We start from the raw sequence: 56,315 nt of genomic DNA, 5'->3' as shown, positions 1-56,315 counted from the left end.
CCCTGCCCGGACGCCGGCTGGGAACCGTCGTCGTCCTGGCCCTCACCGCCCAACTCGCGACGACCGTTCCCGCCGCGCAGGCCGAGACCGAGGCCCCCACGACCCCGGCCGCCACGACCACCACCCTGGCCGCCAACCCCTACATGGGCTGGACCAGTTGGACCATGCAGTCGTCGAAGTACCCGGGCCTCAACCCGAAGGGCGACTACAGCTATCTGACCGAGGCGAACGTCGACAAGCAGACCGATGCCATGGCGGCCAAGCTGAAGAAGTTCGGCTACGAGTACATCAACATCGACGCCGGCTGGTGGATGGACTGGTCGTGGAAGTCGCAGTTCGACGAGTACGGTCGGCAGAAGGCCGACCCGGAGCGCTTCCCGAGCGGCATGAAGGCCGTCGCCGACCGCATCCACTCCAGGGGCCTGAAGGCCGGAATCTACCTCCCGGTCGGCCTGCAGAAGGAGGCGTACAACGACGGCAGGACGCCGATCTGGAAGGCCGAGGGCTGCACCACCGCCGACATCGTCTACGACGACCTGCGCACCACCAACGGCTGGGACAGCTCGTACAAGATCGACTTCTCTGATCCCTGCGCGCAGAAGTACATCGACTCCCAGGCACAGATGTTCGCCGACTGGGGCTACGACTTCCTCAAGCTCGACGGCGTCGGACCCGGCTCCTTCAAGAGCGGCGACAACTACGACAACGTCGCCGACGTGGCCGCCTGGCAGAAGGCCATCGACACCGCCGGCCGCCCCATCCACCTGGAGTTGTCCTGGTCCCTCGCCTACAGTCACGCCGAGGACTGGAAGAAGTACTCCAACGGCTGGCGCATCGACACCGACGTCGAGTGCTACTGCAACACCCTGGTCAGTTGGGAGAACTCGGTCGACGACCGGTGGGACGACGCCCCGGCCTGGACGGACCACGCCGGACCCGGCGGCTGGAACGACCTCGACTCCCTCAACGTCGGCAACGGCGAGATGGACGGCCTCACCAAGGCCGAGCGGCAGAGCTACGCCACCCTGTGGGCGATCGTCAAGTCTCCGCTCTACACCGGCGACGACCTCACCCGCCTCGACTCCTACGGGCTGTCGCTGCTGACCAATCGCGAGGTCATCGCGATCAACCAGAGCAGCGCGCCGCCCGCCGAGCCCGTCACCGCATCCGACCCGCAGCAGGTGTGGGCCGCGAAGAACCCCGACGGCACCTACAGCGTGGCGCTGTTCAACCTGTCCGGCGCACCCGCCTCCGTGACGGCGAACTGGTCGACCCTCGGCTTCCAGGGCAAGGCCTCGGTGCGTGACGTGTGGAACAAGGAGAACCTCGGAACCTACACCGACAAGATCACCCAGGCGCTGCCCGCGCACGGCTCGCGGCTGTTCACCGTCACCCCGCGCGGCACCGGCCTCACCTGGACCGGCTACGAGGCCGAGGCGGGCGGCCTGAGCGGCAACGCCTCCGTGGCCGACTGCTCCGCCTGCTCCGACGGCCGCAAGGTCGGCAACCTCTACGGCGGCGGCAAGCTCACCGTCAACGACGTCGTCGTGCCCAGGGCCGGCACCTACCAGGTCAAGGTCTCCTACATCAGCGGCGACGCCCGGTCTGCCCTGGTCTCCGCCAACGGCGGCGGCGCCACCTCGCACAAGTTCGCTTCCACGGGTGACTGGACCACGGTGAACAGCGTTTATGTGCCGGTGAAGCTGAAGTCCGGGGCCAACACGATCACCATCGACAGCGGAAGCGACGGCTACGCGCCGGACATCGACCGGATCGACGTACAGAAGTCTCGCTGATCTCCTTCCGTCCCCCCACCCCAGACGCATCCGGAGCCGCCATGAACACCAGCTCTGACGACCCGAGCAGAAGAACCCTCCTCTCCCTCGCCACCACGGCGGCCCTCACCGCCGCCGGCACGCTGCCCACCTTCACCGCCTCCGCCGCGCCCGCCCGCCCCGCCGAAGCTCCGCTGCCCGCCGACGCCGCCCGCCAGCAGTTGTGGTGGCGAGCCCCTGGCGACGAGGGCTCCCTGATCGAACAGGGCCTGCCCATCGGCAACGGCCGCATAGGCGCCCTCGCGAGCAACGACTCCGGCCGCGAAGTGCTGCTGATCTCCGACGCCACCATGTGGACCGGCGGCCTCAACGACACCCTGGACAAGGACGGCCAGTTCCCTTATGGACGCTCCGACTTCGGCTCGTTCACACTGCTCGCCAAGCTCACCGTCGACATCCCCGACCACGACCTCGGCGCCGTCAACACCTACCGCCGCACCCTCGACCTCGCCCAGGGCCTGGTCACCAGCTCCTACGTCCGCTCCGGCATCACCTACCGGCGCGAGATGTACGCCAGCCACCCCGACGACGTCATCGTCCTGCGCTTCACACAGAGCGGCGGCGGCCACTACACCGGCACCATCACCCTGACCGGCACCCACGGCGAGAACCCCACCGCCGCCGAGTCCTTCGGCGCGACCCTCCCCAACGGCCTGCGCTACGGCGCCGCCGTCAAGGCCCGCGCCACAGGCGGCAAGGTCACCGTCAACGACACCCGGATCGACTTCTCCGGCTGCAGGGAACTCACCATCGTCGTCAGCGCCGGCACCAACTACGCGCCCGACGCCGCCGCAGGCTTCCGCAACCCCTCCCTCGACCCCGAGCGGCTGGCCCGTACGAAGGTCCGCGACGCGGCGTCGGAGTCCGCCGACGCCCTCCGGCGCACCCACATCGCCGACTATCGTGCCCTCTACGCAAAACTGGACCTCTCGCTCGGCACGTCCAGCGCCGAGCAGCGCGAGCTGGACACCTGGGAACGCCTCCACGCCCGCACCCGGGACCTCGTCCCCGACCCCGAACTGGAAGCCGCCTACCTGCAGTTCGGCCGGTACCTCATGATCTCCGGATCTCGTGACAGCCTGCCCCTGAACCTCCAGGGCCTGTGGCTGGACGGCAACGACCCGGACTGGATGGGCGACTACCACACGGACATCAACATCCAGATGAATTACTGGATGGCCGACCGGACCGGTCTCTCCCAGTGCTTCGACACCTTCACCGACTACTGCCTCGCCCAACTCCCCTCCTGGACCAAGCTCACCCAGATCCTGTTCAACGACCCGCGCAACCGCTACCGCAACTCCACCGGCAGGGTCGCCGGCTGGACCGTCGCCATCTCCACCAACCCCTACGGCGGAGGCGGCTGGTGGTGGCATCCGGCGGGCAACGCCTGGCTGTGCAACAGCCTGTACGAGCACTACGAGTACACCCAGTCGCGCGCCTACATCGCGAAGATCTACCCGCTTCTCAAGGGCGCCTGCGAGTTCTGGGAGGCACGGCTGCTGCCCCATGCCCTCCCCGGCACCACCAAGGAGGTGCTGATCGCGGACAGCGACTGGTCCCCGGAGCATGGCCCGCTCGACGCCAAGGGCATCACCTACGCCCAGGAACTGGTGTGGGCGCTGTTCGGCAACTTCGCGGCCGCCTCCGCCCTGCTGAAGAAGGACACCGCCTACGCCGACACCATCACCGGCATGCGCAAGCGCCTGTACCTGCCGCAGGTGAGCCCGAAGACGGGCTGGCTGGAGGAGTGGATGTCGCCCGACAACCTCGGCGAAACCACGCACCGGCACCTGTCCGGGCTGGTCGGCCTCTTCCCCGGCGACCGCATCCGCCCCGACGGCTCCACCCCCAAGAAGATCGTCGACGCAGCCACCGCCCAGCTGACCGCGCGCGGCATGAACAGCTTCGGCTGGGCCAACGCCTGGCGCAGCCTGTGCTGGGCCCGGCTCAAGGACGCAGAGAAGGCCTACCAGCTCGTGGTCAACAACCTCCGCCCGTCCAGCGGTGGCAGCAATGGCACCGCCTTCAACCTCTTCGACGTCTACGAGGTGGAGCAGGGCCGCGGCATCTTTCAGATCGACGCCAACTTCGGCACTCCGGCGGCGATGACCGAGATGCTGCTGTACTCGCGGCCCGGCCATCTGGAACTGCTCCCGGCCCTGCCGGACGCATGGGCTTCTTCCGGCCACATCACCGGCCTTCCCGCGCGCGGCGGATTCGTCGTGGACGTGAAGTGGCGGGATGCGAAGCCCACTTGGGTGAGGCTCCGCAGCGTCGGCGGGCGCACGACCACCGTCGAGTTCGCGGGCCGCACCCGCAATGTGGTGCTCCAGGCCGGTGCGTCCGTCACGCTCAAGGACTTCGACCGGTGATCCGCCGGATCGCGTCCGCGGGCGGGGCGCTCGCGATGATGTGCGCCCTGGCCGTCCCGTCCGGGCAGGCGCTGGCCGAGGATTCCGGGAAGGTGGCTCGCCGGCACGACGTCATCACCTGGGGCGCCGGCGCCGACCGCCTGGGCGAGGGTGTCGCCGGGCGCGGCTACCGGCTCGTCGTGCACACCAGCGCCGGCGGCGACAACCTGCGGATCCGCCTGTCCAACGCCTTCGGCGACCGGCCGGTGACCTTCGACAGCGTCTACGCGGGCCTGCAGAAGTCGGGTGCGGAACTGGTGCGCGGCACCAACAAGCGGCTCACGTTCGACGGCGCCCGCTCGGTCACCGTCCCCGCCGGACGCACCGTCTACAGCGACCCGCTGCCCGGCCGGCTGGCCGCCGGCTCCGACCTGGTCATCAGCGTGCACAGCCCGGACGCCGCGGGTCCCGCGACCGGCCACGGCATGGCCATGGCGACGTCGTACATCACCCAGGGCGATCACACGGCAGAAGAGAGCGCCACCAACTGGGCCAACCGGACCGGCTCCTGGCACTACCTCGACGCCGTCACCGTACGGACAAGTGCCTCCATCGGCGCGGTGGTCGCGCTGGGCGACTCCATCACGGACGGCTGGCAGTCCTCGACCGATCTGAACCGCCGCTGGCCCGACTACCTGGCCAGTCGGCTGCGCACGTCCAGCGCGACGACCGTCGAGGGAGTCGCCAACGAAGGAATCTCCGGCAACAAGCTGCTCGCTGACGGCGCCGGACAGAGCGCACTCAACCGGCTGGACCGCGATGTCCTGTCCCACCCCGGGGTCCGGACCGTGTTCCTCTTCGAGGGCATCAACGACATCAAGGCCCACACCGGGGTGACGGCGCAGGATGTGATCGACGGCTACAGGGAGATCATCCAGCGGTCCCATGACGCCGGACTGTGCGTGGTCGGCGCCACGGTCGGCCCCTACAAGGGCTGGCCCGAATGGGACCCGGCAGGCGAAGCCGTACGGCAGGAGATCAACGCATTCATCCGGGACAGCGGCGAGTTCGACCGCGTGGCCGACTTCGACCGGGCTCTGCGCAGTCCCTACGACCCCGAGCGCATGCTCCCCTTCCTCGACAACGGCGACCACGTGCACCCCAACGACAAGGGCATGCAGGCCTTGGCCGACACGGTCGACCTCGCAAGCCTCGACTGCTCCGCGACGTAGGGTGCACCGGCGCAGCAGTGATTCCAACCCGCCCGAGGCCGGCTGCGGATGTCCACGGGCTGGACCCGGGGCACGGCGTGCACCGTTTCAGGTTGGACTGCGACTGGTGCGCGCGTGGCACGTCACGGCAGCCGCGCGTGGCGTTCGTGCCGGCCTTTGCCTCCTCGGTCCAAGGGCCACAGGGGTTGGAGGGAAGGGTCCCCGCTGGGCCCGAACGTCTGGAGCAAATTTCATCCGTGCAGGTCACGCTGCATGTCGGTATGCGTGGAGGATGCCGCCGAGGCGATCGCGTCGACGTATGTTGTGGCGGGCTAACGTGTCCGGATCGTCGATCGGTGGTCTGGATCCGGCGACTGCCGTGTTCGATCACCACGAGCACGTACATCCGGTGTCCGTTTCGTCCGTCACCCGACCCGGTAGACCTGCAGCGCTGTACCGCGCCCCCACGCGTCGTCGTCAACCGCAGGTCCCCGGCGTCACCCGATCGATGTGGATGTCTTCTGCATCGAGAGGTATAAGGGTCCCTTGTCGGCTCTCGAGCACCTTTCGCGGTGGGAGCACGGTGTCGTGCTCCCTATGCGACAGGGGGAGGGGAGACTGCTGATGATCCCTGTGGGCAGGTTTCAGCAGGCAGGCCGGCAGATGGGGCACTCCCAGGGTGTGAGTGCTGTATCCGGTTGTGGAGCGCCGTAGCGAGACAGCCTTGCGGGGTCTTGTCGGAATAAATAGTGTGCCAAGTGGGTGGAAGTGATGGCGCCGATGAGTGCAGGTGCTGGGTCAGTGGTAGGGGGAGACCGCATACCGGCACTGCGGCGTCAATCATGACGCGCTGACAGTAGATGCGCGAGAGCGTCGGACCGAGCGACCGCGGCCAAGATCTCGGGAACCCGAAGAAGCGGTCCCCACCAGGGCGGATGAGATTTCCGGCAAGGGCAACCTCCGACCGGCGGGTATATGGGGCGCCTGTATCTGACAGGCCCCACACTCATCTCGCTGACAGGCCCAACGTCCTGGGCCCGGCTTGCCTGATCGCCCCTATGGTGCGGTGGGCTCTCCGTTGATGCGAGCAAGGGCCTCAGCAAAGGTTTGGCGGTCGGTGAAGGCGTGACGCGCGCGTGACCACGGCCAGCCGAAGAACTGGCACTGGATGAGCACGGTCGGCGCGAGCAGCAGCTCCAGCTTGATGCTCGCCTCGCGCTCGGAGAGCATCACCATGCGGGCGTTGACGGCGTAGGCGACGGCGAAATGGAAGGAACAGCATGAGTGCACAGCCGGTTCACCCGCATGGTGATGTCGTGAGACCTTGGCTCCTGAGCGGTTGAGCAGGCCTGTCTCCTGACCTGCCGAGGACCCAGCTCTGACCAGCGCGCTCAACCTCCGGTGAGAAAGAAGCCCGTCGATCAAGGCTCGGTGGAGGCACGTGAGGCATGTGCGTGGATGGTTTGGCCGAACCACTTCGCGGACGCTCGTTCGACAGCAGAATTGTTCCCACCCTGATACGTGGCCGGGGGTGGCACGAAATGCGCTACGGCGACATGCCGCTGCGGCGCGGGCTCAGGGAGCTGGGCGAGGAGCTGGCCGACCACCTCGCCGCGCGCACTGTGCCCGACCCCGCCCTACGTACGCCCGACTCGCGCGCCGCCCTGGTCACAGCTGCCGAGTGCGCCATGGGCGTGCTGAGCCTCGCATGCTTCCCCATGGCGCGCCGTACGCCCGCGCTGAAGCCGCGCGGCTGGGCCAGGACGACGTTCCCTTCGCTCACGTCGCGTCACCCCCGGCCGGTGCGGGGACGGCGGCGGTCCGGCGCGGGGTGCGTGCGTCCAGCCTCAGGCGCAGCCGGCGCGGGTGGTAGACGGTGGCCAGCGGGACCGGGCGGATGTCCATGCCGGGCTCGCAGGTGACCCGCCAGCGGCCGAGGATGGTGGCGAGCCCCAGGGTGGCCTCGGTGCGTGCGTAGAGGTCGCCGATGCATTTGCGGGCGCCGGTGCCGAACGGCACGTAGGCGTGGCGGGAGGCCGGCGCGATACGGTCCGGGAGCCAGCGGTCGGGGTCGAACTTGTTGGGGTTGTCGAAGGCGTCCTCGTGCTGGGCGACCGCCGCGGGGCTGAAGACGACGGTGGAGCCGGTGGGCAGCTGGCGGCCCGCGAGTTCGGTCGGGGTGGCGGTGAGGCGGGTGAACAGCCAGGCCGGCGGGTGCAGTCGCAGCGTCTCGGAGATGATCCGGTCGGCCAGGGAGAGGTTCGGCAGGTCGTCCCACTGCGGGGCGCGGCCGTCGAGGACGGTGTCGATCTCGTCGTAGAGAGCGGCCTCGATCTCCGGGTGCTGGGAGAGGAGATAGAAGACCCAGGTGAGGGTACCGGCGACGGTCTCGGTGCCGGCCGCCATGACGGTGATGACCTGGTCGTGGATCTCTTTGTCGGCGAGCCGGTCGCCGTCGTCGTCGCGGGAGGCGATCAGGGCGGCGAGCAGGTCGTCGCGCTCGGTGTCGGAGCTGCGGTAGTCGTCGATGAGCTGCTGGGTGGTCTCGTGCAGGAAGTTCAGGTTGCTCTTGTAGCGGCGCTGGGACGGCAGGGGCAGCCGGCGGATCGAGGCCGGCAGGAACATCTGCCGGAACAGGCCGTTGAGCACGACGTCGAAGGAACGTTCCACCTTCGCCGCCAGCTCGGGGCTGACGGGTGTGGAGTACAGGGTGCGGCCGACCGTGCGCAGGGCCATGCCGTACATCTCCTGGAAGGCGTCGACGACCATGCCGTCCTGCCAGCGCGACGCCGTGTCCTCGATCTCGGCGTGCATGGCCTCGGCGTACCGCTTGAGCCGGCCGCGGGTGAACGCCGACTGCATCAGTCGGCGCTGGCGGCGGTGGTCGGCGAACGGGCAGGTGACGAGGCCGTTGCCGGCGATGTCACGGGCACGGTCGTAGAAGACGCCGCCCTTGTCGAAGATGCGGTCGTTGGTCAGGACGTGCCGCAGCAGTTCGGGGTGGGTCGGGACGTAGGCCGTGGTGGGGCCGATCTTGATCTCGACCAGGTCGCCGTGGGCCGACAGCGAGGCCATGAAGTTCACGGGGTGACGCATCATCTGGAGGGCGTGTCCCACGACGGGCAGCGCCCCGGGCGCCGCTCCCGCCGAGAAGGTGGTCTGCTCGGTCATTCGATTCTCAACTTCCCTTCTCCAACGATCCGTTGACGGCCGTTCCGGTCTGTTGACAGCTGTGCCGCCGCGACGGCCGGGCGCGGGGGCGTATCGCTGGTGTGCGGTGCTGCTAGTGGGCGGTGTTGCCGAGTTCCTCCAGGTAGCCCTGGGCACCGGCGGCGAGCGCGAACTCGGCGTCGTAGCGGCCCGAGGAGCGGTGCCAGTCGTAGGAACCGCGGATCACGGTGCGCACGGCGTCGTTGCGGTAGCGCTCCAGGGCCTCGCGCTCGGCCTCGTCGAGCCGGTAGATGTCGCCGACCTGCGGCAGGCAGGACTCCAGCAGGAGGTACTGCTCCAGACGGGCGCGCACCTCGCTCTGGATGTGGGCGACGCTGCGGTCCTTGGACCAGCCGTGCTCCCGGCGCAGGATCATGACCATGTTGTTCTGCTCGCCGCGGGCCTCTTCCTTCTCCAGCGAGGCTATGTCGTTGAGCAGCAGATTGACGTCGACGGCGACCTGGAGCATCGCGGAGAGCACGGCGCTGTCGAAGACCCGGTGCGGCACCTCGAAGCGGCCGGCGCGCTCGGCGAGGTCGACCGTCGGCTGCACCCCGATGGTCTGCCGGCGCACGGCCAGGTACTGGGCCGCGGAGTTGTACGGCGTGTCCCAGAAGCGGCTCTCCGCCTCGTCGACGTAGCCGTCGAAGTAGCTGCGCCAGTGCCGGGCGCTGCGCGCGCACCAGGCGGGTGTCATGCCCTCGCTGGTGCGCCGCCAGATGTCGGCGAAGCCGCGGGCGATGGGGGGCGCCGTGTTGGGGAGGGGGCCGTCCAGCGCCGCCGCGACCGCGTTGGTGAGCTGTTTGGTCTCCTCCGGGTTTTCGCCGCGGGGCCCGTCGAAGAGGTCGTCGAAGAGGAAGAACCACGACATCAGGTCGACGCCCAGGTCCAGGTCGGCGCCGGTGGCGTGCGGGTAGAAGCGGGAGGCCAGGTCGGCGTAACCGCCGCGCAGATGACGCGTCGCCGCCGCCTCGGACTTGATCAGCCCGAGCGACCGCGGCCAGGCGAGCTGCTCGGCATCGGCCCGCGCGTGATCCGGGCTCTGCCGCCCCGGCAGGGGTATGTGGAAGTCGATGTCCTGTGGCATGACGGAATCCTTGGGAGTGGGTTGCGGAGGGGCAGTGGGCATGGTGGTGCCCTGGCGGGGGTGGAGCGCTGATCGGAGAGTCAGAAGTCAGAAAGGGGCATACGGGTACGAGGGTCGGCTCGGTCTCACACTTCGCGGTCGACGACGAACCGCCCGAGCGCGAGGAGTTCGTCCCGCGCGCCGGCGTCCAATGTGATACTGCGCAGCGCGTCCTCGGCCAGCGCTATCCGCCGGGCAGCCTCGGCCAGCGCCCAGTCCCGGCCGCCGGCGCCCTCGATCAGGCCGGCCACGCGCCGTAGTTCCTCCTCGCCGGGTTCGCCGGGGGTGGTGAGCCAGGCGGCCAGCTCGTCGCTGAGCGGGCCGTCCTGGCTCAGTGCGTGGCTCACCGGCAGGGACTTCTTGCGGGAGCGCAGATCGGAGTGGACCGACTTGCCGGTGACGGCTGGGTCGCCCCAGATGCCGAGAACGTCGTCGACGAGCTGGAAGGCGACGCCGACCTGGTCGCCGTAGAGCGCCAGCGCGTCCACCGTCGCCTCTGGTGCCCCGGCGAGGACGGCGCCGATCGCGGCGCTCGCCGACAGCAGCGCGCCGGTCTTGCCGGCGGCCATGTCGACGCACTCTTCGACCGTGACGTGCGAGCGCTGTTCGAAGGACAGGTCCTGGACCTGGCCGCGGATCAGCTGCCGGGTGGCGCGGGCCAGCAGCCGGGCGGCGGGGGCCGCCGTCGGCAGCCCGGTGTCCAGCAGCACCTCCTGGGCGAGCGCCAGCATCGCGTCACCGGTCAGGATGGCGCTGGAGGGACCCCACAGCTTCCACACCGTGCGCCGGTGGCGGCGCTCCTCGTCGCCGTCCATCAGATCGTCGTGCACCAGGGAGAAGTTGTGCACGAGCTCCACGGCGACGGCGCCGGGCAGGGCGACCTCCGGCGGTGCGCCGACCGCCTCGGCCGACAGCAGCGCGAGCGCCGGCCGTACGGCCTTGCCGGCGTCGGCGCTGGTGGGCGCGCCGCCGACGGTGATCCAGCCGAAGTGGTAGGCCGCCTGGTGACGTGAGCGATGGTCGAGCCGGTCGACGGCGGCGCGCAGCGCCGGGGTGATCGTGACCCGGCCGTGGCTGAGGCAGGCGGGGGCGGTGGTCATGCGGCGACCTCCGCGCGCCAGGGGGCGGTCGGGTCGTCGAAGATGCTGACGACCTGGCGCATGATGCGCCGTTCGGCCGGGTCGAAGGCCTGCTTGGCGTGGACGGTGCCGAGCTGGTCCCATACGACGATGTCCCCGGGCTGCCAGGTGTGGGCGTAGGTGTGCTGGGGCTTGCCCGCGTGCGACAGCAGTTCATCGAGCAGCTTGCGGCTGTCGTCGGGGGCGAGGTCCACGATCCGCTTGGTGTTCAGGGTGCTGATGTAGACCGACTGGCGGCCGGTGCGCGGATTGCGGGCGATCAGCGGGTGGATGGTGGAGGTGCCGTCCTCGGGCTGGATCCGTTCGGTGCTCTCGCCGAGGGACACCTCGCCCTGGAGCTCCTCCTCGATGGTCTCCTCGTACCCGGTGCGCAGGGCGTGGCGGACCCGGTAGGCGTGCAGGCGTTGGCGCTCTTCGGGCGACAGCGACTCGTACAGGGCGTACATGTCGGTGAAGAGGGTCTGCCCGCCGCCGGAGGCCGGCACTTCCATGGCCTCCAGGAAACCGACCTGGGAGACGCGGGGGCGGAAGGAGTAGTCGGTGTGCCAGTCCATCCACCCGGCGTCGCCGACGCCGATCTTGCGGCCGTCCTCGACCAGGTTGGAGACGATCAGGATCTCGTTGTGGTCGGGGTTGGCGCCGCTGGTCAGACCGGTCTTCGGGATGTACCCGAAGCGGCGGCCGAAGGCCAGGAACTCCTCGTAGGAGGGGGTCTGGTGGCCGCGGAAGACGAGTACGAGATGCGCGTCGAGCGCCGCCCAGATCTCCTCTGACTGGGTCTTGTCCATATCGCCGGTGACATGGGCGCCGTGCACGACGGCGCCGAGAGCGGCGCCGGGTATCGGCGTTACGTCCATGGGCGTTGCCGCCTTTCACAGAAGGATGGGGTGTCAGCGCAGTTCGAGGCCGACGAGGTCGCCCGTCTCGCGCCAGCGCCTGAGGATGTTCACGAACTCCACGGAGCCGCCGCCGTAGCTGGAGTTGCGACGGGGCAGTCCGCTCGGGTCGCCCTCGTTGTTGTAGAGGCCGGGCGTGCAGTTCTCGAGGAAGTCGAGGTCGTTGGCGGCGAGCCGGAGGATTTCTGCGACCCATTCCTTCTCGCCGGCCTCGGAGGCCTCCACGACCTGGTGGCCGCGCTCCTCGACGCACTTGACGATGTGCGCGAGGTGCCGGGTCTGCTCGCCCAGTACGTAGGGGATGTTGACGTGCCGACCGGCTTGGATCTTGGACAGGATGAAGCAGTTGGGGAAGCCGTTCACCTGGAGTCCGTGCAGGGTGTGTGCCCCGTCCGCCCACTTCTCCGAGAGCTTCACGCCGTCGCGGCCGACGATGTCGTAGCCGGCGCGGTGCGTGTACGGGACGGAGAACTCGTGCTCGTAGCCGGTGGCGAAGACCAGGCAGTCGACCGGGTACTCCCGGCCGTTCGCGACCACCCCGGCCGGGGTGAGCCGCTCCACGCCCTGCCCCTGGGTGTCGACCAGGGTCACATTGGGCCGGTTGAAGGTCTGGAGGTAGCCGTCGTGGAAGCAGGGCCGCTTGCAGTACACGCGGTAGTACGGTTTGAGGGCGGCGGCGGTCGCGGGGTCGGTGACGACGCTGTCGATGCGGGCGCGCAACTCCTCCATCTTGAGGAAGTCCGCCCGCTCGGCCGCGAGCGCCCGCTCCTTCGGGTCGCCCCCGGTGTCGCCGGTGGGCAGGATGGCGGCGGCCAGCTTGGCCGTGGTCTGGGTCCAGCGGTCCTGGACCAGGTCCTCGTCCTGAGGGATACCGGAGGTCAGCGCGTGGAAGTTCTCCATCCGGCGCTGCTGCCAGCCCGGTTCGAGGCTGTCGGCCCAGTCGGGCGGGGTGGGCCGGTTGCCGCGGACGTCGACCGTGGCCGGGGTGCGCTGGAAGAGGACGAGCTGCTCGGCCCACTCGGCGAGGTGCGGGGCGAGCTGGATGGTCGTCGAGCCGGTGCCGATGACGCCGACCTTCTTGTCCTTGAGCTTGGTCAGGCCGCCGGTGCTGTCGCCGCCGGTGTAGTCGAAGTCCCAGCGGCTGGTGTGGAAGGAGTGCCCGGCGAACGTCTCCAGGCCCGGCAGCGCCGGGAGTTTGGGGCGGTGCATCAGACCGATCGACATGGCCACGTACCGGGCCCGGATCAGATCCCCGCGGTCGGTGCTCACCAGCCACTTCGCGGCGGCCTCGTCCCAGCGCAGCTCGGTGACGGTGGTGTGGAAGAGGGCGTCGCGGTAGAGGTCGTACTTGTGGGCGATCCGCTGGAGGTGGGCGAAGATCTCGGGCCCGGTGGAGTACTTCTCGGTGGGTATCGTGCCGATCTCTTCGAGCAGCGGCATGTAGATGTAGCTCTCGACGTCGCACCGGATGCCGGGGAAGCGATTCCAGTACCAGGTGCCGCCGACGTCGCCGGCCTCGTCGATCAGCCGGATGCGCTCCAGGCCGGTCTCCTTGCGCAGATGGGCGCCGGTCAGCAGGCCGCCGATGCCGGCGCCGACGACGGCGACGTCCACCTCGTCGGTGAGCGGCTCGCGCTCCTGTCGCTCGGTGTAGGGGTCTCGCGCGTAGTGGCTGAAGTCACCGCGCGCGAACTGGTAGGTGCGACCGACGGTGCGCTTGTCGCGTTCCTGCCGATATTTCTCCCTCACCGCTTCCAGGTCGATGGTCAGCGTTTCATCGCCACGGTCGTCGCTTTCGGCGCGGGCCACAGCTCCTCCTCGGGGGAAGGGGGTGGAAGGGAAACATGACGCCATACGTCGTCGAACTGATCGCGCAGCCGCAGCGGGGCGTCGGAGTTGCTGAAGAGATAGAAGCGATCGGAGCCGAGGGCTTCCCATACGAGTCCGGCGACGTCCTCGGCGCTCACCGAGGTGTCGCCGCCCGCGCCGCGTGGCGCCGTCAGGCCTTGGACCATGGGGGTGTCGACCCGGCCGGGACACAGCACCGACACCCGGACCCCGGTGCCCCGCAGATCGGCGCGCAGACTGCGGGCGACCGCGAGGTCGGCGTGCTTGGAGGCGGCGTAGGCGGCGCTGCCGGCGCCGACGACGAAGGCGGACATCGAGGCGGTGTGGATCAGATGGGCGGGCCGGCCGCGCTCCAGCAGCCGGGGGACGAAGGCGCGGGCCACCAGAACGTGCGCCCAGTGGTTCACCTCGAAGACCTGCCGCATCCGCTCCATCGGTACCTCCCACAGGGGCTGTCCCACGGGGCCGAGGACACCGGCGTTGTTGCACACCACGTCGATGTCGCCGAGCAGGTCGAACGCTGTGTCCGCGAGCCGTTCGACGGCGTCCGGGTCGGTCAGGTCGGCGGTCACCGCGGTGACCTGAGCGCCCTGTGCGGTGAGTTCGGCGGTACGGCGGTGCAGCGCGTCGCCTTCGACGTCCGCCATCACCACGCCGGCGCCGGCCCGGGCGAAGCGGGCGCTGAGGGCGAGGCCGATGCCGCTGGCCGCGCCGGTCACCACGGCTGTCCTTGTCTGTAACTGCACTTGGCTGTCTCCGCTTCTGCGCGCGGGTACGCCGAAGGACGGCGCGCCGTTGCCAACGAGAAGGTCCGGGTCGGATCGCGCCGTTCGAGGGGCGCGGGTGTCAGCTGGGGTCGGGGAGCTTCAGACTGATCACGAGAACGGTCACCGAGAAACACGCCAACAGGGCGAGAACGAGCACGGCCGCCGACACCGTCGACAGCCAACTGGCCAGGGAGATATAGAGGGTTCCGCCGACGGTCGCGCCCAGCGCGGTCGCCATCTGCTGGCTGGTCACCAGCACACCGCTGCCCATACCGGCCTGCGCGGAGGGTACGTCGGCGAGGATCGTCCGGAACAGCGTCGGGCCGATCAGCGCCGCGCCTGCGCCGAAGAGGCCGATCCCGACGAGCACGAGCGCCAGGGAGGGATGCGGCCAACCCAGCCGGATCACCAGCGCAAGCAGCAGCACGCCCGTGCCCTGGACGAGGGCGCCCAGGGTGACGATCCGGCTGCCCAGGGCCGCCGCGATCCTCGGGGTGAACAGCGTCACCACGAAGAACGCCACGGCGAACGGAGTCAGCACCCCGCCGGAGGCGAGCCCGCCGAAGCCGAAGTGACCCTGCGCGATCAGCGCGTAGACGAACAGGAAGGCGCCGAAGCCGGCCGAGAACGGCACCATCGCCGCCAGCCCTCTGCGCATCCCCGGATGGGACAGCACCGACGGGGACAGCAGCGGTGAGCCGCCCCGCGCCTCCAGCCCACGTTCGGCCCGCACCAGCGCCAGCGCACCCACCGCGGCGACCGCGAGCAGCGACCACAGCCACAGCGGCCAGCCAAGGTCGGGGCCCGCCACGACCACGCCCAGGACACAGACCATGGTGACACCGAACAGCACGGTACCCACCGCGTCGAAGCCCGGCTTCGCGTCGGCCCTGGTCGCGGGAACGCGCCGGACAGCCAGCAGCGCGGCCACCCCGATCGGCACATTGATCGCGAAGACCGACCGCCAGCCGATCCCGGCGACGTCCAGCGAGACCAGCAGCCCGCCCAGGATCTGCCCGGTGACCATGCCGAGGGCCGCGGTCGCGCCGTACATCCCGATCGCTCGGGCGCGCGCCTGACCCTCGGTGGCCGCCTGGATCGTCGCCAGCACCTGCGGTACGAGCATGGCGCCGGCGGCGCCCTGCAGCAGCCGGGCCGCGACAAGGAACTCGATGGTCGGGGCGAGTCCGCACAGCGCCGAGGTGACGGTGAACGCCGCGAGCCCGTAGGCGTACAGACGCCGTCTGCCGAAGGCGTCGCCCAGCCGTCCGCCCAGCACCAGGCCGAGGGCGTAGGTGAGGCCGTAGCCGGACACCACCAGCTCCAGTGCGGCGGGGCCGCCGTGGAGGTCGTCACTGATCGAGGTCAGCGCCACATTGACGATGGAGGCGTCCACGATGGACAGGGCGTATCCGGTGAGCACCACCACGAGGGCGATGCCACTGAGCCCCGCGGCGGCCGGTTCCGTGTCGGCCGAGGACTCCGGTGTCGCGTTGGGCCCCTTCAGAGGGGGGAGGCCCTCGTGTTTCGTCATGCGCTGCCTACCCGGGCGTGTGTGGGGGACGGTTGAGGCGGGTGCGGGGATAACAATGTCACTCGGTGGTGGTGGGGGTGCCGGTGATCTTCGACATGACTCCCTTGGAGGGGTCCTTCGCGGACTCCGGCCAGGGGGTCAGGGCGTTGAACCCGCGGTGCGAGGAGGCGGGCTGGATACGGGTGTCCATCGACATCCGCATGCCGGCCGGGTTCACCGAGACGTTCGGGATGGACTTGTGGCACATGAAGGCGTGGAAGATGATTACGTCGCCCGGTTCCATGGGCGAGAACAGCAGTTGCTCGTCCGCGCCGAACTTCTCCGCCGGGATACCGCGTACGGCGTGGCCGAAGCGGCGGAAGTTCTCGGTCACGACGTGCTCGCGCGGGCCCTTCTGGTGGCTGCCGTCGGCGACGGCGACGCCGCCTATGTCGGGGGTCGTCGCGAGCAGCGGCACCCAGGCGGTGCGGAAGTCCTTGTTCGGGCCGATGTAGAAGCCGTCCTGGTGCAGCGGGGTCAGGAAGCTCGGCTCCGCGGAGCCCGCGGCGGCGGGGTAGTAGCGGATCGTCGTCGACTTGAAGACGAAGACGGGCTCGCTGAAGACCTTCTCCCAGACCTTGAGGGCCGAGGGGTGGTTCCACAGGTCGTCGTACTTGACGTAGTCGTGCATCGCCACTTCGTCGACCGCCTCGAAGGACTCGATGGTGAGGGTGTCGAGCGTGGTGCCGGGGGCGGCGTGGCCGAGTGCGATCAGGCCCTCGAGCATCTGCTCCGCGGCGGTCCGGACGAGTTCACGGTCCAGGGCGCCGCGCAGATAGAGGTAGCCGTGCTCGTCGTAGAAGCGGTCGAGGGCCTCACGGTCGTCGAGAAGAGGCGTGCAGTCGACGTAGTCGCTGAAAGTGTCCGTCATGGTTCCTTGTCCTCCTGACGTCTGTGCGTGAGGGGAAGGAGCGTCAAACATCCGGTCGGGCGGACGGCTTCGATGGCGCCGGGTGAGGCGGAGGTGACGAGGGACGACCGCCGGGGACGGCCGGTGCTGACGTTCAGGATGGCGGGGGCCGGTGATGCGCCGACGCGCTGTGATCCGTCAGAGATGATCTGTCAGAGACGACACGCCAGGCATCGTTCTGGCAAAGCGATCGACCATGGACGGTGGACGGCTGTGTTTTCGCTCGTGCAATGCCACTTAGAAGGTAACGGGGAGTTCATCGAACCCGCCGGTGATTCGGTGCTCCTGCCAGCGCAGCGACTCCTCGGGCACCGCGAGCCGCAGGTTGGGCAGTCTGCGGAACAGCCGCTCGAACACCGCGGTCAGCTCGATCCGGGCCAGCGTGCGGCCGATGCAGTGCCGGGCGCCGTGCCCGAATGCCAGGTGTGACTTGGGCTTGTGCCGGACCAAGTCGAAAAGGTCGCCGTCGGGGAATACCCGGCCGTCGTAGTTGGCCGCGCCGATGGCCAGCATCACCGCGTCTCCGGTCCTGATCACTGTCTCGCCGACGGTGATGTCGCTGTGCGCGTAGCGGGGTATTACCGCGTTGGCTCCGTTGCCGCCAACGCCCAGGCGCAGGATCTCCTCGACCGCGGCCGGCGCGAGTTCGGGATTCTCGGCCAGCAGGGCACGCTGGGCCGGATTGCGCAGCAGTAGCAGGGTGCCCAGGTCGATGCGCACAATGGTGGTCTCGTAGCCGAACAACAGCACGGCGTTACCCAAGTGGGCAATCTCCGCATCGGACAGTGCGCCGTCTTTGTCGGCGATCAGCTCGGACAGGATGTCGTCGCCCGGCTCGGTTCGCTTGCGCGCCACCAGTTCCGTTATGTAGTCGACAACCTGCTGAAAGGTGTTCGCCGAGTGCTGGTCGTCGGTCTGGTCGAATGTGCCTCTCGCCCACTGCCCGAACCGCTCCCGGTCGGCCAGCGGTACGCCGAGCAGATCGCAGATCACCATGGTTGGCAACGGAAACGACAGCACGCGGTGCAGGTCGACCGGCGCAGTGCCAGCGGCCAACTGGTCGAGCAGGTCGTCCACGTGGTGCTCGATGCGGGTCTTCATGAGGCGCATCCGGCGCGATGAGAACCGCGGCACAAGCAGCGCGCGCATCTGCGCATGCCTGGTGGCCTCGGTGTCGTGGTCGTCCCCTGCCATCAGCGCGACCATGAAGCGCCTGGCCGCGCTCTTGGCCGACTGCTGCGGGTCGGGATTGCTGAGACCGAGTCGGCGGTCGGCGAGTAGCGCCCTCACCTCGTTGTAACGGGTGACCAGCCAGGCAGTATCTTCACCGGCGGTCCGCACCCTGGTGATCGGCCCCTCCTGCTGCAGTGCGCGCAACTGGGGCGCGATGCCGAGCACGGCTGGGTTGTCGAACGGTAACCTCGGCAGTTCCTTCATGTGGTCATGATCATATGTGTAGGGTTTTTATGTCAATAAGTTTGAGTCGGGGATTTCAGTGGTCGAATCAACGTGGGTTGACTGTTAGGGCCAGCGTGTTTGCTCGACGTCCGGGAGAATGCCGGTGCCGTTTCCTTGACATCGGCGGGAAATAGCTGGCCACCAGCTTCGGGGAGATCACACAGCGACCCCCTTGGCTGCGAGAACGGCGTAGGCGAGCTTCTGCGGTAAGTCTTCCCTGATAAGACAGCCCTGTGCCCCCAAGGCGAATGCCTGGTCCAGGCGGCGGCGATTCCAGAACGTACTAAGAGGTCGTTTTCTCCTGTGTTTCATCCCGGAATTGCTGTTTGATCCCACGGTGTCGGGTCGCGCCAGGAGATGGTGGCTTCGTCGGTGAGACGGCGGGCCATCAGGTCGGTCATGGCGAGGTGGATCATGGCTTCGGAGCGGGCGGGCAGGGTCTCGTATCCGCGGGCCAGGCGGCGGTGGAACATGAGCTACCCATGGGTCCGCTCCACCGTCCAGCGCCTCGGCGGTGGGGTGAATCCCCTGGTCCCGGGGGCGCGCTGGACGCTTTCCATGTCGACGCCAAGGCGGGCGGCGTGCTCGACGAGGTGCTGGCGGTAGCCACCGTTCACCCAAGCCTTGCGGATCGAGGGATGGGCAGCCGCGACCTAGCCGACCAGGTGGGTGCCGGCGACGGAGTCCTGCACGCTCGCGGCCGTGACCAGCACCGCGCGCAGCAGTCCGAGGGTGTCGGTGACGATACTCCGCTTGCGGCCCACGATGTCTTCTTCGCCGCATCCGTGCCCTGCCCGGCGGCCGGGACGCTGGTGGACGTCTTGACGCTCTGCGCGTCGATCGCGCACGCGGACGGCTCCGCTCCCTTGCCTGGCGCTACCTGCCCCACGACTTCCCGCCGAACCAAAGCGTCTATGGCTACTTCGCCCGCTGGGAAGCCGACGGCATATTCGACCAGCTCACCGGCCTCTTACGCGGCAAAGTCCGCCAAGCCGAAGGCCGCTCGAGCGATCCCAGCGCCAGCCATTTCAGTGTAAAAGCGCGGCTCGGCTGCAGCAGAGTCGGCCGCCTGATCGGCACTGCAGCAGGGCCGACTATCTGGGCGGTAAGCGGTTGAATCCCCGCTCGTCTTATGTTGGAGAATTGTGCCAACTCAGCCTCCGAAGAACTGCGACAACTTTGCTTCTGCATGCCTGTCAGTGACGGGGTCGACCGACTTCCATCGGCGGACGCCGGCGAGCGCGGCGTGGTATGAATGGACGGCTTGCCGTCTTCCGCAAATGACTGGAGGAAGCCGGACCGCAGGCACGGTGAAGCGAACGCTACTCGGAGACGTGCCTGGCTGCCGCAACGGTCCCGGCCGCCACGACGCGTGGCGAACCGGACCGTTCCGGCTCTCCGTCAGGTGTGTCGGTGGCGGGGTGTCAGGGTGCGCCGAGGTACGTGGTGGCCTGGATGTCATGCAGGTGTATGAGGATGTCGTGGGCCTTGCCGAGTGCGGCCGTGTATTCCACGGGGTCGGGCCATCCGGCGCCGATGTTCCAGGTGACACGCTCCTTGTCCAGCCACTCGCGCACCGGCTCGGGGGCCGTGCGCATGTCGAGGATGTAGTCGTCCCGGCGGGCCTTGTCCAGGGTCTGTTCGTTGGAGCCCGGCTTCGCCCCGTCCACGTGGTAGTTGCGCATCACGTTGTCGTCGGTGCCGAACGCGTTGAAGGAACCCTTGTAGAACGAGAAGCCGATGCTGGCGTAGCGGCTGCCCAGCGCGTCGCGGAGAAAGGAGCCCTGAGTCTTGGGGTACCGCGTGTCGAACGAGTCGTAGGACACGTGGGTGTTGTGGGCCGACAGCAGAATCTTGTTCCCGGTGTACTGGCGCCACCACTCCACGTTCTCGGCCATCACCTGGTCGCGGAGCTTCATCATCTGGGCGATCTGGTCCTCGTCGCCGATGTCGAAGGCAAAGCCCCTGGCCATCTGGTGGATGGCCAGGGCGTGCTGTGTCATCCACAGATGGTTCTGCTTGTCACCGCGGCCGGGGCGCTGTGCGCGCAGGAGGTCGTAGACCTTCCGGGTCCGCTCCGCCCGCTCCTGGCGCTCGGCGAGCGGCAGCTTGGGGTACTCCTCGGCGAAGGCGCCGGCGTCGGTTGTCGGGGCCAGACCGCGGTACAACTCGGTCACCTGCTTCAGCAGTCGCGGGTACTTCTGGGACACGTAGTCGATGACCCGTGCGTACAGTTCCGGGCCGGCATAGCCCATGTCGTCACCCATGAAACGGACCGGGTCGCCGGGGTGCTGGAGGTTGTAGTCCCGCATCCACCTGATGAGGTCGATGTAGTCCTGGTTGTTCCAGATCCGGTAGGAACCCTGGAACTCCTCACGGGCGATGTCCTTGAGGTTGCCCTTGCCCTGCACCACGTACTCGTCGATCCGCACACCGCTGCTCCAGGGGAGTTCCAGGCTGAAGGTCCGGAAGCCTTTCTCCTCGACCAGATAGCGGAAGACCCGGTGCTTCATGCGGAAGAAGTCCCGCGAACCGTGGGTGGCCTCGCCCAGTCCCACCACCTCGGCGCCCTTGAGCATGCGGCCCAGCGCGTCGAGGTCCCGCAGACTGCCCGTGGGGTTCGTGGTCCGCAGGGGGTGGGAGCTGCGGTCGATGCCGGCCACCACACTCTCGCCGCGCTGCCAGGAGGCAGATGCCTTCGAGGCCGGGGCCGGCGAACCGTGCGCCGTGGCGCCCAAGGCAGGCGTGGCGACCGTCAGCGCGCTGAGGGAGAGGAGGACCGAGGGGATGATTACTGCCTTGCGTCGCGTCATGCCTACAGATTTCCGTGCGCACGGGGTCCGTCACCAACCCGTGTGCTGCCCGTCTCCAAGTACCGCAGGCACTACCCCGGGACTCGGGCCACCGCCCGTATGTCGTGGCTTTGCCGCCTGGTGGAGCCGGTCGCGGGCGAAGAGCAGCTACAGGGGACGACGAAAGGCCGGGCCCGGCATACTGCCGGGCCCGGCCTCGGATCACGGCGCCGACGGCGCGCCGGACCCGTTACGGGCGGGAATGGCTGTGACGGCTCCGAAGCGGGTGCCGTCACAGCCTGATCAGCTGTTCTCACACGGTTGGTTCTCGCGCGTCAGCTGATCCTCACCTACACAGCTCGTCGTCGATCAGGTCGTTCTGGGTCTGCTGGCTGGACGAGTCCGCGGAGCCGTCGCCGGACGCGTTCAGAACCACGCCACGGCGGCCGTCAGCGCTGAATCCGTTGCGGGTCGTGTAGCCGGGAATGTCGCCGCCGTGACCGTAGTAGACACCGCCGCAGGACAGCGGGACCTCCATCAGGCCAAGGCCGTAGCGCAAACCGGGCCACGCAGGATCCAGCTCCGAGGCCCGTACAGTCGTCTTCATCGCCGCGAGCTGCGCGGGGCGCAGCAGCTTGCCGCCCAGGAGCGCCTGGTAGAAGCGGCTCAGATCGGCCGTCGTACTGATCATGGCGCCCGCCGCACCCCCGGCGGAAGGGTTGAGCGCGGTGACGTCGATCTCCGGACCCGCCTCGTCGAAGGCGGAGTAGCCGCGCAGATGGCGGCCGGGGATCCGCGAGTCCGTCGTCGGGGCGAGGGTGTCGTGCAGGCCCAGCGGGCGGACGATTCGCGCGGTGACCTCCTGGGTCCAGTCGTGCCCGGTGATCTTCTTGATGATCATTCCGGCGAGGATGTAGTTGGTGTTGGAGTAGCTCCAGCCGGTGCCGGGCTGGAAATTCGGGGCGTGCCGCATGCCGATGGCGGCCAGCTGCTCGGCGGTCCAGGTGGTGTAGCGGTCGGCCTGGTAGCCGGCCTTGCTGGCGAACTCGGGGAAGTCCGACGTGTAGTCGAACAGCCCGCTGATGTGCTGGAGCAGCTGCCTGACCGTGATCTTGCTGCCGTCGTTGCCGTTGCCGGAGACCACCCCGGGCAGCCAGTGCTCCACGGTGTCGTCCAGCGAAAGGCGTCCCTCGCCGACGAGTTGCAGCACCACCGTGGCGACGAACGTCTTGGTGGTGCTGGCGATCCGGAACCGGTCGCCGGGGCGTGCGCGGTCGCCAGTTGCTTGGTCGGCCACCCCGCCGGTGGCGTTCCGGGTACCGTGTGGTCCGGTCGACCGGACCACCACCCCGACGGTACCCGTCCTCATGATGGTGTCCACGTGTGCCTTCAGCGCCGTGCTGTCCGACGCGTGGTGCGTCCCGCCGTGCACCGAAACGGCCGCGGTCGCGCCCGCGGCGGGAACGGCCAGGGCGATACCGGCCAGCGCGGTCGCCAATGTCGTGGTCACCACACGGGAGATGAGTTCGGTCTTCATCAGTCGCGGACTCCTTGCGTTCGTTCAGGCCACTGCCCTGACATGACCACCACGCTAGGAACTCCGGCCGTGCGCCACGATCAAGCAGGCGGGCCGACCGGTGGGGGTGCGGTCACCCCGGAACGGGTAGCGCCTGCTGTACCGACCGGGCCCGGCCTCGAAAGCCACGAGTGCGGTTCGCCCCCGGCTGTTCGCCGGCATCAAGGCCGAAAGAGTCGAAACAATCTCTGAGCGTTCAAGGCACGGCAAACAACTGCATTGCCTGGTGCGGCAGGTGTGCCGGCGTGAAGAGGTACAGAGCACAATCGTCGAGGTCGAGGTCGAGGTCGAGGTCGAGGTCGAGGACGCCTGCCACCTCCGGGGTGAGGATCGCCGCGGAACCGGCGATCGAGGTGGCAGTGGCACCTATGACCGTGCGCGGGAAGAGCGGCACGGCCGACATGACCATCGCGACGAGGAAGACGATCACGCCGATACGCGTCCGGGTCCGCGACGGGTCGCGCAGTTCGGTGCGTGATGCGGCGACCGCCTCGGTGGCCGGCATCCGCGAGGTGCTCCAGGCCGAGCAGTGGGCCGACACCTGGACGGCCAGGAGCAGCAGGAGGATCGCTGCAAGGGCGGGCAACGGAACCAAGCTGAGCGGAAGTTCGGACGGTATGACCCCGCGGTCCGCGAGCAGCCCGCGGAACAGTCCGGCGAGCAGATAGCCGAGGCCCACGCCGGGGTGCCACGGCCGCGACCGCGGTGGACTGCGCGGCGGCCAGCCGACGGATCTGTTTCGGGGTGGCGCCGACGGCCCGCATCAGTGCCAGTCGCGGCGCTGCCCGGCGATCGGCACGGCCAGCGCGCTCGCCATCACGAACCCGGTGATCATCACGATGACCCGGAGAGCGAACCGGCGAGCAGCACCAGCAGCGAGCGGGACGCGCCGGCACGGGCGCGGCCCTGTCGCCCTGCTCAGCTCCGGTGACCACTCGCAGCCCGGTGCCCTTCAGCTTCGTACGGACCTCGGCGGCCACCCGCTCCTCGGCGCCGGTCGCGCTGCGCAGGCCCACCAGATCGACGCGGTCCGAGCGGCCGGAGAGTCGTAGGGCCGTCGTATCGGCGCAGTAGACACCCGCGCCAGGCGCGTCGACCACGGCCGAGACGTGATAGCCGGTGGCCGGGCGGGCATTGACGACGATCTGGACCTTGCCGCCCGGCTCGATGCCCGCCGCCGCGGCGGTGGCGCCGTCCACTGTGATCTCGCCGGAGGCGGTCGGCTCGCTGCCGGTGACGCGCGCATCCGCCAGCAGCTTCGTCGAGGACCGACCGTGCCCCGCCACTTGGGCTTGCCAGTTCAGGAGCGGTCGGCGTCTTGAGGGCCTCGACCACCCGGCCGTCCGCCATCACCAGCACCTGGTGCCAGTCGCGGTCCGCCGTACGGCCCGCCAGCCTCAGCGGCAGCGTGATGTTGTCCTCGATGGAGAGGGAGGGGATCAGGTTGTACGCCTGGAACACGTACCCGACGCGTTACCGGCGCAGTTGGGTACGGCGGGACTCGTTCAGCCCGGCGATCTCGTGACCGTCGATGCGGACGCTGCCCGACGTCGGGGAGTCGAGCCCGGCGGCACAGTGCATCAGCGTGCTCTTGCCGGAGCCCGAGGGGCCCATCACGGCGAGGAAGGTCCCGCGTTCCACGGTCAACGACACGTCGTCGAGGGCGCCTACGCCGCCCGGGTAGGCCTTGCTGACGCCCTCCAGAGCGATGGCGGGGGCGCCGACGGCAGTGCTGGTGGCGTTCATCGCCGGCCCCGCAGGTTCCGTACGACGAGAGTGCCCGCGCACAGGACGGTGATCGCGCCGCACACCAGGTGCACCCAGGTGTCGGCGCCGTCGAAGGAGGCTGCCATGTTGGCGAGCGCGCTGGCCACCACCACCATCCAGAGCAGGGTGCGGGCGATGTCCCCGGAGCTGAGCCGGTCGGCGGGTTCGGGGGTCGGCGTGTGCTGCATGGGGGCTGCTCCCGGAGTCTTGTGGGGTGGTCCTGCGGTGGCCGTGTGCCGTTCCTGCTGTCGTCATCGACGCTATGGATCAGCACCCCTGGCGGCCGATCCCGCAGCCCGCCCGGTTCGGGGTACAGCAGGCTGTACTGCCCCGCCGCTCGGGTGACGGCGAACTCGCCAGCGGCATAGGGTCGTTCGCATGACTCTCGCCGCCGCGACGAGCGTCCTCGGCGTCGGGCTGCTCATGGCACCCGCGCTCCTGCGCACCCTGCACGCCCTGGCCGCCCGGGAACGCGGGCGACTCGCCCGCTGGGGCCCCGAGGTCGCCGCCCCGGAGCCCCCGCCCACGCGGCTGCGGGCCGCCCTCGTCGACCGCACCACCTGCCGCGAACTGGGCTGGCTGGTCCGGCACTCCACCGTGGGGGCGCTGCTCGGACTGCTCGGCGTCCTGCTGCCGGTCCTCGCGGTGCGGGACACCGCTTTCCCGCTGTACTGGACGTTCATACCCGAGGGCGCGACTGCCACCTCCGTGGGCATCGGAAACGCGCACACCTGGCCGCACGCCGTCGCCGTGACGCTGCTGGGCGTGGGCTGGATCGCCATCATCCTGGGGCTGACGCCCGGTATGGCCCGGCTCCAGGCGGGCCTCGGACGACGGCTCCTGTCGGCCGGTCCCGACGTCGATCTCTCCCTGCGCGTCGCGGAGTTGACCGCCACACGTGCCGCCGCCCTGGACGCCCACGCCACCGAACTGCGCCGCATCGAACGCTCGTTGCACGACGGTGCGCAGAACCGGGTCGTCTCCGTCGCCGTGCTGATCGGGGCGTCCCGCCGCATGGTGGCCCGCGATCCGGCGGGCGCCGACGAACTCCTGGAACGTGCCCAGTCCGCCGCGGAACAGGCGCTGGCCGAGCTGCGTACCGTCGCCCGCGGCATCCTGCCGCCGGTGCTGGCTGACCGGGGCCTCGCGGGCGCGCTCTCCGGCCTCGCCGCGAACTGCGCGGTGCCCTGCCGGATCGACGTGGACGTGCCCGAACGCTGCGCCGCCTCCGTCGAGGCGACCGCCTACTTCGTGGTCGCCGAGGCCCTGACCAACATCGCCAAGCACAGCGGCGCCCGGCACGCCGTCGTCACGGCACGCGGCGGCGGGGGCCGACTCGTGCTGTCCGTCGAGGACGACGGCAGGGGCGGCGCCGGGGGTAGCTCCCGGGCTTTCGGCTCCGGGGAAGAGGACGGCGGCTCCGGGCTCACCGGCATCCGTCGCCGCATCGCGGCGCACGACGGCGGCCTCACCCTGACCAGCCCGCCCGGTGGCCCGACCGTCCTGACAGTGGATCTTTCCTGTGGATCGTGACGACCGGAGCCCGACCTGTGGAGCCCGACCTGTGGACCCTGACATGCGGATAGTGATAGCCGAGGACGATCCCCTGCTGCGAGAGGGGCTCGCCCTGCTGCTGCGCGCCGAGGGGCTCGACGTGGTGGCCACCGCGGGTACCCCCGACGAGGCCCTGGTCGCCATCGACGTGCACAAGCCGGACGTCGCCATCCTCGACGTACGGATGCCGCCGACCCACACCGACGAGGGGATCGTCGCCGCGGTCGAGGCCCGGCGCCGACGGCCCGACCTTGCTGTGCTCGTGCTGTCCGCGTACGTCGAGCAAAGTTTCGCCACCGAGTTGCTCGGCGGCGGGGTGAACGGTCTCGGCTATCTGCTCAAGGAACGGGTCGGCCGGGTCGAGGAGTTCCTGGACGCGCTACGGCGCGTGGCCGGTGGCGGCACCGCCATCGATCCGGAGGTCGTCGCCCAGCTCTTCACCCGCTCCCGCCAGGACACCCGCCTGGAACGGCTCAGCCCCCGCGAACGGGACGTACTCGCCCTGATGGCGGAGGGGTTGGGTAACTCCGCCATCGCCGGGAAACTCGTCGTCACCGACGGCGCCGTCCACAAGCACATCCGCAGCATCTTCGCGAAGCTCGATCTGTCTCCGACGGACCAGGTGGACCGCCGGGTCGCGGCCGTCCTGCGGTATCTGGAGGATCTACGGCGGCTGGCTTGAGGCGGTGTTGGTGCAGCCAAGAGCATCCTCGTCCCTTGCCCGGCTGACGACTCCCTTCCGGCCAATCATCGCTGCGCGATCTTGGTGGTTAATTCCAACTCCTATGCTGCGAGGTGGAGTTGGGGTCGGGCGAGGTGGCTGTGGTTGGCGCGTCGAGGGGGTGGCCGTTCCACCAGGCATGGAGTCGGATGAGGTTGAGGGCGGTGGTGCTGGTGGCGTGGTCGAGGTGTGTCTTGGCAAGGCCGCGGTAGCGGGCTCGGCGCAGGCCGGTGGTGTGGGTCGCCTGGTGGATGGCGCCATCGACCCCGGCGCGGAGCGCAGAGTCGCGCTGCCAGGTTCCGTCCTGTTGCTGGGCGCGGGCGGTGCGGATGGCCTCGGTGAGCTCACGCGGGTAGAGGCTGAGCTGGCGGCCCTTTCGTGAATTGGTGCACTGCTCCTTGACCGGGCAGGGGATGCATTCCAGGGCGGCGAAGGCGACGACGGTCTTGGGCACGCCCTCCTGGACGACGTCGTTCCAGGTGGCGCTGATGTTTCCGGTCGGACAGACGGCTCGTTTGCGATCCCAGTCGATGGTGAAGTCGTGTGCGGCGAAGCCTTGTTGGGCCTTGGCCTGGCGGGAGGTGTCGAGCAGGACCGGGGTGACCAAGGCGATGCCGTGGTCCTTGGCGGACGAAACGATCAGATCGGCGCTGGGGTAGCCGGAGTCGAGGTAGTGCCGGGCAGGCAGCAGGTGGCGGCGGTGAAGGGCCTGGTGGATCGTGTCCAGGGCTTTGCTGTCCGGCAGGGTGGAACAGGTGGTCGTGACGTTGGTGATCAGGTTCGGGCGGGTCGGCCGGTCGCCGTCGGCCTGCGGGTGGCAGGTCTGTGAGACGTGCAGCTTGTAGCCGTTCCAGAACAGGTCACGCTTGGCGGACCAGCGAGTGTCGGTGTCGTAGGGGGAGGCCAGGCGGGCCGGGGCGGGCGGCAGGCCGTCGCCGCCGTCCTCGGTGCGCTCGCGCTGCCGGATCCGCAGCCTGCCGGCCCGGTCGGTGGTGCGGTCCTCTTCCCTCGTAGATCCATGACGCGGACCGTAACCTCTGGCCGAGACAACGGACTTGCCTACGGGCACGCGCCTCCTGATTGGCACACGAGGACGGCGGTGAGCACGGTCGCCGCGCCGCCCATCAGCATGAGCGGTGTGGCGATGCCCGCGGTGAGACCCAGCCCGGCAAGCGCCGCGATCGCGAGCAGCCGTGACCGGGACACCTGCCCGAAGACGGCACGGGTGAACAATAGATGCCCAGCGAGGAAGAGCAGCGGGCCGCCCAGAGCCGCACACGCGGTCCCCGCGGTCACCCGGCCGTCAGGGTGCGCGATGGTCGTCTTGACCGCTACGGCGGTGACAATGACGCCCGCGACCATGGGGACGTGCAGATAGGTATACGCGGACCGGCCGAGCCGTCCCGGATCAGCGGACGCCGCGATCCGTTCACCGGCGGCGTCGGCGACCCGGTGGAAGTAGATCCACCACATCGCGACGGCGACGGTGAAGGTGGACAGGAGCGCCGCCACCCGCGCCACCGAAAGCTGGGTGCCGCTGAACGTGGCACCGGCGACCAGGAGCGACTCGCCGAGCACGATGAGCATGAACAGCCGGCACCGTTCGGCCATGTGCTCGGCGTCGATCGTCCACTCGGAGGTGTGCGAACGTCCGAGGAACGGAGTGGTGTAGCCGTGCCAGGGCGCGGCGTACTCCAGGACCAGCGCGACTGACCACAGGACGGCTCTCGACGGCCCGTCAGCGAGGCCCCCCGCGATCCAGACCACGGCGGTGAAGCTGTGCCAGGCCAGGATGCGCTGGAACGTGGGCCCCAGGGGGTGGGACCTCGCGGCTACCGCGACGAAGAGCGACCGGCCCACCTGGATGGCGGCGTAGGCGCCGGCGAACCACAGTCCGCGCTCGTCGAACGCCGAGGGGATCGCGGCCGCCATGACCAGGCTGGCCAGCATCACGCCGACCAGGGTCAGCCGGACCGCGACATGGTCGGGATGGAACCAGTTCGTGGTCCAACTGGTGTACATCCACGCCCACCAGACCGCCGACAGGAGGAGCAGCGTCTGCGCCGCGCCGGCGACCGTGAAGTGCTCCACCAGCCCGTGGGCGAGCTGCGTCACCGCGAAGACGTAGACCAGGTCGAAGAACAGCTCGAACGGCGTGACCCGCGTGCCGTCCGGGCTGCGTTGCCGGAACACCCGGTCGTGCCGGAACACCGGGTCGGCGTACCTCTCGCTCCGCATCGTCAGGCCGTGGTGCCGGCCTGCGGTTGCCACGGCGGCAGAACCCAGTCCCACACCGGCACCGGCTCGTCGGCGCCCGGTGTGGCGCCGGGCCGGGAGAACAGCACCGCCATCCGGGTGCCCCACTCCAGGTAGCCGACCACGGAGGCGCGGAACTCGGGGTCTTCCGGCAGCCCGACCTCATCCGCGGTCTCGACCAGCAGGTTCATCCAGCGGCGCCGCTGCCGCTCGGTGATGGCCTTGCCGAGATGGCGCCCGATCATGTGCGCATGACCGCCGTGTTTGTCGGAGTAGACGGGCGGACCGCCGAGCACCTCGCCGAACCAGGCCGCGACATGGCGCGGGTGTGCCGGATCCATGTCCTTGAACAGCGGTGCCAGCTCCGGATCGGCGGACACATGGTCGTAGAAGGCGGTGAACAGCCGCTCGAGCGCACTCGCCCCGCCCGCCCAGGCGTACAGCGTCGGCGTCGCGGAACCCCTGCCCTTGATCCCGGTCGGCCGGTAGTGGCGCATCTCCTTGATGGCGCTCACGTACGGCTTGATCTCGGCGAAGAACGCACGGAACGTGTCGCTGCCCCGGAAACCCTCGAGATGGTCGGCGGTGGAGGTCCAGGTGATCCGCAGAATGTAGCGCTCCGGGTCTTCCTCACAGCGCGTCAGTTCGTAGTCCTCGCACTGCGGGGCGCTCGCCAGCGGTACGGACGCGCGGCGGTAGGCCGCCTCGAAATCGGCGGCCTGCGCTTCGGGTATCCGGTAGCGGATGTACTCGATGCTCATGCGGCACAGTCGATCACCGCGTATATGTGGTGACAAGAACGAACCTTGTGGTGCGTAGCGGGGAGGAGACGGCGTGAGCATCGCCCGAAAGCGGTATTACTGCCCGGTGGAGGTCGCCGTCGATGTGCTCGGCAAGCGGTGGACACCGGTGATCCTGGCCCATCTCAAGGAGGGCGTGCACCGCTATGGCGAGCTGCGCCGTAGGATGCCGGAGGTCAGCGAGAAGGTGCTGACCCAGCGGCTGCGCGGGCTCGAACGCGACGGGCTGGTGGAGCGATCCGTGCACCCGGGTGTGCCGGCACCGGTGTCCTACCGGCTCACCGAGGAGGGCTGCGGCCTCGCGCCCGTGCTCCAGGCCCTTTACGACTGGGGGCGCGAGCGGGCCGACCGGCACGGCGTGGCCATCGAACCCGTCCCACCCGTCGAGCCCGTGGCTGCCGACGTCGGTGAGACCGGCTAGACCGGGGTGCCGCCGGTGTTGCGGATCATCTGCTGAAGGACTTTCAGGGTGGTGACGTAGTCGGCGTCGTCGATGCCGTGGTGGATACGGTCGCGGATCGCCGGGGCGTGCTGCTTGAGTCCGGCGCGGGCCTCGTCGCCCGACTTGGTGATCCACAGCCGCCCCTCGCCGTCGCGGGTGAGCCAGCCGCGCTCCAGCAGGACCTCCGCCTCGGCCTCCATATCGTCCTCGGGCCTGAGGTAGCTGCTCATGGCCTGCTGAAGTTCGGCGATGGTCATGCCATGGCCGTCGGGTGAGATGTCGTTCTTGGACAGATTGCGCAGCAGCCAGTACTGGGGCTGAGTGAAGCCGAGTTCGGCCTGCTGGGCTCGAGTGAAGGCGATGAGGGCCTCGTAGGCCACCCCGGTCCAGTACGCGGCCGGCTGTGCGGCGAGTTCGGCGTCGGAGAGTTGCTGGGTCACCATGAGGCGCTCCCTACGGGGGGACGATCACTGACGCGAGCACCGTAGAACTTGAAGTGAAGTTGAGATCAAGAGCCCCCCGGGACATCGAGTCGCTGTGCCTGAAGCCCGGGGCGAAGCTGAGCGAGGTCCAGCTCGGTGAGGAGCTCCTCTCGTACGCCCGTGCGCGAGGCCATGCGCCGGCTGGCCGCCGAGGGGCTCGTGGACTTCGTGCCGGGCGACGTGGCGCGGATGGCGCCATCTCGCTGGGCGGGGTGCGGGCGCTCCTCGAGATCCGGATGCTGCTGGAGCCGCGGGCCGCGGCCCTGGTCGCGACCTCGGGGGCGGCCGACGAGCGCGTCCTGGCTGAGGTATCTGATGATGTCGGCTGGCGTGCGGAACCGTGTGTCGTTCGGACACTCATCGCTGCAGTTCACGCGGCGTATCTGTACTCGTTGATTACGCCCCCCAACACTCGGGTGCGCAGGATCCGGTGAGCGATCGGAGCGGTCATGGGCGATGGGTGCTCCCGGGCGAGCGGAGGGAGCTGACATCGAGCCTGGTGCGGGCGATGACCGTTGTAGTGCCGGGCATAGGCGTCGAGGACCTGCTGAGCATGGGGCTCGTTCCATATCAGCAGGTGGTCAGGGACTTCGCGCCGCAAGGTGCCAATCACCCGCTCGCAGTGCGCGTTCATTCGGGGAGCCCACGGCGCAGTCTTCACAACCTCGATGTCGTCGGCCGCGAAGACTGCGTCGAAGGATTCGGTGTACCTCGCGTCCCGGTCGCGAAGCAGGAAACGCAGCGAGTCCACTCGCACGCCGAACTCGACAGCGAGGTTTCTCGCCTGCTGGACCGTCCAGGACCCGGTGGGATGCGAAGTCACTCCTGCGACGTGCAGCTGACGTGTGCCGTGCTCAAGGAACACCAGCGCGTACACTCGGCGAAATTGATGAACCTGTTTGCGTTCCCGTCGCCGAGCATGTCCCGATGCGGCGGAACATGTGGCGGGCGGCTCTCAATTCATCACTGATGACCCGGTGCTCCACTCACCCAGATTCTTCGTAGCCGCCCGGAATTCTCAACGTCCTGAGATGTGGCCTAACGCTTTCCTCTCGGCAGGCGCCGACGGCCAGAATTCGTCTAGGAAGTAGCCCAGCGCTTTTCTGGACTCGCTCCGGCTCGCGCCCTGCTCGCGGGCGAGAACGGGATGCCGGCCGCCGGGGCCATCGAGGGAGCAGGTGACGTTGCCGACCAGTGGTGTAGGGTCTCGCCGCTCGTGACATGTCAATCTTGCGTGACCTGGGCGTTCTTGGCTGTCTCACGGCCTTGTCACCTATGATCAGTCTCAAATCCGTGGCATTTCCTCGCGAGGGCGAGGTCGAGATCAGGCGGCTTGTCCGAGTCGGCCGAGTACACCACGCTGAGCCCCGAGCACGAGGGCTACCGACGAGCCCAGATCGCGCACCGATGAGTTTCCCGCGCCGCGCTGGTCTATACGCCGGACACCCACGGACGGAAGGCTGGGCCATGCGGAAACTGATCTACGGCATGAACCTGACCCTGGACGGCTACATCGCCGCGGCCGGCGACGACATCGGCTGGAGCGGACCGCCGAGCGACGAGCTGTTCCAGTGGTGGCTCGACCACGAGCAGGCGAGTGGCCTGTCGCTGTATGGGCGCAAGCTGTGGGAGACGATGAGCTCCTACTGGCCGACCGGCGACCAGCAGCCCAACGCCACCCCGGCGGAGATCGAGTTCGCGCGGAACTGGCGGGACACGCCGAAGGTGGTGTTCTCCTCGACGATCGACAAGGTCGCCTGGAACACCCGCCTGGTCACCGGCGACGCGATCGCCGAGATCCGCCGGCTCAAGGCCGAGGACGGCGGCTCAATGAACATCGGCGGCGCAACGCTCGCCGGGGCGGCCATGCGCGCCGGGCTGATCGACGAGTACGCGATCGCCGCCCATCCGGTTCTGGTGGGCAGTGGCACGCCGTTCTTCACCGCGCTGGACAGCTGGGTGAACCTGAACCTGGTGGAGACGCGGACGTTTCCCGGCGGCGTGGTCCTGACCAGGTACGAGACGAGGCGCTGAGCAGCAGTGTCCCGTCTCATTAGACCTTACAGAGAAAGGCCGCTGGTCTGCGGGGTGACAGGTTGAATTGCGACTCAGGGCAAGGACGGTGTGGTGTCCCGGAGGGTCTGAGGTGGGTGCCGAGTTCGTGTCTCATCGATCATGGCGGGACGGGTGGTTCCTGAATTGGGCTTCGTCAGGATGGTGAGACGCTGTGTTCCAGGATTCGCAGTGAAGGTGGCAGTTTCCGGGCCAGTCCCGAGGGAAGTTGGTGGGGGGATACTGAGGCGCTGTGCTGCTTCGGTGGGCAGTTGGGGGTGGTCTCGCCAGTATGCCGAGAGAACAGGCTGGCGAGAACGACGGCTTCGGGGTAGGTGACCAGTTCGATCCGGGCCTCGGAGGGACGGTGGGGATCACCGAACGGATCTTCGCCCAGCACGTCGAGGCGACCCTTCCAGCACTGACGAAGGCACTCACCGCCTCTATCGCTGGTGAACCACCTGTTCAGTCGGTCACGGGCGTCGATGTATGCCAGCGCGGTGGAGGGATGGGTGCCCCGGCGGACGATCCGGCGGTGCCGGAGATTGGCCCGCAGAACCTCCGGCAACCGCGTCAGGTCGTGCTGTTCATCGCCGAGGAGCCAGCGGTGATGTCGGTGGCAGACGCCTTACCCCGGCCCCGCAGAGGGGCCGGCACCACCCCGATCGGGCGAGCAGCGCCGTTCACCCAGGCGGCTACTGGCTGGTGCGGCGGAATGCGTCCAGGCCGGCAGGGACAGCGGTGGGGTTGGGCCGGGCGGTGGGCTGGCCCGCGCCGAGGAGGTGCAGGGGGGTGTGGGTGATGTCGTTGAGCCCGAGGCGAGCGGCCAGGGCTGTGTCGTGGTGGGCGGCGAGCTGGAACGGGCCCAGGCCGAGGGCGGTGGCGGTCAGGGCGAAGGTCTGGCCGAGGTGCCCGGCATCCAGCAGGCCCACCCGGTAGGAGCGGGCGGTGGCGTGGTGGGTGAGCTGGCGCTCGACCACGGCGATCAGCGGGAGAAGGAAGGCGGCCCGGCTCACCCATTCCTGTCCGGCGCACATCGTGGTGATCTCCTCTCCGGTGCAGCCCTCGGCGAGAAGTTCCAGGCTGTGCTCAGCGGCGTTGTAGTGGTACCAGCCCGGGGTGACGGAGGTGACGTTGCGGACGGCCAGGTATGCCTCCAGTTCCTGGCGGGCGCCGGCGCAGGGGCTGGTGCGCCGGTACAAGGCGCCAACGGGGCCGGCGTCGACATAGTCGACCGGGCCGAAGACGGTGGCCAGCAGGACGGCCAGCGTCTCCAGCGGCACCGGGTCGTCGGCGAAGGCGTAGTGGGTGCGCCGCCGGTGGATGACGCTGCCGAACGGCGCGGCGAGGTCGGCTGGCGGGCGGGGCAGCAGGATACGGTCGGCGTCGGGGTAGGTCGTGAACAGCGCGATCCTCGGGGTGGAGGCGGGCTGTTCGCCGGACGGCGCAGGGGTGAAGTTCTGGGTGGTGAAGTGCAGAAACGCCGCCTGAGGGGACCACGGCTGCCAGTGGTGTGCCAGGTCCTCGTCCCGCTGAGCCTGTTCGCTGCCCTCGGCGAGCAGCACCCCGTGTGCGGCCAGGTGGTCGATGTCCTGCTGGACTGCCACATGGTCCCGGCCGGGTGCGCAGGCGGCGGCCTGCCGGGGAGTGGCCCAGTCGTCGAAGGCGGCGAGCAGACCGGCCGCGGCCGGGGGCAGCGGGACCGGCGTGCCGTGCGGGTAGGGGTGGGCGACGGGGATGTCGCCGTCCCAGTAGCAGACCAGGCAGCGGGCCCGGCGCAGCCGCACACCGGTGTCGGCGGGCGGTGCACTCAGATGTGGCGGCGCCGGGCGCTTCGCCCCGGGGGCGGGGGTGGCGGTGTGGGTCATCGTCGGCCGTCCCTTTCACCGGGCCGGGCGGCGGCTCGGGCGCGAGGGCCGGGCAGCAGGAGCATGCCGGACAGAACGGTCATGAAGCGCTCCAGGCCAGGGACGAAGGCGTGGACGGCGGTGATGCCGCCGGGCAGGCTCGCGGCGGTCCGGTGGTAGGGCGGGTGGCCGGCTGCGGTGAGTAGGTCGGTCAGGTGGCGCTCCTGCTGCTCCACGGTGCCGGGAGGCTCATGGTCAGCGGGGAAGGCGATCCGGTCGGCCCGGGTGAGGTGATCGGTCAGGTCGAAGCGGGCGCAGGCGTGCAGGGCGGGATAGCGGGCCAGGGCCTTCAGTGGCGTCGGCGGGAGGTCGACGGCGGCCCGGGCGAGGAGTCTGGCCTGGATGCATTCGGTCAGCGCACGCCGGGCGGCGTAGTGCGCCGACAGCGACGCGCCGCCGCTCGATCGCATCTCACTGTTGCCGACAGGGGCGTAGGCCACGAACGCGGGGACGCCGATGTCGGTGGTGGTGTGCAGCAGGTGGACCGGGGTTCCGGTGAGGTGCTCGGCGGCGTGGTGGGCCGCGGCCAGGTCGGCAGGCAGGGTGGCCGGGTCGACGACGCGCGGGCGGAAGGAGCGGGCGTGCGGGCCGAGGAAGGCCCGGGCAAGCAGCAGTGACAGCGCATCACGTTCGATTGCCTCGTTCAGGGCATGCACCAGGGCCTCGGCCTTGGTCACGCCGATGGCCGAGCCGCTGTTGCTGCCGTAGCGGGCCAGTTGGCGGTAGTCCGCACCGTCCCCGGCGGCCTTGCGGCACTCCGCCCGGTCCAGGTACCAACTGGTCGTCAGCGCCGCAGGGACCGCGATCGACTCCCCGCCGCCCGACGCGGCGTCCGCCTCGCCTCCCAGCGGCGCGTAGCCGTGGCATGCCACCCGCTCCAGGCGGGCCAGGACCGGCGCGCACGCCTCCCCGGCGAACGGCCCCTCCACCAGCTCCGCCCCTGCACGGAATTCCACCTGCTGGGCGTCGAAGTGGGCAGGGCCGGTGAGGTGGTGTTCCAACGCCTCGAACAGCGCCCCGATGCGCGCATCGTCACGGCGCCCCTTGCCGCTGCCCTGCCCATGCGGAACCACGTAACCCGCCGCATCCAGCAGCCGACACCGCCAGGTACTCCAACCGTCCAGCGTGCCGACCTCCACAAGTTCAGGGCGCAGCCCCAGTTCGGCCAGCGCGGCACGCACACGTTCCTCGGCCTCGCACGCTGTCACCTCCCGCTCCACCCACGGACCCACCCCACCGGACTGCCCGGCGTCCGCAGCCGCCTTCAACCCCGCATTCGGCATGTTCTGCTTCCCGCATCGTCATCGACCTGGTCAGTAGTCAGTCGGAGTGCCGGGGGACGGACAGGATCCGCCCCCGGCAGTCGTGCGTCACGTCCGTCACCAAGACCTGCCGGTGAATCAGACGGTGTCCTTGTCGGGACTCTCCTCGGCCAGCAGTTCCTGCTCGTCGGCAGTCAGCTCCTGATCCGCTTTGTCCAGCGTCTCCGAGTGGTCGAAGAAACCAGCAGTTCCACCCATGGTTTTCACCTCCCTCAACACACAAATCGTCACTCATTGCGCATGAATGGTCCCAGGGAGTGGCAACGGGTGGTGGATATCAGCATTTAAACCACTCAGACGAAGGCTGTGACCGGACGGCGGATGACTGGCCAAGGAGACGGGCGCGTGGGTCGGCCCGGCGGTCGGGTGTGCCTGGTCCAGTCGAATGTGAACGCCACCTCCGGCTTGGATAACCGGTGCAACGGCTTGACTTCGACGACTACCGGCACCTGCCCGGTGAGCAGGAAATAGTCCGGGATGTGTCGACGCACCTTCCCTTCCAGCACCGTCTTCAGCAGGAAGGGCTGGGCCGCGATGCCGCGTACGGACGGATCGAAGTCGGCGAAGAGCAAGCGCGACAGTTCCAGCCGCGACTCGTAGATCACGTGGTCGCGCATCGTCGCCGACCAGTAGGTACCCGAGTAGTGCTTCTGGCCCCTGTACCAGCGGAACGTCCGCCACGGATGAGCCGACTGCAGAAGCTCAACAGGCGCCGTACCCCAATCCCGGTCCTCCACGAGAGGACCACGCCGCCGACGGATACTCACCGTCGCAGTGACACTGTCCATCGCGCACCCCCAGCCCACGTGCGATGGCCCGTGCAGCCAAGGGGGTCAGCGGAACATCAACGTGCGGAACAGGCCGGAACCCCCATTACCCGGTCCACGACCAGGGTCTCCGGGACCAGAGGAGGTGACGCGAGCCCCGGTCCGACAGCCCCCTCAACATCGACCAGCACGGTGCGGAGAATGCCGTGCTCGGGCCAGACCGCGTGCCGCGGCCAGTCCCTCCCCGCCGACCGGGGTCGGAACGACTGGAGGAGCACCGCGCTGACGTCCACCGTCTTCGTGGAGACCGGCGTGAGCCGGATCCCGACGATGCAGCGGGTGTACCAGTCCATCGCGATCTTGTGGAGGTAGTTGAGAGCTGACCGTTGACCGCCGGTGGCGGGTCCTGGTCAGTCTCCGTTGAACACCAGGTAGCGATGGGAGAGCCGTTCGACGGTCCGGGCCAGGGCAAGCACTTCTTCGGCTGCCTCCGCGACGGCGGCCGGTGCGCTCGTGCCCAGCTGGGTGAGTTCGGGGATCACCAGTCGCATCTGGGAGCGGTTGAAGACGGTGTCGTCGTACTTGTCGACGTAGCCGATCCGGGGCAAGCCGTCATTCGCCGCGTGCTGGCAAAACGCGTCGAGTGCCGGGTGGCAGCAGGTTGCCTCGATGGTCCCGGTGTAGCTTCGAATGATCACGCTCATCCCCATCAGGTCAACCTATCGGGGACTATGAGGGCAAACCCTGATGTTTTCTGCTGGCCCACCCGCTGACGATGTCCCTGGGACCTGGCATGATGTGCGTCATGACGCAGACCCGAAAGGCCGATGGCGCGTAGGCCGCCCGGTGCCATCCGCTCTCAGCGGTGGCAAGCCCGCAGCGATGCTCGTCCAATCCGCCAGATTCCCGGCATTTCCCGCCGAACCCGGTCAGCCATCCACCGGATCGAAGCCCAGCATCTCGGGCGCGGTGCCGTCGCCGAGGCCCTGCACCGATACGAGCGCTTTCTCCACCAACCCGGCCGATACCTCTATCTATCTTGGGACGACTGCCCCTGCTGCGACCCGACGGACGCTCGGGACATCCTCGAAGACGCGCTTCGCCGACTGCCGCCTGCAGCCCGGGCGGGGCTCCGCAGGATCGTCGCCCGACTGGACGAGGAGTTCCTCCGTCGAACGCTGCCCGATCCTCGGGCCGCGTCTGTCAGTTCATGGCATGCGGCAGCATGGTGGTGGCAGAGAATCCGGGAGATATGACCGCTGACCTACAGCCGGGCGGCGTTCTTCTCAACCACGATGAGACGGACATCATCGAGCGGGCGCTCTTCATCGCCATCCATCACCGACGCCCACCTGCGGACGCTGATCCTTCGGTGGACACGTGCCGAGACCTCTTCCATGAGCTTCGTCGCGTCAGGGCGACGGAACAGCTTCCGACCCCCGATCCTCACCGGCCCACCGCTGACGGAGTCCGACTGCGGCGCGGGCTGGTGAACCGCGTCCTGATCTCGGGGACTGCCTGGTCCACCGCCCGGTCGGTCCTCCTCTTGGCCTGCTTCGACGACACCTTGTGCGAGCACGACTTCCAGACCATCGTGGGTTGGTCGCGGAGCGACTTCCATGCCCTCGCGGTGGAGTGCGAGGTCACGGACGCTGAGTGCCTGCGGGCCGAGCTGTTCCGGGCCCGCGCGCTGGAGGACGGTGTCCGACACCGCAAGCTGCTGACCTTCGCACTCGACCACATGGGCATGGAGCCGACCTGCAGGGATGTGGAAGCGGTGGAGCGAAGCCTTTCCGCTCTGGCCGGCACTTGCGATGCGGAGGTCCTGACCGCTCTGCTCGCCAGAACTCGGGCCAGTGCCGTGGGAGTCGGACGACGATCCAGGGACGCGGAGTCTGGTCGCCGCGGCCGACGGGCCGGCTGGTGAAAGCCGTTCGTCGTGATCCGTGCCACCGCCGACCAGCTGAGACCGGCCGGTCGTCATCGGTGTCCAGGAGGGCCGACACGGTCGATACGGATGATGTTGCCGCTTGCTTCCAGGGCTTCGCGCAGGCGGGCGTTGTCGACGGCGAGGCGCTGGATCTGGGCGGCTGCGAACTGGAGGTTCTCGGTCAACGGCCGGTTGGCGCGGCGGAGTTTGGCGTTCCGGGCAGCGAGGACCTCGTAGGGGCTGGGCCCCTGAAGGGTGTCTTTATTGCCGTACGGTGGTTGACCTGGGGCTTTGCGATCGCCTAAGTATGGGCATGATCAGTGATTGTGGGTCTGCGACTGCTCTACCTGAGCTTCTGCCGACTCCTGGGCTGCTTTCCGATGCTGGGCCGATCGACCGCCGCGAACAACGCCGAGATCCTTGCCCTTCGTCATGAGGTCGCCGTGGGTCGCCGGCAGGTCCAGCGGCCGCGGCTCTCATGGGCAGATCGCGCCGTGCTCTCCGCTCTCGCACGGTACCTGCCATCCGCCTTGCGCCGCCATCGGCTGGTCACCCCGGGCACACTGCTGACCTGGCACCGTCGTCTGGTGCGCTGGAAGTGGCGCCAGACGGCGGTCGGATCCGGTCGTCCACCGTTGCCGGAAGAGACAGTCGTGCTCATCCAGCGCTTGACGAGAGAGAATCCTGATCTGGGGGTACGTCAGGATCCAGGGTGAACTGCGTCGGCTTGGCCATCGAGTCGCCGCCGCCACCATCCGGCGCGTTCTGCGCCGTTCCGGCATACCATCCGCACCGCAGCGAGCAAGCCAGCAGACCTGGCGCTCGGCGCGTCCATGTCCTGGGTGTCACCGCACGCCCTACAGGCGTATGGGTCACCCGGCTCGCCCGCAATCTGCTCATGGATCTCGAGGAGAGCGCTGCTGGGTGCTTCCGGTTCCTCATCCGTGACCGGGACAGCAAGTTCACCGCCGCGTTCGATGCCGTCTTCGCCGGCAACGGCACAGCCGTCATCCCGACACCGCCGCAAAGCCCACGATCCAACGCACTCGCCGAACGATGGATACGCACAGCCCGCCCCGAATGCACCGACCGCCCTCTCATCACCGGCGAACGACACCTGCGCACGGTCCTTACCACGTACGCGGAGCACTACAACGGGGGGCGAGCCCACCGCAGCCTCGGCCTACGAGCACCCGACGACGACCCGAACGTCATCCCCCTGCCCGCTGCCGGGGTCAGGCGCCAGCAGGTACTCGGCGGACTGCTCAACGAGTACCACACCATGCCACCCCGGCTTCCTCATCATCCACAGGAAACGCCCAGCTCAGCAGCCTGATTGGAGTATTGACACCTTTCACGGGTCAGCGGCCGGATCACCACCTCACGCTCTGCCGTCATGCTCCCACCCTTACTGAAACGACTGTTTCAGTGGACTACGTCGGTGATCCGATCCGAGACAAACCCCTCCCCCCCCGCCGGGAGGAGTTGCTTGAGGCTGCCTACGCCTACGCCCTGCGCGGCGGCCTGGGCGAGCTGTCCCTGCGCCCGCTGGCCGAGGAGATCCACTCCAGTCCCCGTGTACTGCTCTACCTGTTCGGCAGCAAGCACGGGCTGATCCGGGCTCTGCCGGCGCGCGCCAGAGCGGATGAGCTGGAGGCTGTCCGGCAGGTCGGCGACCTGCCGGAGGAGCGGGTGGGAGTGGGGCCGGTGGCCCGTGCGCTGTGGCTGTGGCTGTCCGACGACGCCCACCGCGCCCTGCTGCGGCTGTGGGTGGAGAGCTTCGGCCGTTCCCTGATCGACCCCGACGGGCCGTGGGCCGGCTTCGCCCGCGATACGGTCGAGGACTGGCTGGCGCTGCTGGCCCGCAGCCAGCCCGCCGCCTGGCGCGACGCCGAGGCCGCACGCGCGCAGCGCACCCTCGTCCTCGCCGTCCTGCGCGGCGCCCTGCTGGACCTGCTCGCCACCGGTGACAGCGCGCGCACCACAGCGGCGCTGCACCTCCAGCTCGACCTGCTGGAATGACGTGCTGCGGCACGACGGGTCTTCGGGGCCTCTGGAACAGGGGGCTGTTCTGGCACCCGGTGGCCGGGGTGAGGGAATGGCCGTCGGGTGACCGGCCTCGGAGCTACGACACGATCGGGCGGTCGGACACTTGGGCGAGCCTGGTGAAGTAGGTGCGGTAGAGGGGCTCGTCGACGGTCGGGATCTCGATGGTCGCGAGCAGGTGCCCGGGCTGGGCCTTGGGCGCGTAGAGCGGTTCGTCGAGGTGCGCGATGTTGCCGAAGTGCAGCCGGGTCACGCCGCTCTTGCGGGCCTCGCTGCGGACCTTGAGCCAGCTCAACGGAGCCCGGTAGGAGCCGATGGTGCGGTTGCGCCGGAACACCTCGAAGATGCCGTGATCGACCCGCAGATGCACATCGCCGTGCTCGAAGACCAGTGGTTCCATGTCAGATCACCGGCCGGTCGGCGAGAGCGGCCACTTCGGTGAAGTACGCGCGGAACAACGGCTCGTCACTGCGGGGAACCCGGACCGCCTCGGTGGAGCGGTACCCGAAGGAGGCCAGGTGGGTGCCGTAGAGGGCGGCGTGCGGATCGCGTACGCCGCCGAAGATCAGCTCGCCGGGCTTGCCCGGCTTCCTGTAGTGCACCAGTACCCCGAGCCAGGGCAGTGGGATCCGTAGCGTGGTCTCCAGGTTGTGCGGCCGGAACAGTTCGAACACCCCCCGGTCCACGCGCACATGCAGGTTCTCGTAGTCGAACGTGAGGGGATCCATGCGGAAAGAGTCCTCCGGTGCGTACCATCGCTCGTCGGGTGTCACAGCAGCGCCGCCCCGACGACGGCCGCCGCCACTCCGAGGAGCAGCGCCACGGTGCCGCAGGTGATGTCGAGCGCGCGGGAACGGTCTTCGGACGCGAGGTCCGGGGTGAAGACGGCGGGGTCGTCGGGGTCGTAGTGGATCGTGATGTTGCGGCCGTGGGAGTCGGTGGGGTCGGGCAGTCGGTCGGTGCAGTAGGTGGTGACGGACGTGCCCTCGTGGGTGGTGAAGGCGATGACCGGCGTGTGGCTGGTGTAGGTGCCGCCCTCGCTGTCGGTGCTGGTGTCCGTGAGTACGGCGATGACTCGGCCCGGAACGGGCGGTTGGGAGGACAGCGCGTCGATACGGCGGCGTACGGCGCGTGCGCTCTGGGGCATGTACCACACGCCGGACAGGGTCCAGGGCGCGCCGAAGCCGATCAGGGCCCATGGCCAGCTCCAGTCGATCGCGGCGAAGACCACCAGTCCGACGTAGATCAGGAAGAGCGCGAAGTTGGGCCACCCGAGGCCGCGTCGGCCTGCTCCGAGGTCGCCGGTAAAGAACTGGTAGGCGTGCGGTCTTCCGCGCGGGTAGCGGACCCCGATCTCCCGGCCCGTCCAGGCCGCCGTGATTCTCTCTCCGTGGTCGCGGTCGTTCGTCACGGTGAACTCCTCACCGCTGGAGGGGTCCTGGAAGGAGACGACCACGGGTATCCCGTCGTGCTGCGAGCTTCCGTGCCTGGGTTGGCGGACCTGCTCGATCCGCCCCAGGACCCGGACCGCCCGCTGGGCCGCGGTCACTCCGGCCAGCGACCGGGCGTAGCCGACCAGTGCGACGGTGCCGAACACCGCGCACCACAGCGCCAGATATCCCTGCAGGCCCATGCAGTCTCCCTTTCGTCCTCTTCGTCGGTGAGATGCGGCCAGTGAGACGCGGCCGGCGCGGCGTCCGTCAGTGCGCCGGGGTGCGCCGCACCACCTTGCCGTCCCTGTCCGCCTCCAGCGAGGCCGCTCCCTCGGTCCCCGTCACACTGACCCTGATGGTGAGGGAGCCGGTGAGGCGTTCGACGGTGAGCTGCCAGGTCTGCGGCGAACCGACGCCCAGGCCCGTCCGTGCCTTCTCGACGAGGGCGGGGAAGCGGCCGTAGGGCAGGGAGTCCGGGTCGAACGTCCGGGCCTGCGAGCCGGTGGGCGCGTACACGATCGACAGCAGCCGGTCCTGTACGACGACGGTGAGCGCCGCGTGCGCGTCCGTGCCCTTGGCGAGCGAGGCGACGGCCTTGCGCAGCTCGCCCTTGTCGAGGAACGACTGGTGCGGGCCGAGGGTGACCGTGCCGGAGGCCGACGACACCACCGTGGTCGACGAAGAGGAGGTCGACGGCTGGGTGGCGGACGGCGGCTGTGCGGAGGCGTCCTCGTCGAACAGGTCGGCGCGGAACAACAGGACCACACCGGCCGCGGCGAGCAGCAGGGCGAGCAGTGTGACGATGCCGACGGCACAGCCCTCTGGGGGCTCGCTCACCAGGGCCGGCCCCGGCGCCGAGTCCAGGAGGGCACCGGCCGCCCGCTCCTCCCACTCAGGCGTCGGCCGCTTCACGATCCTCACCCGCCACGGCCTCTCCGGCGGGTACTGGACCACCACGACGCCGCCCGGCCGGTAGTCGGGCAGGTCCGCGAGGTTGATGTCCTGCGTGAACGCGACGCGGTATGCCGGTGCGCCGTCCGGCGCGACCGTCGACACGAACCGCACCGCCACGTCGCTGGTCGGCTCGCCCCCGACGGCTTCCACGCTTTCGACCATCGCGAGCGCCGTACGGGGCGCGATCGCCGCCTCCCGGGCCCGCCTCGGCACACCGGCCAGGAAGTAGAGCAGGCCGTAGACCACGGGAAGACCCAGTCCGGTGGCGAACAGCGGCCACTTCTCGATGATGCCGCCGACGACGAGAGCGGCCAGCGACGCCCCGATCACACCACCTGTCAGGACCCCTCGGGCGAGGACGAGGGGTGTGTTCCGCGCGGGGGGCGCGGCGCCGGTGGTGATCGTCATATGGGTGCTTGTGTCGGGGTCGGGTGACGGCCGGTGGATCTCCAAGTGTCTGCCTCCGGGGCTGCTGGGAACGACCCCACGCGGGGAGTGGGCGGGCCCGGCGCCGGTGTCCGGGCCCGGTGCGCCGGCAGGGGCCGTTCCGGCCTCATTTGAGGCCCGAGTGGGCCAGGCCCTCGACGAACTGGCGCTGGGCGATGACGAAGACGACCAGGGCCGGCAGGACGGTCATGGTGGCGGCTGCCAGTTGGGTGTTCCACATCTCGGCCCCGTAGGAGTCGGTGAACCGGGTGAGGGCCTGCGGCAGCGTGAACAGCTCCGGCGAGGTGAGGTAGACGGTGGGTTCCAGGTAGAGGTTCCACGAGGTGAGGAAGGTCAGGATCGCGACCGCGGACAACGCCGGCTTGGCCAGCGGCAGGAAGATGCGCCACCAGAGCGCGGGGCGGCCGAGGCCGTCCAGCCGGCCCGCCTCCTCGAGTTCGGCCGGAAGGGCGATGAAGAACTGCCGCATGATGAAGGTGGCCAGGACGCACGGTCCGGCCAGCGCGGTGACCAGGATCAGCGGCCAGTGCGTGTTGATCACCCCGGCTCGTTTGAACATCTGGAACAAGGGCACGATCGTCACCTCGCTGGGCACCAGGAGGCCGACCAGCACCACCAGGAAGAGGGCGTTCGCGCCGGGGAAGCGGATCCGGGCGAACGCGTACCCGGCGAGGCTGGAGACCAGCAGGGTGATCAGGGTGACCAGGACGGCGATGTAGACGCTGTTCACGTACTGCCGGGCGAACGGCTGGAAGCTGAACGCCTCGGTGTACGCGGACAGCGTGGGGTCGGCGGTCCACAGTGACGGCGGGGCTTTGAAGATCTCGGGCAGCGGCTTCACCGAGGCCGCGACCATCCAGACGGTCGGCACCACGAACGGGATCGCCAGGACGCCGAGCGCCGTCACCAGGAACGCCCGCCGCAGGACGGAACGCGACTTACTCCTCATGGAACACCCACTTACGGCGCAACTGCCACTGCACCAGCGTCAGCAGCATGACGAAGGACAGCAGCATCAGGGCCAGCGTCGAGCCGTAACCGATGTGGTTGAACTCGAAGGCCTGCTGGAAGACGTAGTAGACGAGCACGGTGGTGCTCAACTCCGGGCCGCCGCTGGTCAGTACGGCGATCTGCGCGAACGACTGCAAGGCTCCGACGACGGTGATGATCGCGGTCAGCAGCACCGTGGGGGAGATGAGTGGCAGGGTGATCCGGGTGAAGGTCACCCTGCTCCCCGCGCCGTCGAGCCGGGCGGCTTCGTACAGCTGCGTCGGCACGCCCTGCAAGGCGGCCAGGAAGAGCACCATGTTGACGCCGACGCTGCGGACCACCTGTGTGACGATCACCGACAGCATCGCGGTGTCGCCGCGCTGGAGCCAGTTCGGCCCGTCGATGCCGACCGCGCCGAGAACCCCGTTGATACCGCCGTTGTCCTGGAGCAGGAATCCCCAGACCAGAGTCCACGCCACCACGGAGACGACGACCGGGGAGAAGAACACGGTGCGGAAGAACGTCGAGCCGCGGAACCGCCGGTTGAGGAGTACGGCGAGCAGCAGGCCCAGGCTGATGTTCAGCACCACGACCCCGCCGCAGAAGACGGCGGTCGCCCCCAGCACCGAAGGTAGTTGCGGGTCGTCGGCCAGGGCGGCGTAGTTGTCGATCCCGACGAAGGTCTGCTCGCCGGAGAAGACGTTCCAGTCGTTCAGGCTGTACCAGACCGCCAGCCCGACCGGGATCAGCACGAACAGCACGACCCCGACGAGCTGCGGCGCGATGAACAGATAGCCCGCGAGTACATCTCGGCGCCGGGTCGTCCAGAACGGTGGTCCGGAGGTGTCCCGGGGCCTTGTCGCCGCGGGGGAGGCGTCCGGTGCCCTCGTGCGGGTCTTCGTGAGGCCGGCCATGATCACTTGGCCAGGATCGGTTCGATCGCGGAGCAGACCGACTTCAGCACGGCGGGGATGTCCGCGTCGGCCCTCCACATCGCGTCCAGCGCGGTCTTGCCCTTCTGGGCGATCTCGGCCGGATTGGTGTGGTTGGGCAGGGTGACGGCGTTCGGTAGCTGGTCGACCACGGCTTCCTGAAGCTGCGCGGAGGTCAGCACCTTGTTGTCGGCGGCGAGCTTCTCACCGGTGAGCATCGACTTGCGCGGCGGAGGGAAGAACTGCGCCAGCTTCGCGGAGTTCGCCGGATTCGTCAGATAGGCGAGGAAGTCGGTGGCCTGGGTCTTGTGCTTCCCCGCGGCGAGGACGCCCACCCCGGCCTGGCCGATGACGGAGTACTCGCCGGCCGGACCCGCCGGCAGCGGGTACAGCGCGTACTTGAACTTGTCGGTGAGCAGCGAGGCGCGGGAGACCTGGGCCACGGTGAAGGCGGAGTCACCGGCGAAGAAGTCGGCCGTCGTGCCGGGGCCGGGCATGGCCTTGGTCTTGAACGCGGCGTCATGCAGGAAGGTGAACGCCTTCTGCATCTCGGGGCTGGTGAAGGTGCAGGTCTTGCCGTCCGGGCTCCAGGCGGATGCGCCGAAGCCGGTCCACACCGTGGCCAGTATGTTCCACGACTTGTAGTCGAAGTCCCGGACGACGAAACCGGCCTTGCCGGTGTCCGCGTGGACGGCTGCGCCGGCGGCGGCGACCTGGTCCCAGGTCAGGTTCTTCGGGTCGATCTTCTGGCCGGCCTTCGCCAGCAGGTCGGTGTTCACGTACAGCGCGTACGGCGAGGTGGAGAACGGGTAGGCGTACAGCGTGCCGTCCCGGCTGAACTCCTTGGTCGCGCTGGCCTCCAGGTCGTCGTACCGCCAGCCGTCGGTCGCCTTCAGTTTGTCGGTCAGACCGACCAGCGCGCCGGAGGCCATCAGGTCCCTCGACAGGTCGCCCATCCAGGCCAGGTCGGGAGCGTTGCCACCGGCGATCTGGGTGGTGAGGGTGGTGTTGTAGTCCTCGAAGGGCAGGCTCTCGAAGGTGATCGAGGAGATCTCGGGGTGCTTGGCACGGTAGGCGTCGGCGATCGAGTCGAACAGCTTGAGCTGGTCCTGATTCGAGGTCCAGACCGTCATCCGCAGCTTGACGTCCTTGGCGTTCTTCCCGCCGGCCCCGTCGGTGGATGCACCGCAGGCGGCTGTCAGTGTCAGCGCGGTCGTCAGCGCGAGGGCGCCGAACACCTTTCTTGCTCTGTTCATGGTGTGCGTCTTTCGTGGTCTCGGCGCGTGCCGCGCCTTCGGGTTGGGGCTAGTAGCCGGCGATCTGCGGCCAGTGGAGTTCGATCCCGGCCCCGGTCAACCTGTCCTGGAGCCGGTCGACGAGGCGATCGTCGGTCGCGATCTGTCCGGGGCTCAGGCCGAGTTCGAGGCAGTACGCGACCAGCTCCCCGGCCGATTCACCGACGTTCCACTCGACCGGATGCAGCCGGTAGGCGCCGTTGGTGATGTGGGTGGTGCCGATGTTCTTGGCGGCCGGAACCAGGTTCTGGGTGGCCACCGGGACCAGCGCGCCGAGCGGTATCTCGAACGGCGCGCACTCGACGTCGATGTAGTTGTCGCCGCCGGTGGAGGGATGCAGATCGATCCGGTACATCCCCACCCCGATCGAGCCGTCGAAGCGGGCCGGTCCGGCGTCCCCGCGGGCCTTGACCGAGATGTCCTGCTCGCGCACGGTGGTGAGCGCCCTGATCCGCCGGGACTCGCGGATGTACGGCGCCTGCGCGAACCCGTCGGCGGTGCCGACCAGGTCGCCGCGCAGCCGCAGTCCGGGCCAGCCGCGGCCACCGTCCGGGCGAGGCGCCTCGGTCTGCAGCCAGTACACGTAGGCACGGGACTGTGCCTTTGCCGCGTCCAGGTGGAGCTGCCGGTCGTCGGTGTCGATGATCGAGCCGCCCACATAGTCCATTTGCGGCCAGTTGGCCAGCACGATGTCGCTGTCGTAGAAGCCGTCGGCGAAGTTCTGCCGGGCGGCGATCCGCCGGAACTGCCACAGATCCTGGTCGCCGGCGTCGAAGCGAGGGTCCCCGGTGGCATCGCCGACCGGGTTGACGTTCATGGTCCGGTCCTCCGGCACCAGGGTCCGGGGGTTCGGCGCGGTGAAGGAGAGCATCGGCGCGCCCCAGAAGGGCAGTTCGAGGGAGCGCCAGACGTCGTAGTCGTCCGGCCGGGCGATGGTGTGGTCGCCCGCGACGTGATCGAAGACGAAGCACCACGCGATCGACTGCACGTTGCCCGGATCGGCGACCTCGGGAGCGCTCGGCTCCCCGGTGTCGGACCGTCCCTCGGTCCCGACGACGTACTCGGTCCCGGTCAGCGGCAGCAGATCGCCGGTCTCGGTCCCGTCCAGGACGTACTCGGCGGTGATCACGGTCTCGGCCCCGGTCCGCGGGTCCGCGACAGTGACGGTACGGACCACCGCGTCGCGCACCTCGGCCGCGACGGGCACCGCGGGTTGCAGGACGGTGAGCCGCCCGGTCGACCGGTACGGTGCCAGCAGGCCGGTGAGCACCGCGTCGGCCACCCGCGGTTCGTGACACAGCCTGCTCACCCGTCCACGGCCCGGATTGAGTTCCCGGTCGGCGCGCGCGGCGGCCGTCAGCGGGTAGTGATCGCGGTAGTAGCGGCGGATGTCCTCGCGCAACGCGCGGTAGCGCGCGGTGACGCCGAACTGCTCCACCCAGATGTGCTCGTCGGGCGGAACGGCCTGCGAGGTGAGCTGCCCGCCGAGCCAGGCGTACTCCTCGGTCATCACCACCCGGCGGCCACGTTGCAGAAGCGCCAGCGCCGCGGCGACGGAGCCGAGCCCGCCGCCGATGATCGCCACCTCGGCCGTGATCCTGCCGGTCATGACGGCGACTCCGTTCGCGCGACGATCGTGTCCCCCGGCTCGACCTCGGCGACCAGCAGCCGCTCACGTTCCAGACCGGCCCACTCCTGCGGGGCCGTGCTGATCAGGAGCTGGAGGAGATCGAGCGCCTCGGCCGCCAGCTGTTGCCTGGGGACGTGGAAGCCGGCCAGCGTCCGGCCCTCCACTCGATGGCCGCGCACCTCTCCGAGGGCAGCGAGCGAGACCTCGTCCGGTACGGCGACCCCGGCACCGAACAGCGCGTGCGCGACATCCTCAGCCAGGAACGCGTCCTCCGCGATGATCAAGGTCGCGCCGGTCGCCCGCGCCAGTCGGGGCAGGTCGGCGATCCTCTCCTCACCGACCAGCAGGAAAGCCAGCCTGCCCGCCGCAGAGGCGCCCTCGACGGCATCGCGCCGGTCCCGTGCGGTCGGCGTGTCACGGCCGCGGTGGACATACAGCGCCTGCTGGTGCCCGCCGGCCGCCGCCTGATCGATCAGCACCGAGGTCGGAGTGGTGTAGTCGATCGCCACGTACGGCACCGCGGTGGCGGTCTCGTCCCGGCGGCCGATCGCGACGAACGGGAACTGCTCGGCGACCAGCCGCTCCAGCTCGGACGCGACCATCTGCTGACCGAGCAGCACGCAGCCGTCGGTCAGCCGCAGCCGGGTCTTGCGGTGGAAGAGGCTGCGCGTGCCGTTCTCCACCGGTGAGGAGGTGAAGAACAGCAGGTCCCAGCCGATCCGCTCGGCGGCTCGCTCGATCCCGTTCAGCAGCGGACCGTAGAAGTCCATGCTCTCGGGGGACAACGCGGCCTCGTACGTGAAGACGCCGATGATCTGGTTGTCCAGACCGGCGAGCCGGCGGGCGGCGGGGTCCGCTACGTAGGAGAGCTGCTCGATGGCCCGCTTGACCCGCGCCCGGGTGGCCTCGGGGACCCGCACGTTCGAGCCGTCGCGGTCGTTCAGCACCACCGACACCGTGGTCTGACTGACGCCCGCCAGCTCCGCGATCTCGCGTTGCGTGACACGGCGAGGTCTCGACGACATCGCTCCTCCATCGTGATAATGCGTAACTTCATCTGCTGGCGATGACCGTAACGCACGCAGGATCGCCAAGACAAGCATCTGTTGACACCAAGGTAGCGGCCTGGAAACGTGTCGTTCGCGAAGTTGAAGATAGGCATTATCGGCGTGCGCCGCCCAGCGCCGGACAGGAGCAGACGATGACCTCCGAAGCCTTCTCCCGACCCACCCTCAACCGCCGGGGCTTCCTCGGCGCGGCCCTCGCCGCCGGCGTCGTACTCGTCGCCGAGTCGGCCCCGGTCACCGCGCACGCCGCGGCCGGCGACGTCACCCTGGCCGCCGGTGGCATCAGCCTGCTGGCCAGTGCGGGCGGCAGGCTCGCCATCCGTGACGCCGGTGGCGTCACCCGGTCGGCCGGGTCGAAGTTCCAGGTCAAGGACAGTGTCACCGGCATCCACGTGTCCACCGGCGGCACCCCGACGCTGAGCGCGCTCCCGGACGGGACGCCGGCGATCCGGATGGACTACACCTTCGACGCCGCCGCCGGATCGACCGCCGTCAGCGGCTGGTTCAGCGTCAGCACCTCCCATGCCGTGCTGGAGTGGCGCGTCACCGGGGCGGACACGCTGGTCCCGGACGGCTTCCTGTTCAGCCGGGCGATCCAGGCGCCGACGGTGCCCGACGACTACATTCCGATCACCGAATGGGTCCGCGACACGGGCGGCGGCATCCCCTACGAGACCACCCTCGGCGTCGCCCACACCTCCACCTGGTCAACCGCGCTGCACGGCCTGTTCCTGCTGGACCGGTCCCGCCAGGCATGGACGAACGCGACCTGGGTGCACGCTCCGGGTGTGGCCGACGCGGCCGGCGGCTGGACCAGCCGGGCCGACTTCTTCTTCTCCGAGACCAGACCGTCCGCCACCGCCACCATCGGCCGGGGCCGTGAACTCGGACTCGAACTCACCACGAACCGCGACTTCAATCTGTACGAGTCGGCCGGTGAACAGATGGAACTCACCGCCCTGGTGGCCAACGGCGGCACGGCCAAGACGGCCGAGCTGGAACTGTGGGTGCGCGGCTTCGACGGTGACCTGCTGGCCACCACGACCACGACCGGCAGCGTCGCCGCGGCCGCCACCTGGCAGCACACCTTCACCCTGGCCGCACCGGCCGGCGGGATCGCACTGGCCGAAGTGGTCGTCAGATCCGGCGACGACGAGGCGTTCGCCCGGACCAATCTCGCGGTCCTGCCGTCCTACGACTACCAGGCCGGCCCGGACAGCATGTTCGCCGTCGCCAACTATCCGTGGCTGCAGCGGCCGAGCGCCGACGCCGTACTGGACCTGTGGCAGAAGGTCGGCATCAGCCTGGTCCGGATCTCCTACGACGGCGGACCCGGGTTGCCGCCCGCCGCCTTCGACGCCCGCGGCATGCGCCACAACATCGAACTCCAGCCGTCCCTGGACGTCACCGACACCGAGGCGGCCACCTGGGCCGCGGACAAACTGGCGGTGGCGGTCGGTGCCGGCGCCGGTTACTTCGAGGTCGGCAACGAGCTGAACAGACCCTTCAACACCGGGGACGCCGCGCAGGCATACCTGGACAAGGCACTACGGCCGGTCTTCGACCGGCGAGCAGCCACCGGTGACACCGTCAAGCTGATGAACAACGGACTGGCCGGCATGGACAAGCCATGGGTGGAGAACTTCATCGCCGCCGGCGGCTGGGACCTGATCGACGCCTTCGCCTACCACCCGGGACGCGGCAACTTCACCCCGGACTACATACCGCCGGGCGACGACTGGACCACCGGCGGCGACGGCACCTACTGGAACTTCTACGGCGGCCTGCGCCGGCTGAAGGCGCTGATGGCCGAGCACGGCGAGAAGGAGATCTGGCTGACCGAGGCATACGCGCCGACCAAGCCCAACAGCTGGTGGCACGACACCTACCGGCATGCCGCGGAGAACGTGCTCCTCACCCTCGCACTGGCCAAGGCCGAGGAGATCCGGGGCGTGTGCTGGTACCAGTTCCACGACAGCGTGCTCGGCATGCCGCAGGTCGCCGACCCGGACAACGTCGAGTACCACTACGGCCTGATGAACCGCGACCTCAGCCCGAAGCCGTCGCTCCTGGCCTACGCGACCGCGGCCCGCACGCTCGACCAGGCCACCTTCCGGGGCTGGCTGACCTTCGCCGACCCGCAGACGTTCGGCCTGTGGTTCGACACACCCGACGGCCCCGCGGTCGTGCTGTGGAACCGGGCCGACGGCTTCCTGCTGAACACCGCCGGCCGGCGCACCGACTGGCACTTCCCCGCCCCCGAGGTGTGGACCGACCCCTGGCCGACCAAGACCCCGCTCGTGGTCGCCGCCACGACCGCCGTACGGCAGGTGGACGCGATCGGACAGGTCACCCAGATCCAGGTCATCAACGGCAGCACGACGCTGATACTCGACGGCGCGCCCCGGATCTACCACGGCCTCCTACCGCACACCGACAACGCAGGCCACCACAGACTGCCGACGCCCGCCTGAGACACACCGACAGGTCCGAGTCCGACATGAAACGACCAAGGAGCGACAACACCATGCCCGCCACCACCGCCACCACTCCCTGGTGGCGCGACGCCGTCATCTACCAGGTCTACATCCGCAGCTTCGCGGACGGCGACGGCGACGGCATCGGCGACATCGCGGGCATCCGCTCCCGGCTGCCCTACCTCAAGTCCCTCGGCGTGGACGCCCTCTGGATCAACCCGTGGTACAAGTCGCCGATGTCCGACCACGGTTACGACGTGGCCGACTACCGCGAGATCGACCCGCTGTTCGGGACGGTTGCCGAGGCGGAGCGACTCATCGCGGAGGCGCACGCGCACGGGATCCGCATCATCCCGGACATCGTCCCCAACCACACCTCCGACCAACACGCCTGGTTCCAGGACGCGCTGGCGGCAGACCCCGGCAGCCCCGAACGCGCGCGCTACATCTTCCGCCCCGGCCGCGGCCCCGAGGGCGCCTTGCCGCCCAACGACTGGGGCTCCCGCTTCGGCGGCCCGGCCTGGACCCGCGTACCCGACGGCGAGTGGTACCTCCACCTCTTCACCCCCCAGCAGCCGGACCTCAACTGGCAACACCCGGATGTCCACGCCGAGTTCGAGTCTGTCCTGCGCTTCTGGTTCGACCGCGGAGTGGACGGCTTCCGCATCGACGTGGCCCACGGCCTCGTCAAGGACCCCGAACTGCCGCACCTGGCCGACCGCGACGGCGGCGTGCACCCCTTCTGGGACCGCGACGAGGTCCACGACATCTACCGCGCCTGGCGCAAAGTGGCCGACGAGTACCCCGGCGACCGCTCCTTCGTCGCCGAGGCTTGGACGGACACCCCGGAACGGCTCGCCGCCTACGTCCGTGACGACGGCCTGCACACCGCCTTCAACTTCGACTTCCTCATGGCCGAGTGGGACGCGAAGGACCTGCGGGCCGTCATCGACACCACCCTCACGACACTCGGCACCGTCGGCGCCCCGGCCACCTGGGTCATGTCCAACCACGACGTCATGCGCCACGCCAGCCGCTACGGCCGCAGGGCCGCGAAGAAGTGGGTGGCCAACGAGTCCTACGTCCCCGCCGGCCCCGCAGACCTCGAACTGGGCACCCGGCGAGCCCGCGCAGCGGCCCTGCTCACTCTCGCCCTGCCAGGCGGAGCCTATGTCTACCAGGGCGAGGAACTGGGCCTGCCCGAGGTGGAGGACCTGCCCGAATCCGCGCTCCAGGACCCCGTCTGGGAACGCTCCGGCCACACCGACCGGGGCCGCGACGGCTGCCGCGTCCCGATCCCCTGGTCCGGACGGACCACACCGTACGGGTTCAGCCCCCGGTCACCCGCGGGCGCGGAAGAAGCCATCGCCGCGCCCTGGCTGCCACAGCCCGCCGACTGGGCGCCGCGCACCGTGGAAGCCCAGAGCGGCGACCCGGGCTCCATGCTGGAGCTCTACCGCGCCGCCCTCCGCCTGCGCCGCGAACACCCTGCCCTCGGCGACTCCACCCTGACGTGGCTGGACAACACCCCCGCCGGAGTTCTCGCCTTCCACCGCATGCCCGGCTTCGTGTGCGTGGTCAACCTCTCGACCGAGCCGTACCAGCTGCCCGAACACGCCTCGACCCTGCTGGCCAGTGGCCCCGTCGAAGACAACCGACTGGCCCCGGACCAGACGGCCTGGCTCAGCGTATAGCGAGCCACACCTCGAAATCCCCAGGGCCTGTCCCTTGGCGTCGGTCTTGCCCTCACCGCGATACGTGCCGGACGCGCGGTGGACGGCCAGGCCAGTGAGGTAAGCCATGGGCTGACCGTGGTTGAGCAGCAGACCGATCAACAGCGCAGCACCGCCGTGATTGACGTCCACCGCCCACAGCACGTCCTGGTTGATGTCCAGGACGTCGCGAATCAGCTCCAGCAGGGCCGCCTCGTCATTCAGGACTCGGCGGGACAGCAGCCGTTCGCCCCGCTCGTTGAGCACCACGCAGTGGTGATGCTCCTTGCCGATGTCCATCCCGGCCCAGATCTGGGGCACGGCCACCTCCGTCAGCTCGTCGTCAGTCCATCCCGCAGACGACCTCGCCGACGTGGTCCTACAGAGCGATCAAGTCGCGCATCCCAATTGGCGGTCGAGTCGTCGCGGGGCTCCGGGCGGCCATGTTCTCTGAGCCATCCGATCGGCTCCTCCATGACAGCCATACCTGGAGCCCCTGGGCCCACCGATCTTACGAATGACCAGCGGAAACCCACGCTTGATAGGTAGGACTCCATGATCGCGGGCGTCCGTGCCTGCTGTGTACCGAACCCCGCCCAACATGACGAGACGTCAGCAACCAGGCGTCAGCCGACTACGCCGAAGTCCTGACCGAAGAGGGCGTGGTAGTACGCGACTTCCGGTTCGCGCTCCATTCAGATGTTGCCGGTGGGGGTCTCCGTTGTTGCGTTGTCGGACCATCCGGTTGGTTTCCGCTGCGCTCTTCGAGATGCACGACGAATGGATCGCCTTACCGCGCCGCCACCTCCCCGAAGGCGATATGGGTGATATCTGCCGTAAACTCTCTTTTAGTTCCTCCGTGCTACCCAACGCACCGAAATGCAACCGCCAGTTGATCCCCACCAGCATGACGAGGGGCACTGCCTGGCGGATGCGTGTTCCCGGCCGAGTGGCACTCGCTTCGGTATCCTCCCGTGCAGGTCATCGGAGGCCATTTACTCAAAGATTACTGGGCAGTTGACCTCAGGGTTTCGTGGTAGCGTCCTTGTTCGGAGGGACAGTGCAACCTGAAAGGGAAATCGTGAACACGGAGAAGATCGCCGCTCGCCGCCTCTCGCTGGAAGAAGTGACGAAGCTCGGCGTGAAGGACAGGCTCTTCATTTCCGCCGACACGGCAGAACTCAAGCTTCCCGACTGCTATGTCCCTGCTTTTCTGACCAAGTCCGGTGGGGATTTCGAGGGCGGCTCGATCACGGCGAGAACCGTATTCCAGGAAGAGGTCTCCTGCCTTCCCGACGACGAGAATGAAGCCGGAATCTACTTGGCCGACGAGAATGGCTCGGTGACCATCGAGGTCCTCCAGTCCGCCGGTGTCGTGCTGGACCTGGCACTTTTCGTCCCTGGTGGAGACAAGGGGGCCCTCACGGCCCTTTACGCTGCGGCCCGGCAGGCCTTCGGCGCCGACGTCGTGCAGATCTGGCGCCAGGGCCTCAAGGAGGTTCCCGACGTGAAGGTCGACATCTTCGAGGAGCAGATTCCCCGGGGGCGCAAGGGGAGCGACAGCCCCAAGCGTGACCGTCGCGCGCTCGACACCTACCCCACCCGTGCGGACTTCATCGAGTTCTCCGCGGGGTGGAAGCCGGTCGTTGAGATTCACAGGCCGATTGTTGACGACACCCCGACCATCTGAGGCGGCGTTACCTCTCGGTCTCGGCCTGAGAGAACGCCGAGAACGCATGCGCCGGACCCGGCCGACCCCTGAGCGGTCCAGGGAGCCTTCGGAAAATAACTCACGAACGGCGAAGCGCCGTTCCACTCGATGACCTCGCGAGACAGCCCGCCTGACCAAGATCAAAGCCTGAAGTTATTCTGCGACAGCCCTCAGGGCTTCGGCGTAGTCGAGTGACGTCCACTTCGTGGTCAGGCGAGGCCGAGGAGCGTGAGGAGTCGGCGGGCGTCACGCACATTGCGGCGACGGCCGGAGGCGATGTTCTTCGCGCCGTTCAGTCGCAGGGCGCCGACCGCGAGGTTGCGCCAGGTCGCCATAGCGCGGGGTGCGCTGTCGGTCCGCCACCGCGCACGCGGTCAGGTCGAGGACGACGGCCAGCGCGTGCCGCACTCCTCGCAGCCGGATCATCTGCTATCAGCCCGAACGCCCAGCCCAGCCGCTCATCCCAGGCACGAGCGTCGTCCGCATCTGCACCTGTCTCTTCAGTCACGCAGGGGTCATCCCCCGGCACTGTCGGCTGGCTCCGCCCGACGGTGCGCGGAGACGCAGGCCACCGAGGCGCAATGAACATGAGACAGGAACCGCCCGCCCGCACTCCCTTCACCGCAAGTAGTCACGAAACGGACGCCCGCCGACTACGCCGAAGCCCTGCCCTTCAGGCCAGCCGCGGACCGTGGTCATCTTCTCCGAGTGGGACTGCCGCAAATGCAAGGGAGCGGACAACGCCCAGCACACGACACAGCAGGGTCACTGGGTAGACGGCCTTCTCCGCGGCGATGAACTGGTAGACCTCGCTCACCGGTCGCTGTCCTTGGCGAAGAAGGCCGCCCTAGGTTCAACCCGTCGGTGCAACGGTGCCCGCGAGTTTATCAGCGGGAGTGAAATAGCCGAGGGTCTTGCGGGGGCGG

50 protein-coding genes and 4 pseudogenes (1 of these 54 running past the window's edge) are annotated in these 56,315 nt (G+C 68.9%); 17 read left to right on the top strand and 37 right to left on the bottom strand.

Annotation, left to right across the window (positions count from 1 at the left end; genetic code table 11):
• The 3 genes in view from ACWDSL_RS08525 to ACWDSL_RS08515 are tightly spaced (at most 41 nt apart) and all read left to right on the top strand, a layout consistent with a single transcriptional unit that may run on beyond the window.
• Positions 1-1,796, top strand: the 3' portion of a protein-coding gene (locus ACWDSL_RS08525; protein ID WP_450483038.1) for an alpha-galactosidase D. Its footprint begins 22 nt before the window's first position; the window shows 1,796 of its 1,818 coding nt (coding positions 23-1,818); its start codon lies off the left edge, out of view; it ends in the stop codon at positions 1,794-1,796.
• Positions 1,797-1,837: 41 nt separating this feature from the next.
• A complete protein-coding gene (locus ACWDSL_RS08520; protein WP_450483036.1) occupies positions 1,838-4,210 on the top strand; it encodes a glycosyl hydrolase family 95 catalytic domain-containing protein in 2,373 nt (790 codons plus the stop codon).
• Between the two features lie 35 nt (positions 4,211-4,245).
• Entirely contained in the window at positions 4,246-5,421 is a 1,176-nt protein-coding gene (locus ACWDSL_RS08515) for an SGNH/GDSL hydrolase family protein (protein WP_450483079.1), read from the top strand.
• 1,035 nt (positions 5,422-6,456) lie between these two features.
• On the opposite strand, the gene ACWDSL_RS08510 is transcribed toward ACWDSL_RS08515, so the two are convergent.
• From ACWDSL_RS08510 to ACWDSL_RS08460, 11 genes and pseudogenes are all read right to left on the bottom strand, one after another.
• Positions 6,457-6,636, bottom strand: coding sequence for a hypothetical protein (locus tag ACWDSL_RS08510; RefSeq protein WP_450483034.1), 180 nt, complete (start codon positions 6,634-6,636; stop codon positions 6,457-6,459).
• Positions 6,637-7,179: 543 nt separating this feature from the next.
• A complete protein-coding gene (ptlI, locus tag ACWDSL_RS08505; RefSeq protein ID WP_450483032.1) occupies positions 7,180-8,571 on the bottom strand; it encodes a pentalenene oxygenase in 1,392 nt (463 codons plus the stop codon).
• Positions 8,572-8,683: 112 nt separating this feature from the next.
• Positions 8,684-9,697, bottom strand: a complete 1,014-nt coding sequence (gene ptlA, locus ACWDSL_RS08500; RefSeq protein ID WP_450483030.1) for a pentalenene synthase — start codon at positions 9,695-9,697, stop codon at positions 8,684-8,686.
• A gap of 125 nt (positions 9,698-9,822) precedes the next feature.
• Positions 9,823-10,836 (bottom strand): polyprenyl synthetase family protein, encoded by a 1,014-nt coding sequence (locus ACWDSL_RS08495; RefSeq protein ID WP_450483028.1) that lies wholly within the window; start codon positions 10,834-10,836, stop codon positions 9,823-9,825.
• On the bottom strand, positions 10,833-11,732 hold the full coding sequence (ptlD, locus tag ACWDSL_RS08490; protein WP_450483026.1) for a neopentalenolactone/pentalenolactone F synthase: 900 nt from the start codon (positions 11,730-11,732) through the stop codon (positions 10,833-10,835). Before ptlD ends, ACWDSL_RS08495 begins: the two co-directional genes overlap by 4 nt.
• A 33-nt stretch (positions 11,733-11,765) precedes the next feature.
• Positions 11,766-13,520 (bottom strand): neopentalenolactone/pentalenolactone D synthase, encoded by a 1,755-nt coding sequence (gene ptlE, locus ACWDSL_RS08485; RefSeq protein ID WP_450483077.1) that lies wholly within the window; start codon positions 13,518-13,520, stop codon positions 11,766-11,768.
• Between the two features lie 17 nt (positions 13,521-13,537).
• Entirely contained in the window at positions 13,538-14,365 is an 828-nt protein-coding gene (gene ptlF, locus ACWDSL_RS08480) for a 1-deoxy-11-beta-hydroxypentalenate dehydrogenase (RefSeq protein ID WP_450483024.1), read from the bottom strand.
• Between the two features lie 100 nt (positions 14,366-14,465).
• Entirely contained in the window at positions 14,466-15,920 is a 1,455-nt protein-coding gene (locus ACWDSL_RS08475; protein ID WP_450483022.1) for an MFS transporter, read from the bottom strand.
• Positions 15,921-15,978: 58 nt separating this feature from the next.
• The gene (gene ptlH, locus ACWDSL_RS08470) at positions 15,979-16,830 is read right to left on the bottom strand and encodes a 1-deoxypentalenic acid 11-beta-hydroxylase (protein WP_450483020.1); all 852 of its coding nucleotides are present in this window, start codon (positions 16,828-16,830) and stop codon (positions 15,979-15,981) included.
• A gap of 276 nt (positions 16,831-17,106) precedes the next feature.
• A complete protein-coding gene (gene penM / locus ACWDSL_RS08465; RefSeq protein ID WP_450483018.1) occupies positions 17,107-18,306 on the bottom strand; it encodes a pentalenolactone synthase in 1,200 nt (399 codons plus the stop codon).
• Positions 18,307-18,635: 329 nt separating this feature from the next.
• Positions 18,636-19,243: pseudogene (locus tag ACWDSL_RS08460) on the bottom strand (transposase); the annotation flags it as partial.
• On the opposite strand from ACWDSL_RS08460, the gene ACWDSL_RS08455 reads away from it, so the two are divergent.
• A complete protein-coding gene (locus ACWDSL_RS08455; RefSeq protein ID WP_450483075.1) occupies positions 19,157-19,444 on the top strand; it encodes a transposase in 288 nt (95 codons plus the stop codon). The pseudogene ACWDSL_RS08460 and the gene ACWDSL_RS08455 overlap by 87 nt on opposite strands.
• Positions 19,445-19,751: 307 nt before the next feature.
• Here ACWDSL_RS08455 and ACWDSL_RS08450 read toward each other — a convergent pair whose 3' ends face one another.
• The 3 genes from ACWDSL_RS08450 to ACWDSL_RS08440 all read right to left on the bottom strand — a co-directional run bounded on the left by ACWDSL_RS08450 (position 19,752) and on the right by ACWDSL_RS08440 (position 23,374).
• Positions 19,752-21,140 carry an erythromycin esterase family protein gene (locus ACWDSL_RS08450; protein WP_450483016.1) on the bottom strand — a complete coding sequence of 463 codons (1,389 nt, stop codon included), beginning with the start codon at positions 21,138-21,140 and terminating at the stop codon, positions 19,752-19,754.
• 325 nt (positions 21,141-21,465) lie between these two features.
• Positions 21,466-22,656, bottom strand: a complete 1,191-nt coding sequence (locus ACWDSL_RS08445; RefSeq protein WP_450483014.1) for a serine hydrolase domain-containing protein — start codon at positions 22,654-22,656, stop codon at positions 21,466-21,468.
• Positions 22,657-22,891: 235 nt separating this feature from the next.
• Positions 22,892-23,374: a hypothetical protein gene (locus tag ACWDSL_RS08440; RefSeq protein WP_450483012.1), complete on the bottom strand. Its 483-nt coding sequence runs from the start codon at positions 23,372-23,374 to the stop codon at positions 22,892-22,894.
• A gap of 248 nt (positions 23,375-23,622) precedes the next feature.
• Between ACWDSL_RS08440 and ACWDSL_RS08435 the strand changes: the two genes are divergently transcribed.
• Entirely contained in the window at positions 23,623-23,769 is a 147-nt protein-coding gene (locus tag ACWDSL_RS08435; RefSeq protein WP_450483085.1) for a hypothetical protein, read from the top strand.
• 276 nt (positions 23,770-24,045) lie between these two features.
• Here the strand turns inward: ACWDSL_RS08435 and ACWDSL_RS08430 are convergent.
• Together ACWDSL_RS08430 and ACWDSL_RS08425 are read right to left on the bottom strand one after the other, a co-directional pair.
• Positions 24,046-24,441: pseudogene (locus ACWDSL_RS08430) on the bottom strand (ABC transporter ATP-binding protein); the annotation flags it as partial.
• Positions 24,438-24,650 (bottom strand): hypothetical protein, encoded by a 213-nt coding sequence (locus tag ACWDSL_RS08425; protein ID WP_450483010.1) that lies wholly within the window; start codon positions 24,648-24,650, stop codon positions 24,438-24,440. The gene ACWDSL_RS08425 and the pseudogene ACWDSL_RS08430, both read right to left, overlap by 4 nt.
• 190 nt (positions 24,651-24,840) lie before the next feature.
• Between ACWDSL_RS08425 and ACWDSL_RS08420 the strand changes: the two genes are divergently transcribed.
• Positions 24,841-25,995, top strand: a complete 1,155-nt coding sequence (locus tag ACWDSL_RS08420) for a sensor histidine kinase (RefSeq protein ID WP_450483008.1) — start codon at positions 24,841-24,843, stop codon at positions 25,993-25,995.
• Positions 25,996-26,038: 43 nt separating this feature from the next.
• Positions 26,039-26,698 (top strand): response regulator transcription factor, encoded by a 660-nt coding sequence (locus ACWDSL_RS08415; protein WP_450483006.1) that lies wholly within the window; start codon positions 26,039-26,041, stop codon positions 26,696-26,698.
• 88 nt (positions 26,699-26,786) lie between these two features.
• On the opposite strand, the gene ACWDSL_RS08410 is transcribed toward ACWDSL_RS08415, so the two are convergent.
• From ACWDSL_RS08410 to ACWDSL_RS08400, 3 genes are read right to left on the bottom strand one after another with little or no spacing between them, the layout of a single operon-like run.
• Positions 26,787-27,806 carry a transposase gene (locus ACWDSL_RS08410; RefSeq protein ID WP_450483004.1) on the bottom strand — a complete coding sequence of 340 codons (1,020 nt, stop codon included), beginning with the start codon at positions 27,804-27,806 and terminating at the stop codon, positions 26,787-26,789.
• Complete coding sequence (locus ACWDSL_RS08405; protein WP_450483002.1) at positions 27,797-28,975, bottom strand: low temperature requirement protein A; 1,179 nt, start codon at positions 28,973-28,975, stop codon at positions 27,797-27,799. Before ACWDSL_RS08405 ends, ACWDSL_RS08410 begins: the two co-directional genes overlap by 10 nt.
• 2 nt (positions 28,976-28,977) lie before the next feature.
• Positions 28,978-29,754 (bottom strand): globin domain-containing protein, encoded by a 777-nt coding sequence (locus ACWDSL_RS08400; protein ID WP_450483000.1) that lies wholly within the window; start codon positions 29,752-29,754, stop codon positions 28,978-28,980.
• Between the two features lie 73 nt (positions 29,755-29,827).
• Between ACWDSL_RS08400 and ACWDSL_RS08395 the strand changes: the two genes are divergently transcribed.
• On the top strand, positions 29,828-30,214 hold the full coding sequence (locus ACWDSL_RS08395) for a winged helix-turn-helix transcriptional regulator (RefSeq protein WP_450482998.1): 387 nt from the start codon (positions 29,828-29,830) through the stop codon (positions 30,212-30,214).
• On the opposite strand, the gene ACWDSL_RS08390 is transcribed toward ACWDSL_RS08395, so the two are convergent.
• Complete coding sequence (locus tag ACWDSL_RS08390; protein ID WP_450482996.1) at positions 30,211-30,678, bottom strand: MarR family transcriptional regulator; 468 nt, start codon at positions 30,676-30,678, stop codon at positions 30,211-30,213. The genes ACWDSL_RS08395 and ACWDSL_RS08390 overlap by 4 nt on opposite strands.
• A gap of 409 nt (positions 30,679-31,087) precedes the next feature.
• Positions 31,088-31,600 (bottom strand): annotated as a pseudogene (locus ACWDSL_RS08385) (integrase core domain-containing protein); the annotation flags it as partial.
• A 584-nt stretch (positions 31,601-32,184) separates the two neighbouring features.
• On the opposite strand from ACWDSL_RS08385, the gene ACWDSL_RS08380 reads away from it, so the two are divergent.
• Positions 32,185-32,751 carry a dihydrofolate reductase family protein gene (locus tag ACWDSL_RS08380; RefSeq protein WP_450482994.1) on the top strand — a complete coding sequence of 189 codons (567 nt, stop codon included), beginning with the start codon at positions 32,185-32,187 and terminating at the stop codon, positions 32,749-32,751.
• Between the two features lie 713 nt (positions 32,752-33,464).
• Here ACWDSL_RS08380 and ACWDSL_RS08375 read toward each other — a convergent pair.
• The 4 genes from ACWDSL_RS08375 to ACWDSL_RS08360 form a co-directional block, all read right to left on the bottom strand.
• A complete protein-coding gene (locus ACWDSL_RS08375; RefSeq protein ID WP_450482992.1) occupies positions 33,465-34,637 on the bottom strand; it encodes a SagB/ThcOx family dehydrogenase in 1,173 nt (390 codons plus the stop codon).
• Positions 34,634-35,959 (bottom strand): YcaO-like family protein, encoded by a 1,326-nt coding sequence (locus ACWDSL_RS08370; protein ID WP_450482990.1) that lies wholly within the window; start codon positions 35,957-35,959, stop codon positions 34,634-34,636. The genes ACWDSL_RS08375 and ACWDSL_RS08370 overlap by 4 nt, the downstream gene beginning before the upstream one ends.
• Positions 35,960-36,291: 332 nt before the next feature.
• On the bottom strand, positions 36,292-36,786 hold the full coding sequence (locus ACWDSL_RS08365; RefSeq protein WP_450482988.1) for a TnsA-like heteromeric transposase endonuclease subunit: 495 nt from the start codon (positions 36,784-36,786) through the stop codon (positions 36,292-36,294).
• A 389-nt stretch (positions 36,787-37,175) separates the two neighbouring features.
• Positions 37,176-37,469: a hypothetical protein gene (locus ACWDSL_RS08360; protein WP_450482986.1), complete on the bottom strand. Its 294-nt coding sequence runs from the start codon at positions 37,467-37,469 to the stop codon at positions 37,176-37,178.
• Positions 37,470-38,254: 785 nt separating this feature from the next.
• On the opposite strand from ACWDSL_RS08360, the gene ACWDSL_RS08355 reads away from it, so the two are divergent.
• Positions 38,255-38,692 carry a hypothetical protein gene (locus tag ACWDSL_RS08355; RefSeq protein ID WP_450482984.1) on the top strand — a complete coding sequence of 146 codons (438 nt, stop codon included), beginning with the start codon at positions 38,255-38,257 and terminating at the stop codon, positions 38,690-38,692.
• 53 nt (positions 38,693-38,745) lie between these two features.
• On the opposite strand, the gene ACWDSL_RS08350 is transcribed toward ACWDSL_RS08355, so the two are convergent.
• The gene (locus ACWDSL_RS08350; RefSeq protein WP_450482982.1) at positions 38,746-38,880 is read right to left on the bottom strand and encodes a hypothetical protein; all 135 of its coding nucleotides are present in this window, start codon (positions 38,878-38,880) and stop codon (positions 38,746-38,748) included.
• Positions 38,881-39,021: 141 nt separating this feature from the next.
• Here ACWDSL_RS08350 and ACWDSL_RS08345 point away from each other — a divergent pair, with 141 nt between their 5' ends.
• The 3 genes from ACWDSL_RS08345 to ACWDSL_RS08335 all read left to right on the top strand — a co-directional run bounded on the left by ACWDSL_RS08345 (position 39,022) and on the right by ACWDSL_RS08335 (position 40,717).
• The gene (locus ACWDSL_RS08345) at positions 39,022-39,411 is read left to right on the top strand and encodes a hypothetical protein (RefSeq protein WP_450482980.1); all 390 of its coding nucleotides are present in this window, start codon (positions 39,022-39,024) and stop codon (positions 39,409-39,411) included.
• 182 nt (positions 39,412-39,593) lie between these two features.
• Positions 39,594-40,031 carry an integrase core domain-containing protein gene (locus ACWDSL_RS08340; RefSeq protein WP_450482978.1) on the top strand — a complete coding sequence of 146 codons (438 nt, stop codon included), beginning with the start codon at positions 39,594-39,596 and terminating at the stop codon, positions 40,029-40,031.
• Positions 40,032-40,180: 149 nt separating this feature from the next.
• Positions 40,181-40,717, top strand: a complete 537-nt coding sequence (locus ACWDSL_RS08335; RefSeq protein WP_450482976.1) for a TetR/AcrR family transcriptional regulator — start codon at positions 40,181-40,183, stop codon at positions 40,715-40,717.
• Positions 40,718-40,820: 103 nt separating this feature from the next.
• On the opposite strand, the gene ACWDSL_RS08330 is transcribed toward ACWDSL_RS08335, so the two are convergent.
• The 9 genes from ACWDSL_RS08330 to ACWDSL_RS08290 all read right to left on the bottom strand — a co-directional run bounded on the left by ACWDSL_RS08330 (position 40,821) and on the right by ACWDSL_RS08290 (position 49,447).
• Positions 40,821-41,141, bottom strand: coding sequence for a hypothetical protein (locus ACWDSL_RS08330; protein WP_450482974.1), 321 nt, complete (start codon positions 41,139-41,141; stop codon positions 40,821-40,823).
• Position 41,142: 1 nt separating this feature from the next.
• On the bottom strand, positions 41,143-41,469 hold the full coding sequence (locus ACWDSL_RS08325; RefSeq protein WP_450482972.1) for a hypothetical protein: 327 nt from the start codon (positions 41,467-41,469) through the stop codon (positions 41,143-41,145).
• Between the two features lie 41 nt (positions 41,470-41,510).
• Positions 41,511-42,374: a DUF3592 domain-containing protein gene (locus tag ACWDSL_RS08320; protein ID WP_450482970.1), complete on the bottom strand. Its 864-nt coding sequence runs from the start codon at positions 42,372-42,374 to the stop codon at positions 41,511-41,513.
• A gap of 67 nt (positions 42,375-42,441) precedes the next feature.
• Positions 42,442-43,536 (bottom strand): hypothetical protein, encoded by a 1,095-nt coding sequence (locus ACWDSL_RS08315; protein WP_450482968.1) that lies wholly within the window; start codon positions 43,534-43,536, stop codon positions 42,442-42,444.
• 145 nt (positions 43,537-43,681) lie between these two features.
• Positions 43,682-44,524 (bottom strand): carbohydrate ABC transporter permease, encoded by an 843-nt coding sequence (locus tag ACWDSL_RS08310; RefSeq protein ID WP_450482966.1) that lies wholly within the window; start codon positions 44,522-44,524, stop codon positions 43,682-43,684.
• Positions 44,514-45,479, bottom strand: coding sequence for a carbohydrate ABC transporter permease (locus tag ACWDSL_RS08305; RefSeq protein WP_450482964.1), 966 nt, complete (start codon positions 45,477-45,479; stop codon positions 44,514-44,516). The genes ACWDSL_RS08310 and ACWDSL_RS08305 overlap by 11 nt, the downstream gene beginning before the upstream one ends.
• Positions 45,480-45,481: 2 nt before the next feature.
• Positions 45,482-46,753 (bottom strand): ABC transporter substrate-binding protein, encoded by a 1,272-nt coding sequence (locus ACWDSL_RS08300; RefSeq protein WP_450482962.1) that lies wholly within the window; start codon positions 46,751-46,753, stop codon positions 45,482-45,484.
• 49 nt (positions 46,754-46,802) lie between these two features.
• Positions 46,803-48,401 (bottom strand): FAD-dependent oxidoreductase, encoded by a 1,599-nt coding sequence (locus ACWDSL_RS08295; RefSeq protein ID WP_450482960.1) that lies wholly within the window; start codon positions 48,399-48,401, stop codon positions 46,803-46,805.
• Entirely contained in the window at positions 48,398-49,447 is a 1,050-nt protein-coding gene (locus ACWDSL_RS08290; RefSeq protein WP_450482958.1) for a LacI family DNA-binding transcriptional regulator, read from the bottom strand. The genes ACWDSL_RS08295 and ACWDSL_RS08290 overlap by 4 nt, the downstream gene beginning before the upstream one ends.
• 176 nt (positions 49,448-49,623) lie before the next feature.
• Here ACWDSL_RS08290 and ACWDSL_RS08285 point away from each other — a divergent pair, with 176 nt between their 5' ends.
• Positions 49,624-51,963 (top strand): hypothetical protein, encoded by a 2,340-nt coding sequence (locus ACWDSL_RS08285; protein ID WP_450482956.1) that lies wholly within the window; start codon positions 49,624-49,626, stop codon positions 51,961-51,963.
• 53 nt (positions 51,964-52,016) lie between these two features.
• A complete protein-coding gene (locus ACWDSL_RS08280; protein ID WP_450482954.1) occupies positions 52,017-53,660 on the top strand; it encodes a glycoside hydrolase family 13 protein in 1,644 nt (547 codons plus the stop codon).
• 23 nt (positions 53,661-53,683) lie between these two features.
• On the opposite strand, the pseudogene ACWDSL_RS08275 reads toward ACWDSL_RS08280, so the two are convergent.
• Positions 53,684-53,999: pseudogene (locus tag ACWDSL_RS08275) on the bottom strand (IS110 family transposase); the annotation flags it as partial.
• A gap of 760 nt (positions 54,000-54,759) precedes the next feature.
• On the opposite strand from ACWDSL_RS08275, the gene ACWDSL_RS08270 reads away from it, so the two are divergent.
• Complete coding sequence (locus tag ACWDSL_RS08270; protein ID WP_450482952.1) at positions 54,760-55,368, top strand: hypothetical protein; 609 nt, start codon at positions 54,760-54,762, stop codon at positions 55,366-55,368.
• 230 nt (positions 55,369-55,598) lie between these two features.
• On the opposite strand, the gene ACWDSL_RS08265 is transcribed toward ACWDSL_RS08270, so the two are convergent.
• Entirely contained in the window at positions 55,599-55,724 is a 126-nt protein-coding gene (locus ACWDSL_RS08265) for a hypothetical protein (protein WP_450482950.1), read from the bottom strand.
• 356 nt (positions 55,725-56,080) lie between these two features.
• On the opposite strand from ACWDSL_RS08265, the gene ACWDSL_RS08260 reads away from it, so the two are divergent.
• A partial coding sequence (locus tag ACWDSL_RS08260; protein WP_450482948.1) for a hypothetical protein occupies positions 56,081-56,315 on the top strand: 235 nt, incomplete at its 3' end.

The sequence above is a fragment of the Streptomyces sp. NPDC000941 genome (genome assembly GCF_053599555.1).
Note: the sequence above shows the minus strand (reverse complement) of the source record. Positions and strands in the feature narration are given on the sequence as shown.

Bases quoted from the DNA above. Each gene is read 5' to 3' on its own strand.
- ACWDSL_RS08300 (WP_450482962.1), bottom strand. From the start codon at position 46,753: ATGAACAGAGCAAGAAAGGTGTTCGGCGCCCTCGCGCTGACGACCGCG.
- ACWDSL_RS08370 (WP_450482990.1), bottom strand. From the start codon at position 35,959: ATGCCGAATGCGGGGTTGAAGGCGGCTGCGGACGCCGGGCAGTCCGGT.
- ACWDSL_RS08400 (WP_450483000.1), bottom strand. From the start codon at position 29,754: ATGAGCATCGAGTACATCCGCTACCGGATACCCGAAGCGCAGGCCGCC.
- ACWDSL_RS08520 (WP_450483036.1), top strand. From the start codon at position 1,838: ATGAACACCAGCTCTGACGACCCGAGCAGAAGAACCCTCCTCTCCCTC.
- ACWDSL_RS08390 (WP_450482996.1), bottom strand. From the start codon at position 30,678: ATGGTGACCCAGCAACTCTCCGACGCCGAACTCGCCGCACAGCCGGCC.
- ACWDSL_RS08380 (WP_450482994.1), top strand. From the start codon at position 32,185: ATGCGGAAACTGATCTACGGCATGAACCTGACCCTGGACGGCTACATC.
- ACWDSL_RS08315 (WP_450482968.1), bottom strand. From the start codon at position 43,536: ATGACGATCACCACCGGCGCCGCGCCCCCCGCGCGGAACACACCCCTC.
- ACWDSL_RS08310 (WP_450482966.1), bottom strand. From the start codon at position 44,524: ATGAGGAGTAAGTCGCGTTCCGTCCTGCGGCGGGCGTTCCTGGTGACG.
- ACWDSL_RS08295 (WP_450482960.1), bottom strand. From the start codon at position 48,401: ATGACCGGCAGGATCACGGCCGAGGTGGCGATCATCGGCGGCGGGCTC.
- ACWDSL_RS08325 (WP_450482972.1), bottom strand. From the start codon at position 41,469: ATGGATCCCCTCACGTTCGACTACGAGAACCTGCATGTGCGCGTGGAC.
- ACWDSL_RS08515 (WP_450483079.1), top strand. From the start codon at position 4,246: ATGATGTGCGCCCTGGCCGTCCCGTCCGGGCAGGCGCTGGCCGAGGAT.
- ACWDSL_RS08360 (WP_450482986.1), bottom strand. From the start codon at position 37,469: ATGAGCGTGATCATTCGAAGCTACACCGGGACCATCGAGGCAACCTGC.
- ACWDSL_RS08510 (WP_450483034.1), bottom strand. From the start codon at position 6,636: ATGGTGATGCTCTCCGAGCGCGAGGCGAGCATCAAGCTGGAGCTGCTG.
- ACWDSL_RS08375 (WP_450482992.1), bottom strand. From the start codon at position 34,637: ATGACCCACACCGCCACCCCCGCCCCCGGGGCGAAGCGCCCGGCGCCG.
- ACWDSL_RS08290 (WP_450482958.1), bottom strand. From the start codon at position 49,447: ATGTCGTCGAGACCTCGCCGTGTCACGCAACGCGAGATCGCGGAGCTG.
- ACWDSL_RS08365 (WP_450482988.1), bottom strand. From the start codon at position 36,786: ATGGACAGTGTCACTGCGACGGTGAGTATCCGTCGGCGGCGTGGTCCT.
- ACWDSL_RS08280 (WP_450482954.1), top strand. From the start codon at position 52,017: ATGCCCGCCACCACCGCCACCACTCCCTGGTGGCGCGACGCCGTCATC.
- penM (WP_450483018.1), bottom strand. From the start codon at position 18,306: ATGAAGGAACTGCCGAGGTTACCGTTCGACAACCCAGCCGTGCTCGGC.
- ACWDSL_RS08475 (WP_450483022.1), bottom strand. From the start codon at position 15,920: ATGACGAAACACGAGGGCCTCCCCCCTCTGAAGGGGCCCAACGCGACA.
- ACWDSL_RS08495 (WP_450483028.1), bottom strand. From the start codon at position 10,836: ATGACCACCGCCCCCGCCTGCCTCAGCCACGGCCGGGTCACGATCACC.
- ptlA (WP_450483030.1), bottom strand. From the start codon at position 9,697: ATGCCACAGGACATCGACTTCCACATACCCCTGCCGGGGCGGCAGAGC.
- ACWDSL_RS08340 (WP_450482978.1), top strand. From the start codon at position 39,594: ATGGATCTCGAGGAGAGCGCTGCTGGGTGCTTCCGGTTCCTCATCCGT.
- ACWDSL_RS08265 (WP_450482950.1), bottom strand. From the start codon at position 55,724: ATGGCGACCTGGCGCAACCTCGCGGTCGGCGCCCTGCGACTGAACGGC.
- ACWDSL_RS08405 (WP_450483002.1), bottom strand. From the start codon at position 28,975: ATGCGGAGCGAGAGGTACGCCGACCCGGTGTTCCGGCACGACCGGGTG.
- ACWDSL_RS08425 (WP_450483010.1), bottom strand. From the start codon at position 24,650: ATGCAGCACACGCCGACCCCCGAACCCGCCGACCGGCTCAGCTCCGGG.
- ACWDSL_RS08450 (WP_450483016.1), bottom strand. From the start codon at position 21,140: ATGACGCGACGCAAGGCAGTAATCATCCCCTCGGTCCTCCTCTCCCTC.
- ACWDSL_RS08305 (WP_450482964.1), bottom strand. From the start codon at position 45,479: ATGGCCGGCCTCACGAAGACCCGCACGAGGGCACCGGACGCCTCCCCC.
- ACWDSL_RS08320 (WP_450482970.1), bottom strand. From the start codon at position 42,374: ATGGGCCTGCAGGGATATCTGGCGCTGTGGTGCGCGGTGTTCGGCACC.
- ACWDSL_RS08445 (WP_450483014.1), bottom strand. From the start codon at position 22,656: ATGAAGACCGAACTCATCTCCCGTGTGGTGACCACGACATTGGCGACC.
- ACWDSL_RS08285 (WP_450482956.1), top strand. From the start codon at position 49,624: ATGACCTCCGAAGCCTTCTCCCGACCCACCCTCAACCGCCGGGGCTTC.
- ptlI (WP_450483032.1), bottom strand. From the start codon at position 8,571: ATGACCGAGCAGACCACCTTCTCGGCGGGAGCGGCGCCCGGGGCGCTG.
- ptlD (WP_450483026.1), bottom strand. From the start codon at position 11,732: ATGGACGTAACGCCGATACCCGGCGCCGCTCTCGGCGCCGTCGTGCAC.
- ACWDSL_RS08420 (WP_450483008.1), top strand. From the start codon at position 24,841: ATGACTCTCGCCGCCGCGACGAGCGTCCTCGGCGTCGGGCTGCTCATG.
- ACWDSL_RS08330 (WP_450482974.1), bottom strand. From the start codon at position 41,141: ATGGAACCACTGGTCTTCGAGCACGGCGATGTGCATCTGCGGGTCGAT.
- ptlH (WP_450483020.1), bottom strand. From the start codon at position 16,830: ATGACGGACACTTTCAGCGACTACGTCGACTGCACGCCTCTTCTCGAC.
- ACWDSL_RS08415 (WP_450483006.1), top strand. From the start codon at position 26,039: ATGCGGATAGTGATAGCCGAGGACGATCCCCTGCTGCGAGAGGGGCTC.